The organism is Aeromonas sp. D3, from assembly GCF_027705025.1.
Taxonomy (GTDB): domain Bacteria; phylum Pseudomonadota; class Gammaproteobacteria; order Enterobacterales; family Aeromonadaceae; genus Aeromonas; species Aeromonas salmonicida.
This window is the reverse complement of sequence record NZ_JAPDBE010000010.1, coordinates 57672-115342: the sequence shown is the minus strand read 5'-3', so window position 1 is coordinate 115342 and position 57671 is coordinate 57672. Positions and strand designations below refer to the sequence as shown.

47 protein-coding genes and 1 other annotated feature (1 of these 48 only partly in view) are annotated in these 57671 nt (G+C 59.3%); of the genes, 22 read left to right on the top strand and 25 right to left on the bottom strand.

The window, feature by feature from the left end:
* The 3 genes from OKC28_RS08655 to OKC28_RS08645 all read right to left on the bottom strand — a co-directional run.
* Window positions 1-588, bottom strand: partial view of an ABC transporter ATP-binding protein gene (locus tag OKC28_RS08655; RefSeq protein WP_021139315.1) — the 5' portion only. It extends 183 nt beyond the left edge of the window; only the first 588 of its 771 coding nucleotides appear in the window; it begins with the start codon at window positions 586-588; its stop codon lies beyond the left edge, outside the window.
* Complete coding sequence (locus OKC28_RS08650) at window positions 581-1633, bottom strand: FecCD family ABC transporter permease (RefSeq protein WP_058394405.1); 1053 nt, start codon at window positions 1631-1633, stop codon at window positions 581-583. Before OKC28_RS08650 ends, OKC28_RS08655 begins: the two co-directional genes overlap by 8 nt.
* A gap of 119 nt (window positions 1634-1752) precedes the next feature.
* Window positions 1753-2844, bottom strand: coding sequence for an ABC transporter substrate-binding protein (locus OKC28_RS08645; protein ID WP_256688295.1), 1092 nt, complete (start codon window positions 2842-2844; stop codon window positions 1753-1755).
* An 841-nt stretch (window positions 2845-3685) separates the two neighbouring features.
* Here OKC28_RS08645 and OKC28_RS08640 point away from each other — a divergent pair.
* A complete protein-coding gene (locus OKC28_RS08640) occupies window positions 3686-6907 on the top strand; it encodes an ExeM/NucH family extracellular endonuclease (protein ID WP_270688717.1) in 3222 nt (1073 codons plus the stop codon).
* A 231-nt stretch (window positions 6908-7138) separates the two neighbouring features.
* On the opposite strand, the gene OKC28_RS08635 is transcribed toward OKC28_RS08640, so the two are convergent.
* Window positions 7139-7678, bottom strand: coding sequence for a glycine zipper 2TM domain-containing protein (locus OKC28_RS08635; protein WP_219615662.1), 540 nt, complete (start codon window positions 7676-7678; stop codon window positions 7139-7141).
* 507 nt (window positions 7679-8185) lie between these two features.
* Here OKC28_RS08635 and OKC28_RS08630 point away from each other — a divergent pair.
* Window positions 8186-8374 (top strand): hypothetical protein, encoded by a 189-nt coding sequence (locus tag OKC28_RS08630; protein ID WP_034523758.1) that lies wholly within the window; start codon window positions 8186-8188, stop codon window positions 8372-8374.
* A 96-nt stretch (window positions 8375-8470) separates the two neighbouring features.
* Here OKC28_RS08630 and OKC28_RS08625 read toward each other — a convergent pair whose 3' ends face one another.
* Window positions 8471-9997, bottom strand: a complete 1527-nt coding sequence (locus tag OKC28_RS08625) for a YfcC family protein (protein ID WP_270688714.1) — start codon at window positions 9995-9997, stop codon at window positions 8471-8473.
* Between the two features lie 614 nt (window positions 9998-10611).
* On the opposite strand from OKC28_RS08625, the gene OKC28_RS08620 reads away from it, so the two are divergent.
* Entirely contained in the window at window positions 10612-12234 is a 1623-nt protein-coding gene (locus OKC28_RS08620) for an acyl-CoA synthetase (protein WP_256688298.1), read from the top strand.
* Window positions 12235-12378: 144 nt separating this feature from the next.
* Window positions 12379-12873: a P-loop NTPase fold protein gene (locus OKC28_RS08615; RefSeq protein ID WP_256688299.1), complete on the top strand. Its 495-nt coding sequence runs from the start codon at window positions 12379-12381 to the stop codon at window positions 12871-12873.
* 99 nt (window positions 12874-12972) lie between these two features.
* Here OKC28_RS08615 and OKC28_RS08610 read toward each other — a convergent pair whose 3' ends face one another.
* Complete coding sequence (locus OKC28_RS08610) at window positions 12973-13953, bottom strand: IS5 family transposase (RefSeq protein ID WP_270688712.1); 981 nt, start codon at window positions 13951-13953, stop codon at window positions 12973-12975.
* A gap of 26 nt (window positions 13954-13979) precedes the next feature.
* Between OKC28_RS08610 and OKC28_RS08605 the strand changes: the two genes are divergently transcribed.
* A complete protein-coding gene (locus OKC28_RS08605; RefSeq protein ID WP_256688300.1) occupies window positions 13980-14585 on the top strand; it encodes a hypothetical protein in 606 nt (201 codons plus the stop codon).
* 34 nt (window positions 14586-14619) lie between these two features.
* Here OKC28_RS08605 and hisIE read toward each other — a convergent pair whose 3' ends face one another.
* The 12 genes from hisIE to hisG form a co-directional block, all read right to left on the bottom strand.
* Window positions 14620-15255 carry a bifunctional phosphoribosyl-AMP cyclohydrolase/phosphoribosyl-ATP diphosphatase HisIE gene (hisIE, locus tag OKC28_RS08600; protein ID WP_256688301.1) on the bottom strand — a complete coding sequence of 212 codons (636 nt, stop codon included), beginning with the start codon at window positions 15253-15255 and terminating at the stop codon, window positions 14620-14622.
* Window positions 15248-16021, bottom strand: coding sequence for an imidazole glycerol phosphate synthase subunit HisF (gene hisF / locus OKC28_RS08595; protein ID WP_256688302.1), 774 nt, complete (start codon window positions 16019-16021; stop codon window positions 15248-15250). Before hisF ends, hisIE begins: the two co-directional genes overlap by 8 nt.
* Before the next feature lie 180 nt (window positions 16022-16201).
* Window positions 16202-20149 (bottom strand): PAS domain S-box protein, encoded by a 3948-nt coding sequence (locus OKC28_RS08590; RefSeq protein WP_256688303.1) that lies wholly within the window; start codon window positions 20147-20149, stop codon window positions 16202-16204.
* Window positions 20146-22305, bottom strand: coding sequence for a PAS domain-containing protein (locus OKC28_RS08585; protein WP_256688304.1), 2160 nt, complete (start codon window positions 22303-22305; stop codon window positions 20146-20148). Before OKC28_RS08585 ends, OKC28_RS08590 begins: the two co-directional genes overlap by 4 nt.
* Window positions 22298-23407 (bottom strand): response regulator, encoded by a 1110-nt coding sequence (locus OKC28_RS08580; protein ID WP_005311377.1) that lies wholly within the window; start codon window positions 23405-23407, stop codon window positions 22298-22300. The genes OKC28_RS08585 and OKC28_RS08580 overlap by 8 nt, the downstream gene beginning before the upstream one ends.
* 136 nt (window positions 23408-23543) lie before the next feature.
* Window positions 23544-24290 carry a 1-(5-phosphoribosyl)-5-[(5-phosphoribosylamino)methylideneamino]imidazole-4-carboxamide isomerase gene (gene hisA, locus OKC28_RS08575; protein ID WP_021139330.1) on the bottom strand — a complete coding sequence of 249 codons (747 nt, stop codon included), beginning with the start codon at window positions 24288-24290 and terminating at the stop codon, window positions 23544-23546.
* Window positions 24291-24295: 5 nt separating this feature from the next.
* The gene (gene hisH, locus OKC28_RS08570) at window positions 24296-24931 is read right to left on the bottom strand and encodes an imidazole glycerol phosphate synthase subunit HisH (protein WP_021139331.1); all 636 of its coding nucleotides are present in this window, start codon (window positions 24929-24931) and stop codon (window positions 24296-24298) included.
* An 82-nt stretch (window positions 24932-25013) separates the two neighbouring features.
* Entirely contained in the window at window positions 25014-26123 is a 1110-nt protein-coding gene (hisB, locus tag OKC28_RS08565) for a bifunctional histidinol-phosphatase/imidazoleglycerol-phosphate dehydratase HisB (protein WP_021139332.1), read from the bottom strand.
* A gap of 11 nt (window positions 26124-26134) precedes the next feature.
* A complete protein-coding gene (gene hisC / locus OKC28_RS08560) occupies window positions 26135-27202 on the bottom strand; it encodes a histidinol-phosphate transaminase (protein WP_021139333.1) in 1068 nt (355 codons plus the stop codon).
* Entirely contained in the window at window positions 27199-27312 is a 114-nt protein-coding gene (locus OKC28_RS08555; protein WP_139039386.1) for a histidinol dehydrogenase, read from the bottom strand. The genes hisC and OKC28_RS08555 overlap by 4 nt, the downstream gene beginning before the upstream one ends.
* The gene (gene hisD, locus OKC28_RS08550; protein ID WP_059112004.1) at window positions 27309-28607 is read right to left on the bottom strand and encodes a histidinol dehydrogenase; all 1299 of its coding nucleotides are present in this window, start codon (window positions 28605-28607) and stop codon (window positions 27309-27311) included. The genes OKC28_RS08555 and hisD overlap by 4 nt, the downstream gene beginning before the upstream one ends.
* A gap of 12 nt (window positions 28608-28619) precedes the next feature.
* Entirely contained in the window at window positions 28620-29516 is an 897-nt protein-coding gene (gene hisG, locus OKC28_RS08545; RefSeq protein ID WP_059112005.1) for an ATP phosphoribosyltransferase, read from the bottom strand.
* A gap of 25 nt (window positions 29517-29541) precedes the next feature.
* Window positions 29542-29670 (bottom strand) — a sequence feature (His leader region).
* Between the two features lie 186 nt (window positions 29671-29856).
* On the opposite strand from hisG, the gene OKC28_RS08540 reads away from it, so the two are divergent.
* The 7 genes from OKC28_RS08540 to rnd all read left to right on the top strand — a co-directional run bounded on the left by OKC28_RS08540 (window position 29857) and on the right by rnd (window position 37474).
* Window positions 29857-30099: a hypothetical protein gene (locus OKC28_RS08540; protein ID WP_021139335.1), complete on the top strand. Its 243-nt coding sequence runs from the start codon at window positions 29857-29859 to the stop codon at window positions 30097-30099.
* Window positions 30100-30166: 67 nt separating this feature from the next.
* Window positions 30167-32077: an ATP-dependent DNA helicase gene (locus OKC28_RS08535; RefSeq protein WP_058394385.1), complete on the top strand. Its 1911-nt coding sequence runs from the start codon at window positions 30167-30169 to the stop codon at window positions 32075-32077.
* 132 nt (window positions 32078-32209) lie between these two features.
* On the top strand, window positions 32210-32923 hold the full coding sequence (gene tsaB / locus OKC28_RS08530; RefSeq protein WP_059112006.1) for a tRNA (adenosine(37)-N6)-threonylcarbamoyltransferase complex dimerization subunit type 1 TsaB: 714 nt from the start codon (window positions 32210-32212) through the stop codon (window positions 32921-32923).
* Window positions 32924-33015: 92 nt separating this feature from the next.
* Entirely contained in the window at window positions 33016-33531 is a 516-nt protein-coding gene (locus tag OKC28_RS08525; protein ID WP_059112007.1) for a Slp family lipoprotein, read from the top strand.
* 8 nt (window positions 33532-33539) lie between these two features.
* Window positions 33540-34406 carry an alpha/beta fold hydrolase gene (locus OKC28_RS08520; RefSeq protein WP_256688305.1) on the top strand — a complete coding sequence of 289 codons (867 nt, stop codon included), beginning with the start codon at window positions 33540-33542 and terminating at the stop codon, window positions 34404-34406.
* Between the two features lie 197 nt (window positions 34407-34603).
* Window positions 34604-36280: a long-chain-fatty-acid--CoA ligase FadD gene (fadD, locus tag OKC28_RS08515; RefSeq protein ID WP_270688726.1), complete on the top strand. Its 1677-nt coding sequence runs from the start codon at window positions 34604-34606 to the stop codon at window positions 36278-36280.
* Window positions 36281-36361: 81 nt separating this feature from the next.
* Entirely contained in the window at window positions 36362-37474 is a 1113-nt protein-coding gene (rnd, locus tag OKC28_RS08510; protein WP_192896008.1) for a ribonuclease D, read from the top strand.
* 49 nt (window positions 37475-37523) lie between these two features.
* On the opposite strand, the gene OKC28_RS08505 is transcribed toward rnd, so the two are convergent.
* The 3 genes from OKC28_RS08505 to dusC all read right to left on the bottom strand — a co-directional run bounded on the left by OKC28_RS08505 (window position 37524) and on the right by dusC (window position 39787).
* Entirely contained in the window at window positions 37524-38282 is a 759-nt protein-coding gene (locus OKC28_RS08505) for a substrate-binding periplasmic protein (protein WP_256688306.1), read from the bottom strand.
* Between the two features lie 94 nt (window positions 38283-38376).
* Window positions 38377-38745, bottom strand: a complete 369-nt coding sequence (locus OKC28_RS08500; protein WP_021139343.1) for a TraR/DksA family transcriptional regulator — start codon at window positions 38743-38745, stop codon at window positions 38377-38379.
* Window positions 38746-38842: 97 nt separating this feature from the next.
* Window positions 38843-39787, bottom strand: coding sequence for a tRNA dihydrouridine(16) synthase DusC (gene dusC, locus OKC28_RS08495; RefSeq protein WP_256688307.1), 945 nt, complete (start codon window positions 39785-39787; stop codon window positions 38843-38845).
* Between the two features lie 419 nt (window positions 39788-40206).
* On the opposite strand from dusC, the gene OKC28_RS08490 reads away from it, so the two are divergent.
* From OKC28_RS08490 to OKC28_RS08475, 4 genes are all read left to right on the top strand, one after another.
* Window positions 40207-40584, top strand: coding sequence for a YbaN family protein (locus OKC28_RS08490; protein WP_005311418.1), 378 nt, complete (start codon window positions 40207-40209; stop codon window positions 40582-40584).
* Between the two features lie 130 nt (window positions 40585-40714).
* Window positions 40715-41260, top strand: coding sequence for an adenine phosphoribosyltransferase (gene apt / locus OKC28_RS08485; protein ID WP_005311419.1), 546 nt, complete (start codon window positions 40715-40717; stop codon window positions 41258-41260).
* A 182-nt stretch (window positions 41261-41442) separates the two neighbouring features.
* Complete coding sequence (gene dnaX / locus OKC28_RS08480; RefSeq protein WP_256688308.1) at window positions 41443-44043, top strand: DNA polymerase III subunit gamma/tau; 2601 nt, start codon at window positions 41443-41445, stop codon at window positions 44041-44043.
* 127 nt (window positions 44044-44170) lie between these two features.
* Window positions 44171-44500 carry a YbaB/EbfC family nucleoid-associated protein gene (locus OKC28_RS08475; protein WP_011898717.1) on the top strand — a complete coding sequence of 110 codons (330 nt, stop codon included), beginning with the start codon at window positions 44171-44173 and terminating at the stop codon, window positions 44498-44500.
* A 317-nt stretch (window positions 44501-44817) separates the two neighbouring features.
* On the opposite strand, the gene OKC28_RS08470 is transcribed toward OKC28_RS08475, so the two are convergent.
* Window positions 44818-46140: a YjiH family protein gene (locus tag OKC28_RS08470; RefSeq protein WP_270688701.1), complete on the bottom strand. Its 1323-nt coding sequence runs from the start codon at window positions 46138-46140 to the stop codon at window positions 44818-44820.
* Window positions 46141-46694: 554 nt separating this feature from the next.
* On the opposite strand from OKC28_RS08470, the gene OKC28_RS08465 reads away from it, so the two are divergent.
* The 5 genes from OKC28_RS08465 (at window position 46695) to rplY (ending at window position 53705) form a co-directional block, all read left to right on the top strand.
* Window positions 46695-47765, top strand: coding sequence for a helix-turn-helix transcriptional regulator (locus OKC28_RS08465; RefSeq protein ID WP_034523647.1), 1071 nt, complete (start codon window positions 46695-46697; stop codon window positions 47763-47765).
* A gap of 84 nt (window positions 47766-47849) precedes the next feature.
* Window positions 47850-48272 carry a CBS domain-containing protein gene (locus OKC28_RS08460; protein WP_005311439.1) on the top strand — a complete coding sequence of 141 codons (423 nt, stop codon included), beginning with the start codon at window positions 47850-47852 and terminating at the stop codon, window positions 48270-48272.
* A gap of 203 nt (window positions 48273-48475) precedes the next feature.
* Entirely contained in the window at window positions 48476-52363 is a 3888-nt protein-coding gene (hrpA, locus tag OKC28_RS08455) for an ATP-dependent RNA helicase HrpA (RefSeq protein WP_256688311.1), read from the top strand.
* 78 nt (window positions 52364-52441) lie between these two features.
* Window positions 52442-53311, top strand: coding sequence for a LysM peptidoglycan-binding domain-containing protein (locus OKC28_RS08450; RefSeq protein ID WP_256688312.1), 870 nt, complete (start codon window positions 52442-52444; stop codon window positions 53309-53311).
* 106 nt (window positions 53312-53417) lie between these two features.
* On the top strand, window positions 53418-53705 hold the full coding sequence (gene rplY, locus OKC28_RS08445; RefSeq protein ID WP_005311442.1) for a 50S ribosomal protein L25: 288 nt from the start codon (window positions 53418-53420) through the stop codon (window positions 53703-53705).
* Between the two features lie 142 nt (window positions 53706-53847).
* Here the strand turns inward: rplY and OKC28_RS08440 are convergent, their stop codons facing one another.
* From OKC28_RS08440 to selD, 3 genes are read right to left on the bottom strand one after another with little or no spacing between them, the layout of a single operon-like run.
* The gene (locus tag OKC28_RS08440) at window positions 53848-54492 is read right to left on the bottom strand and encodes an MBL fold metallo-hydrolase (protein WP_256688313.1); all 645 of its coding nucleotides are present in this window, start codon (window positions 54490-54492) and stop codon (window positions 53848-53850) included.
* A gap of 29 nt (window positions 54493-54521) precedes the next feature.
* Window positions 54522-55637 carry a tRNA 2-selenouridine(34) synthase MnmH gene (gene mnmH / locus OKC28_RS08435; RefSeq protein WP_270688698.1) on the bottom strand — a complete coding sequence of 372 codons (1116 nt, stop codon included), beginning with the start codon at window positions 55635-55637 and terminating at the stop codon, window positions 54522-54524.
* A gap of 58 nt (window positions 55638-55695) precedes the next feature.
* Window positions 55696-56736, bottom strand: a complete 1041-nt coding sequence (gene selD / locus OKC28_RS08430) for a selenide, water dikinase SelD (RefSeq protein ID WP_256688397.1) — start codon at window positions 56734-56736, stop codon at window positions 55696-55698.
* 205 nt (window positions 56737-56941) lie between these two features.
* Here selD and OKC28_RS08425 point away from each other — a divergent pair, with 205 nt between their 5' ends.
* A complete protein-coding gene (locus OKC28_RS08425; RefSeq protein WP_017412215.1) occupies window positions 56942-57661 on the top strand; it encodes a transporter substrate-binding domain-containing protein in 720 nt (239 codons plus the stop codon).
* The last annotated feature ends 10 nt before the right edge of the window (window positions 57662-57671 follow it).

The window sequence follows — 57671 nt, the reverse complement described above, 5'->3', positions numbered from 1 at the left end:
GAGATCGTGCAGCACCACCAGGGTGATCCACTGCTGCTCCCGGGTCTGCTGGCACAGGTGCTCCATCAGTTGCATCTGGTGATGAAGGTCGAGGGCGCTTACAGGCTCGTCCAGCATCATGATGCGGGGATCCCGCAGCAGCACCTGGGCAAACAGCACCATCTGTCGCTGGCCGCCGCTTAAGGAGTAAAGGGGGCGATCCGCCAGATGGGCGATGCCAAGGGCCTGCAGGGCGCGGCCGGCCGCCAGTATGTCCTCGTCCGCGAGGCGCATGGAGAGGCTGTCGAGGCGCCCCAGTACCACCACCTCGATGACGCTCAAGTCCAGCTCCAGCTGGATGTTCTGGGGCATATAGCCAAATTGCTGGCGCCATTTGGCCTGTGTCATCTGGCGGGCACTCTGGCCCCCCAGGCGGATGTCGCCAGCGGCTGGGGTCAGTTCCCCAAAGAGAGCGCGCATCAGGGAAGTCTTGCCGGTCCCGTTCGGACCGATGATCACATGGACCTGACCCGGGTGCAGAGTCAGGCTCAGATCCCGCAGCAGGGTTTGTTGCCCAAGGGAGAGGGATAGTCGGGATATTTCAAGCACGTTTACGCCCCTTGCCGAGGATCAACCAGATGAAGAAGGGCACGCCAATCAGGGCGGTGACGATGCCGATGGGAAAGAGGGAGCCGGGTACGATGGATTTGGAGAGCACCGAGGCCGCCGACAGCATGCAGGCGCCGCACAGGGCCGACAGCGGGATCAGGAAGCGCTGATCTTCCCCCACCAGCATGCGGGCTATGTGGGGGGCCACCAGGCCGACGAAGCCGATGACGCCGACAAAGCTGGTGGCGGTGGCGGTGAGCAGGGCGACGAGGATCAGGGTCTTCATGCGCAGCCTGTCCACGTTGACCCCCAGGCTCCGTGCCCTGGCCTCCCCGAGGCGCAAGCTGGTAAGGGCCCAGGCATCCCGATAGATGAGCAGGGTGCAGATCAGGGTGACGGCGGCCGTGATGATCAGGGCATCCCAGGTGGTGCGCATCAGACTGCCAAACAGCCAGAACATGATCTGCTGGTTGAGCTCGGGGGAGGAGAGAAACTGCAGCAGGGAGAGCAGTGACTGGAACAGGAACAGCAGGGCTATGCCCGCCAGGATCAGGGTCTGGCTGCTGATGTTGCGCATCATGGCCAGACCAAACAAGAGGCTGGCGGCAAACATGCACAGGATGAAGGCCCCGGCCGGAATGGCAATCAGGGGAGGGAGCCCGAGACCGCCGGTATAGAGCGCCAGTGCGGCGCCAAGCCCGGCCGCTGCCGCGAGCCCTAACGTGTAGGGGCTGGCCAGGGGGTTGTCCAGCAGGGTCTGCATCTGGACGCCGCCAAGCCCGAGCGAGGCGCCGACCACCAGGGCCATCAGGGCGATGGGCAGGCGCATATCAAAGACGATGGTGCGGGTCATGGAGTCCGCTTGGGCGGGAGAGAGCAGGGCATCGACCACCTCACCAAGGGGCAGCAAGGAAGGGCCGGTGGCGATGTCGAGCACCAGCGTGATGCACAGCACCAGGGCGAGCAGCGCCAGCCAGTGCCAGCGACGGCGCTCTCGTTGCCGCTGACGGGTGAGGGTCTGCTGCAAGGCAGCCAAATCATTCATGGTAACCATCCTGAAGCGGGCGCTCTCAGGGAGCGCCCGCAAGGGTTAAAGAGGGATAACGAAGAGGAACTTCCCCGACTCGGGTCGGGAAAGTCCGGCCCGTCAGGTTCAACCTGCCATTACTTGATACCCAGCATAAAGGTACCGTGCGGGTGAATGGGCAGATAGGCGTGGTAGAAACCCTGATAGGTGGCCAGGGGGTCGAGATCTTCGAACAAGTCGGGGTAGAACGCCTTGGCCATGAACTCGATGAGGGCGGCGTCCATGATGCTGCGGGTGGCGCCGTGATAGACGGCATAGAGGCGGTCCTGCTGCACCGCAGGCAAATCGCGCCAGCCCGGGCGGGCGGCAAATCCCTGCAGGCGGGCACGCACTGTCTGGGCCGACACATCCTGGCCGACCTGCATCGCCTCTGCGCTGCTCACGCTCTCGTAGCCCGCCATCAGAATGACCTCCGGCTTGCTCGCCAGCAGTTGCTCCGGGTGGATGGGGCCCCAGCGTTCGACAAAGGGGGCGGCGACGTTGTCACCCCCGGCCAGCAGGGCCATGGCGCCCCACATGTCCTTGCCATAGGTGTAGCTGTACTCGGCCGGGCCCTTGTCACCCAACTCTATGTAGACGCGGGGCAGCTGGCGTTTCGCCTTGGTGATGCGGGAGGTGATGGTCTCAATCTTGGCCTTGTACTTGTCGGCCATTTTGCGGGCGCGGGCCTCCTGGCCGGTCACCTTGCCAAGCAGCAGGGTGCTTGCCATGTGGCGTGAAAGGGTCTGGGCGTTGTAGTCCACCACCACCACCGGGATGCCCGCCTGCTCGAGGCGCGGCAGATCCGGGGCCAGGGCCTCGTATTGCCACTGAGCCAGGATCACAACATCAGGCCTGACGGCCAGGGTCTTCTCGATGGAAAAGCTCTGATCCTGCACGTTGCCAAGGTCGGGCACCTGGGCCAGTTGCGGCAGGCTGGCCACATAGAGGGACCAGATGGCGGGGCGGGACTTGACGAACCAGCCACGGGACATGCCCACCAGGCGATCGGCGCCGCCTTCACCGGCCACGGCCAAGTAATCCTCGGGATAAAAACCGAGCACGATGCGGCTCGCGGGCAGACTCAGGGAGACCTTGCGGCCCATCACATCTTCCACTTCAACGGGGGCGGCAGCCTGTGCCATCCAGCTCATGAGGGCGAGCTGACCAAGCAGAAGCAGCTTTGCCATGGGGTGACGAAACATCTTTGATAACCTCGGAGGGGGTGAGTACCACAAAAAGAAGTGAGAACTATTGCCATTCACAATTCAAAAAGCAATGAGCTTTTGCATGGTCGGTCCTCTTTTTATGAGGGCTGTGTCCGCCAGGATAAAATACTGTTTCAATAGGCTCTCTTCTTCTCTGGTTAGATCATATTGTCAGCCATTTTCAGCTGGTTCGAACCAGCCCTTTTCCCGTTTTGGCGAGTGTTGATAAGGACGCAGCATGGTGGATCTTCCGTTCTGCAATCAAAGGAGGAGGGCATAGGTGTGGGTCGAGGAGGGGGAAGTATAAATCTGTTTATCATTAATAGAGCAATATTTTGCCTCGGCAAGCAGCCTATATATCAGATGCGGTCATGAGCCTCTGCATAGCCGTGTTTTTGTCATGGTTGTTGCTATTTCCTGCCAGATTTCCCTGTTCGCTCCCGGGTGATCCCCGGTGCGCTGGTATGAAAGCCGTGATGGCACCCTGTCTTCAAGCTGCTGTTTTTGCTTCTTATGTCAGCTTGTGTCGCCATGTTCTGCGCCGCAACGAGATATTGACGGCAGCAAATGCCACACCTTGCGCGATGGCAGTCAGATGATCCGATTATCCTTTTTCTCCCATTATTTCCCGTCACCAGTTCGCAACAATTTTCTGTAATTGTTAGCCAGCTCGCGGCGGTGGTGCGGCCAAACGGGCAGAGTAGGCGCGATATTTGGCCAAGGGCCTATATCCGTTGTTTTTATACGTGCAATAAAGGTGCTGCGGCCCGCATAACGTGGGGCGCCAATAACATATCTGCTAATAAGAAAAGGAACATTGGCTATGTCAGGAAGACACTCTCTGGTGGCGCTCGCGGTCGGGCTGGCGCTGTCAGGACAGGTACAGGCACAACTGCTGATCAGCGAATATCTGGAAGGATCCAGTAACAACAAGGCGGTGGAGCTGAGCAATCTGGGCGCGACGCCCATCGACCTCTCTCAATACCGGCTGGCGCTCTATGCCAACGGCAAACCTCTCACCGATGCCCCCACCAACAGCCTGGCGCTGCAAGGCACCCTGGCCCCGGGCGCCAGCCTGGTGCTGGCCAATCCTTCCGCCAACGCCGAGATCCTGGCCAAGGCCAATCAGACCAGCGGCAACCTGGTGTTCAACGGTGACGATGCCCTTGTGCTCTATCGCGGCAGCGAGATAGTGGACAGCTTCGGCCAGGTGGGGGTGGATCCGGGCACGGCCTGGGTGGTCTCCGGCAGCGTCTCGACCCTGGACATGACACTGCGCCGCAAGGCCACCGTCACCACGGGCCGGACTGATGCGGCGGGCCCCTTCAATCCGGCGCTTGAATACGTGGCTGCCCCTAAGGATGACGCCAGCGGCCTGGGTTGCAGTGGCGATGGCCCCTGCGATGGCACTCTGCCCCCGGCCTTCGTCTGCCCGGTTGATCAGCTGATACCCGTGCCCGCCATTCAGGGCACCGGCAGCAGCAGCCCGTTGGTGCCGGCCGGCAAGTTTGAATCCGAGCAGGCCCATGCCACCCGTGGTGTCGTCACTCAGGTGGTAAGCGGCCTCTACAAGGGCTTCTTCATCCAGGACCCGCAAGGTGATGGAGACCCTGCCAGCTCTGACGGCCTCTTCGTCTACAGCACCCAGGCCAACAGCGCCATAGTGCCGGGGGCCGAGGTGTGCGTCTCGGGCAAGGTGAAGGAGTACTTCAACCAGACCCAGATCAATGCCGACCAGCTGGTGGTGACCCAGCCCATGGTAGCCTTGCCCCCTGCGGTGGATCTGGTGCCGGTGGCGGGTGAGACCTTGAACCAGCTGCTGGAGCGCCATGAGGGGATGCAGGTGCGGCTGGTACCCGAGTCCAGCCTGGTGGTGACCCGCAACTTCAGTTTCGATTACGACGGCAAGCGCAACAACCTGGTGCTCTCTTATGGTGCCCCCCTCATCAAGTCGACCCAGAAGTTTGCCGCCCTGAGCGAGGAGGCGAGCCAGTGGGCCCTGCGCAACCAGCAAAACCAGCTGGTGGTGGAGACGGACGCCAAGGCGCCGGATGGGGTGCTGCCCTGGTATCCCGCCTTCAATGCCGAAGATGGCTACCTGCGCATCGGCGACAAGCTCAACGGGCTGGAGGGGGCGCTGGGTTACTCATACAACCTGTTCCGGCTGGTGGCGAGCAACCGCATCGACAGCAGTGACATAGACCACCGCGGCTGGGACAGGGTAGAGACCCCTGAACTCGCCGAGGCGGGGGATCTGCGGGTCGCCAGCTTCAACGTGCTCAACTTCTTCACCACAGTGGTGGGCGGGGATGCCAACCCCACAGGGACCAATCGTGGCGCCCTGACAGTGGGTGAGTTCGAGAAGCAGCGCACCAAGATCGTCAGCGCCATCACCCGCCTCAATGCCGATGTGGTGGGGCTGATGGAGATAGAGAACAACGGCTATGGCGACAACTCCGCCATCGCCAATCTGGTCGAGGCCCTCAACGCCGCCCAGCCGGATGAAGCGGATCACTACCGCTGGATTGCCTCGCCCGATGGCCAGCCCATAGGTACCGATGCCATTACCGTGGGGCTTATCTACCGGCCCGCCAGCGTGACGCCGCAAGGTGCCGCCAGCCTCATAGTGCTGCCGGTGCAGCAGGCCGAGGCCTTGGACGCCAGCGGCAAGCCGGTTGCCATCAATCAGGGCATGCGCGAATCCCTGTTGCAGCAATTCAGCTCGCCCAAGGGGGATGCGCCCCTGACGCTGGTGGTCAATCACCTCAAGTCCAAGGGGTCCGCCTGCTTTGAGGATTACCCCGACTACGCCAGCGCCGATCCGCTGGATGGCCAGGGTCACTGCAACGCGCTGCGGGTCTCCGCCGCCAAGGTGTTGGGGGAGAGCCTCAAGGACATGAGTGGGGATCTGCTGATCATCGGCGACCTGAACGCCTATGGCATGGAGGACCCCATCCGGGTGCTGACCAGCTATGATCCTGCCGCGCAGCCGCGCCAGATCATGAGCGCCTCCTTCACCACGCTGGCGGGCCAGCCTTTCGAGGAGAGCGGCAGCGCCCTTGGCAAGGGGTATGGTTTTGTGAACCTCAATACCCGCTTCCACGGCACAGACACCTACTCCTACAGCTATGAAGGTGAGCTTGGCAATCTGGATCACGCCCTGGCCAACCCCAGCCTGGCAGCCAAGGTGATCGGTATCGAGGATTGGCACATCAACTCCGCCGAGAGCAACTTCTTTGAGTACGGCAGCAAGTACACAGGCCAGCTGGCCAAATCGGACGGCCCCTTCAGCGCCTCGGATCACGATCCCGTACTGGTGGCGATCCAGTATCCGCTGCCGCCTGCCGGGGTGATCAGTCTGGACAGCGCTGCCGCCAGCGTGGAGGAGGGCAGCGCCCTGAGTCTCACCGTCAGCCGCCGCGATGGCAGCCATGGCGAGGCCAGCGTGCACTACCGCATCGTCTTTGGCAGCGCCGATGCCAATGATGTGGCGCCACTGACCGGCACCCTGAATTGGGCAGCCGGCCAGAGTGACAGCCAGACCATCAGCATCCCGGTGAAGAGCGACACCCTGCGCGAGGGGGATGAGACCTTCACTCTGGAACTGTTCGATGCGAGCGGAGCCAGCCTTGGCGAGCAGAGCCAGACTCTGGTGACCATCAAGGACAAGCTGGCGCCGTCCACCATTGCGCTGGCCCGCGCCAGCATGACGGTGAACGAGGGGCAGTGGTTTGCCGAGATCCCAGTGGTGCGCAGCGGCGATCTGAGCAAGCCGGCCCGTGCCCAGTTGGGCCTTGAGGGGATCACGGCGCGCTGGGGGCTGGATTTCCTGCCCTGGTTCAGCCAGTCGGTGAGCTGGGCCGCCGGTGAGGGGGGCAGCAAGTCCATCAAGGTGCTGATCCTGGATGACTGGTTTGTCGAGTCCACCGAGCAGTTCAAGGTGAGTCTGCGTCAGCTGCAGGGGGGCAAACCGGGCGCAGTGCAGGAGACCCTGGTCGATATCAAGGACAACGACAAGTCCTGGTGGCCGTTTGGTCGTCACTGATAGGTGTCATGAACATGTGTGATACAAGGGGCCTGCGGGCCCCTTTTTGCTGGCTTTTTGACTGGCAAGGATGCGTGCAAGACGATCCTTGCCGGCAGTGGCCACCCTCTGAATTCAGGCTGCTGGCGAGTCCAATGCCTTGCTGGTGAGCAGCGCAGGGGCGTGCGCAATAAAAAAAGGCCCATCGCTATGATGGGCCTTCGTTTGGCGCAGGAGCCTGACGGGTAAGGATCAGCCTTGAGTGCTGTCGATCACCAGCTTGCCATCCTTGACCGGTATGGTGGCGCCGGGGGCCTTCTCCATGCGGATGACCCCCTCTTGTCCGGCGAGGCGGTAGGTGACGTCGTAGCCAAGCGTACGGGTACTGCTCTCCTGCACCGTCTTGCAGCGCTGCTGCGTGGTGGTGTAGGTATCACCCGCCTGCATATTGCCCTGCACCTGATTGCCTGCGTAACCACCGGCCACGGCCCCCGCGGCTGTGGCGACCTTCTTGCCACTGCCACCGCCAAACTGGTTGCCAAGCACGCCCCCGAGCGCGGCGCCAACCACAGTACCCAGGATCTTGTTTTCATCCTGCACGGGTTTGCGGTGGGTCACAGTGACGTTGTGGCACTCCTGACGGGGTGTCTTGATGGTCTCGGTCACCGGCTTGCTGGCCAGTACCTCGGCAAACTGGGGCTTGGATGAAAACAGGGATCCGCTGGCTGCGGCCGACAATGCCAGCGCAGAGGCCACACCGATCCCGACACCTGCCAACATGGATTTGTTCATTTTGCGTTCTCCTGAAATGCATCACCTGATGCGGCTGTTGCTTGCCGCGATCTTGGCACAACCCGGGGGATGAACAAGGCGCGCACCGCTCAGGCACGACAGCCTCTGACTGCACCGAAAAGTCCCTCGTCAAAAAGGTGTCGGGCTTTGGCGACAAAGGCCGTGGAGGTATGGCAGGGATGTGGGCATGTCGCTCTGGATCGGGTGGCGACGTTGCATTTTGCGATTCATATGGGCGCTTTGTGCTCATTTTGCGTCAAGCCCTCGTCGCTTGTATCTCTAGCTGTAGGGGGATTGGCTGCGTTTGCCCCCTGAGACGGGTCCGGGCATCTTGCATGCTGGCAGCAACTGCTTGATAAATCGCTGTGATAAAGCGCTCCCCTTGCCGATAAGAGATCACGGCAAGCATTATGCTTGGTCTTTTGGCAAGAGAGTGAAAGGACGGTGATGAAGTGACACCGTCGTCATCGCGTAGCGAATGAAAGAGAGAATCGGCAAGGGGGACTTATGTCGATGTTGCCAAGATGGATACAGCCGGCCGTACAGGCCCGGATTATCACCCAGCAGCAGGCTCAATTACTGCTGGCATCCCTTTATCAACCTCTCTCCGAAGTGGCGCAGGAGCTGCCCGCCGACATAGTCGACATCAGCCTCAAGCTCTACTGTTTTCGCCAACAGGGCAGGGTGCGCCATTGATGCACGAGTGAGAGGGCGTTTTCCCGAGCCGCTGGAGCCAGGCCGCATAGAGAGCGCCCGGCACTGTGGGCCGGGCGCTCTCTGGTGAGGTTCGCCTCAGATCAACATCACTTGCACCACCAGCATCAGGGCGCCAAAGCCCAGCACGAAGCCCACCATGGGCAGCACGAACTTGACCCACTGGTTGAACTGGATACCGAGCATCTGCAGGGTGACCAGCACCAGCCCGGTGGGGGCCAGGAACAGCATGGCGTATTGTCCCCAGTTGTAGGCCGACACCACTATGTAGCGCGGGATCATCACTGTATCCGCCAGCGGCGCCATGATGGGCATGGAGAGCACCGCGAGCCCCGAAGAAGAGGGCACCACCAGCCCCAGCAGGGTGAACACCAGCATCTGGGTCACTGCAAACACGGCGCCGTGCATGCCGGAGACCAGATCGGAGGCGTAAGCCAGTATGGTGTCCGAGATCATCCCCTGATCCAGCACCAGATTGACCCCGCGCGCCAGCCCGATGATCAGCGACACCGCCACCAGTTCGGAGGCGCCCTGGGTGAAGGCCTCGACCGCCTCTTTCTCCTTCAGCCCCGAAATGAACATGATGATGATGGCGACGGCGAGGAAGGAGGCCGCCATCTGTGGGAACCACCAGCCGGCCATGGAGACGCCCCACACCATGAGCGGAAAGGCGAGGATGAACAGGGTCAGAATGATCTTGCGGCGCAGGATGAAGGGGACCCCTTCATCCAGTGCGCCCTCTTTGAGAAAACGGGCGCGGAAGCTGTCTCTGTCCTCATAGGTGTAGGAGAAGGCCGGGTTGGCCTTGATCTTCTTGCAGTACCAGTGGAGATAGCCAATGACCACCAGAGTGCCCACCAGACAGCCGACGGCACGAAAGATCAGCCCCTCGGTGAAGGGGATGCCGGCGGCGTTGGAGGCGATCACCACAGAGAAGGGGTTGATGGTGGAGAAAGTGGTGCCCATGGAGGCGGCGAGGAAGATGGCCCCCACGCAGACGATGGCGTCATAGCCGAGCGCCAGAAAGATGGGCACCAGTATGGGGTAGAAGGCGACTGCCTCTTCCTCCAGCCCGCAGGTGGTGCCCCCCAGCGCCATGACGATGCAAACCAGCGCCACGAACATGAATTCGTTGCCCCGGGTCTTGCGCGACAGCGCCACCAGCCCGGCGCTGAATGCCCCCGTCTTGTTGATGACGCCGATGAGCCCGCCGAGCACCAGGATGAAGACGATGATGTCAGCCCCCTCTATGGTGCCCTTGACCATGCTGACCGCCACATCGGCGAGACCCTTGGGGGCCTGCGCCAGCCGCTCATAGGTGCCGGGAATGGCGATGGGCTTGCGGATGGTGCCGCTGGTGAACTGTTCCACCCCGATATTGATATTGAGTTTTTCAAGCTCGGTCTGGGTGGCGGGCACCCGGCTTATTTCCCCCTGCGGGCTATTGATCATCAGAGTGTTGTTGGCCGGGTTATAGGAGAGCTTGGAATAGGCCCCTGCCGGAATGATCCAGGTCAGGGCAATAGCCAGCAACATAATAAGAAACAAAATGGTAAAGGCAGTGGGAAATTGTCTGCGTGGCTGGGTATTCGGCTCGGCACACATAAATGCTCCTCGATAAAGCAGGTTCGGGCTCGGCGGAATATCGGGTCGACAGGGTTCCTTCGTCATGAGGTATGAGTGCGCAGATCTACTGGTAATGGCGCACTCGTTGGCGAGAAGTCTGGCCTGATATTGGGCATGCGGTAGATTGTTTCACCATGTAACCATAACCTGCTGGTGTCGGGATGAATACGAAGCACGGCTCGCTTTATGGGCTGGCTCACAGAATATATTGGCTGATGAATTTATCGTTAATTGCAATGCCATGCCCATACGGAGTTATTATATTCAATAATTATCTCGATTCATTTGGTGGATATAATTGGCAACAATGCCATGGACTGCAAATAAATATGTAAATAATGCATGGCAGCCCATGCCGGTTTGATAATGGATACATATTATTCAAGGCTGGCAATGCCCGGCATCGTGACCGGCCTGACAGGGTGAAAACTCAGGCAGCGCCATCACCTAAGACGTTTTGCTAATACCTGCCGCCATGGCCCTGCTGCTAGGCTGTCAGCCCCATAAGAGATCTGCGCAAGGGCATGATGCCGGCGAGATCTCCCGCCCAATTCGATCCAGCCGCTTTGTGCCACCTGCGAGGAAGGAACCCGATGACAGAGCAGAACATCTACGAGGCCGGCCTTGATAAAAGTCCCGCCAATTTCGAGGCGCTGACCCCCATCAGCTTCCTGGCCCGGGCGGCGCAGGTCTATCCCGACTACCCGGCGCTGATCCATGGGGCCTTGCGTCAAAACTGGGCCCAGACCGAGCGGCGCTGCCGCCAGCTCGCCTCGGCCCTGCGTCGGCATGGCATAGGCGAGGGGGATACCGTCTCCATCGTCGCCCCCAATACCCCGGCGATGTTCGAAGCCCACTTCGGGGTGCCCATGAGCGGCGCCGTGCTCAACACCCTCAATACCCGACTCGATGCCGAGTCCATGGCCTTCATCTTCCAGCATGCCCAGAGCAAGGTAGTGCTGGTGGACAGGGAGTTCGGCGCCGTGGTGCGCAAGGCGCTGGCCCTTGTCAAGACGCAACCGCTGCTTATCGCCATCGACGATCCCCTCTATCGGGAGGGGGAGCTGATAAGCGAGCTCGACTATGAACAGTTTCTTGCCCAAGGGGACGGGGATGAGCCCGGTTGGCTGCCGGATGACGAGTGGCAGGCGATTTCCCTGAACTACACCTCGGGTACCACGGGCAACCCCAAGGGGGTGGTCTATCACCACCGCGGTGCCCACCTCAATGCAATCAACAATGTGCTCTCCTGGGAGCTGCCCAAGCACAGTGTCTATCTCTGGACCCTGCCAATGTTTCACTGCAACGGCTGGTGCTTCCCCTGGACCCTGGCGGCCACCGCCGGGGTGAGTGTCTGCCTGCGCCATGTGCAGGCGGGGGCCATCTTCGATGCCCTGCGCGAGCACAAGGCGAGCCACTTCTGCGCCGCGCCCATCGTCCTCAACATGCTCAACAACGCCGACCCTGCGCTTAAATACGGGCTCAATCATCCCATCAAGGTGATGACGGCGGGGGCGGCGCCGCCCGCCACCGTGATCGCCGGCATGGAGGCCATGGGGATCGCCGTGACCCACGTCTATGGCCTCACCGAAACCTATGGTCCCTGCGTGCTGTGCGAACCCCAGCGAAGCTGGCAGGGGCAGGATGCAACTGCACTCTCCCGTCTCAAGGCGCGCCAGGGGGTGGCATCCCCGCTGCAGGGGGAGATGCGGGTCATCAACCCGGTCAGCGGTGAGCCTGTGCCTCAGAATGGCAAAACCTTGGGGGAGATAGCGCTGCGCGGCAATGTGGTGATGAAGGGCTATCTCAAGAACCCGTCTGCCAGCGCCGAGGCGATGGCGGAGGGCTGGTTTCGCAGCGGCGATCTGGCGGTGTGGCACCCTGATGGTTATGTGGAGATCAAGGACAGATCCAAGGACATTATAATTTCGGGCGGGGAGAACATCTCCAGCCTGGAGGTGGAGGACGTGCTCTATCGCCATCCTGATGTGGACGAGGTGGCGGTGATCGCCATGCCGGACGAAAAGTGGGGGGAGGTGCCCTGTGCCTTCGTGAAACTCAAGGAGGGCAGGGAGCTCACCCAGGCCGAGCTGATTGCGTTTTGCCGTGAGCAGATGGCTCACTTCAAGGCCCCCAAGCGGATCATCTTCACCCCCCTGCCGAAAACCTCTACCGGCAAGGTGCAAAAATACATGCTGCGCCAGCAGCTGGGGTAATGGCTGGCGGTCACTGTCATATGAACGTTTGAGCTGGCGCCATATTGCCATAGGGGTGATATGGCGCCAAATTTGTATGTTCATCAAACTCTTTCGGAACTCACTCTGGTAATATCCTGCTCAATATAGAGACAGGGAAACATTATGACGCTTGCAGCATTTAATTGGGGTGAGCCACTCCCATGGGATGGCCCAGGAGCTATTGACGGCGTGGTGGAGGAGCTGGCAGGTGACAGACTGGACCACGCTCGCTATGCCGAGTTTCTGACCAACTATTTGGCAGCAGAGGGCAAACAGCGCAACTATGTGCTGAACCTCAATGCCGAATGGGGGGCGGGCAAGACCTGGTTTATCAAGCGCTGGTATATGGAGCTGAAACAGCACTATCCCACTGTCTATATCGATGCCTGGCAGCAGGACTTCTCCGATGATCCCTTGTTGACGGTTATCTCGTCGATTATCGACCAGTTAAAAATGATTACGGGAAAAGAAAACCCGATTCCAGAAGGAATGCGTCAGCGGCTGCTTGGATTATTTAAGGTTGGCGGCAAACTGGCGTTGAAAGCAGCCATTAAGAAGGCTGGATTGGAAGGGAAAGTGCGAATAAGCAGGTCATTTCTTCCCAAGCTGGCTCGCTGATTAAAATTTCGCGGATCCGGGCCGATTGTTCTCCCGTAAACACCTCGAATTAGCCTATTTAGGCCGTTTTTTCGCCATTCCTGGCGTTATTTCCGGTTTTTAGTGAGATCTCTCCCACTGACGTATCATCTGGTCCACCCGAAACAGGTTGGCCAGGGTGAATAACATCGCCAGTTGGTTATCGTTTTTCTGTAGCCCCTTGTATCTGGCTTTCACGAAGCCGAACTGCCGCTTGATGATGCGAAACGGGTGCTCCACTTTGGCCCGGATGCGGGCTTTCATGTATTCGATGGTGATGGCCGTTTTGTTCTTGCGTGGATGCTGTTTCAAGGTTTTTACCTTGCCGGGACGCTCGGCGATCAGCCAGTCCACATCCACCTCGGCCAGCTCCTCGCGCTGTGGCGCTCCTTGGTAGCCGGCATCGGCTGAGACAAATTGCTCCTTACCGTGCAGCAGATTACCCAGCTGATTGAGGTCATGCTCGTTGGCCGCGGTGGTGACCAGGCTGTGGGTCAGGCCACTCTTGGCATCGACACCAATGTGGGCCTTCATGCCAAAGTGCCACTGATTGCCTTTCTTGGTCTGATGCATCTGCGGATCGCGTTGCTGCTCTTTGTTCTTGGTCGAGCTGGGTGCCTCAATGATGGTGGCATCGACCAAGGTGCCTTGGGTCATCATGACGCCTGCTTCGGCCAGCCAGCGATTGATGGTCTTGAACAATTGACGGGCCAGTTGATGCTGCTCCAGCAGGTGGCGGAAATTCATGATGGTGGTGCGGTCCGGCAAGGCGCTATCCAGGGATAACCGGGCAAACAGACGCATGGAGGCGATTTCGTACAGAGCATCTTCCATCGCGCCATCGCTCAGGTTGTACCAATGCTGCATGCAGTGAATGCGCAGCATGGTTTCCAGCGGATACGGGCGCCGGCCATTACCCGCCTTGGGATAAAACGGCTCGATGACAGCGGTCATATCCTGCCACGGCAGTATCTGCTCCATGCGGGAGAGGAAAATCTCTTTTCTGGTCTGACGACGCTTACTGCTGAATTCACTGTCGGCGAAGGTGAGTTGATGACTCATGATGGCCCTCGGAAATGCGGCTCCGGATGAACATTATGATCTCATATCACAGACTTGTTCGCACCTTCCCTAGTGACTTTTCTAAAACACTTGCAAAAGTTGTGGATGCATACCATCTCTCCGCAAGAGAGACTGAGTCATTCCTGGACACGTTGTTTGCTGTATTGCATTCAGTGTCGGAGCGTTCTATAGATATTATCTATTTATCTGCCTTACTGATTATGCATGCAAAAGTTCCTGCGGCATATATAGTTCTTCGTAGCGGCGGGAAACTCTTAGATGCTGAAATTGATAAGATTAATGTAAATAAAGACAATGTTTTCTCATTTAAAAACAAAGCAAAATTATCAATGGAGATTAATTATTGGTCTGATGTTAAGTCAGGTCGTAATGAAAAGGTAATTTTGAAAAATGATGATTTTTATGCCTATATAGTACATGTTCATAAAATCCTCAGTGGTTACTACTTAAACAGCAATAATAATCCGGATGATATAAATGGATCCACAGTTATTCGTTCAGACGGAAGATATGATGATAATGGTGGATATTATATGGCTTGCTTGCAAAATAAAGGGTTGACAAATAATGACTATATAGAGCTGGTCGAATTATCTACATTGTTACTATGATAGATGGGCTTCACGCCCATCTATCAATATACATCTATTTATTATGCCGCTCATAAAGCCGCTGCACCACATCCTTCAAACCCAGTCCCTCGTTTTGCAGTAGCACGGTCAGGTGGTATAGCAGGTCGGCGGATTCGTTGATCAGCTCCTCCCGATCCTTGGCCATGGCGGCCAGTGCCACTTCAACACCTTCTTCACCCACCTTCTGGGCGATACGCTTGGTGCCTTTGGCGTACAGGCTGGCGGTGTAGCTGGTGGCCGGGTCGGCGCCCTTGCGCGATGCCAGGATCTGCTCAAGCTCCGCCAGGAAACCAAGGGGCGGCACAGGGTGACCGTCGAAGCAGGAGGGCGTGCCCAGATGGCAGGTGGGGCCGACCGGATTGGCGGCGATCAGCAGAGCGTCCTGATCGCAGTCGGTGCTGATGGCGACCAGCTTGAGCACATGGCCCGAGCTTTCGCCCTTGGTCCAGAGGCGCTGCTTGCTGCGGCTGAAGAAGGTGACCTGACCTGTGGTTTGGGTTTTTGCCAGCGCTTCGCGGGTCATGAAGCCCTGCATCAACACCTCGCCGCTGGCGGCATGCTGGACGATGGCAGGGATCATGCCATCACACTTTGCCCAGTCCAGGCGCTCAATCAGCGGTGCCTGGTTTACAACATCTTGATTACTCACGGATGGCGACTCCTTCATTTTTCAGCCAGCGTTTCAATTCGGGAATGGGGATAAGGCCCTTGTGGAACACGGAGGCAGCCAGGGCCCCGTCCACGTCTGCGAGGGTGAAGGCATCGCGAAAGTGTTCCATGGCTCCGGCGCCGCCGGAGGCGATGAGGGGCACCTTGCAGACGGCGCGGACCAGCTTGAGCTGTTCGAGGTCGTAGCCCTGACGCATGCCATCCTGGTTCATCACGTTCAGCACGATTTCACCGGCGCCGCGTTTTTGCGCCTCCTGCACCCAATCGAGAGTGTGCCAGGCCGTGGTGCGGGTGCGGCTCTCGTCACCGGTGAACTGCTTGACCTGATAGTGGCCAGTGTCGGCATCGAAGTAGGAGTCGATTCCCACCACCACACACTGCACGCCAAAGCGCTCCGCCAGACGGGTGATGAGGCTTGGATCCGCCAGGGCCGGTGAGTTGATGGAAACCTTGTCGGCGCCAAATTCCAGGATCTGGCGGGCATCGTCAACGCTTTTGATGCCACCGGCGACGCAGAAGGGGATGTCGATGACTTCCGCCACCCGGCTTACCCAGCTCTTGTCTACCACACGGGCATCGCTTGAGGCGGTGATGTCATAGAACACCAGCTCGTCGGCCCCTTCTTCTGCGTAGCGGCGGGCGAGCTCGACGATACCGCCTATCACTTCATGATTTCGAAATTGCACTCCCTTGACCACGACGCCATCTTTGACGTCCAGACAGGGGATAATACGCTTTGACAACATGCTCGTTGCTCCATGTAACGCACGGTTAAAAACATCGTTATTGCCGAATGACGCGGGCGTCAGACGGCCAATGAGTGAAGATCGTCGGCATGCTTCAACAGGTGGTGCCCAGCCGGGCGAAAACGTGGCCGCAAGGGAACGTGTTCGACAGGGGAACCAACACTATATGCATGACTTTATTCAGTGATTCAACCCTTTATCTTGATTCGTCGCCCCCTGATGCCGAGTTGATGCATCGGGGGCTACCGGTGAGTGCCCCTCTTCTGCTTGCAGGCTGCGGATGGTGATGAGGGCACCGTCAAAGTCGAACATTTTCAGCTGCCGCGCCAGCGTGTCCCCTTTGGGCCCAAGACTGATGAGCAGGGGGCCGGCATATTGTTCGAACAAGGGGATGGCAGCGGTGTCGCTTTGCAGCAGCAGGCCCTCAATCTGGCGCAGCAACTGCTGCTGCCAATGGCTGGTGAGGGGGGCTGGCATGGTTGCGGGGGCAGGATCTTCCTCCCCCAGTTGTTCGAGCAGGGTGGCAAGCACCTCGGTAATGGCGGACATCTGGTCGGTCAGCTTACTGCCATCTCCAGAGAGAGCTTGCTCCAGTTGCAGGCTCTGCTCTGCCAGACTCACCAATCCCAGTGTGCTGGCGACACCCCGCAGTGTGTGAGCCAGTCGGGTGGCACTGGTCTGATCGCCTGCTTGCAGATGGCTGGTCAGCAGTGCCATGTCCTGGCTGTGCTCGCTGGCGAAATGGCGCAACAGGGCGACGTATTTGGTCTGGTTGCCCTGCAGCGTGGCCAACCCCTGTTGTAGATCCAGTCCCGGCAGGTTTTGCAACCGGACGAGGGGGGCGATCAGGGTGTCGCTGGCCCGGCGCTGGTATTTGGGCTGTACGGGTGTGCTGGTGGGCAACCATTGTTGCAGCGCCTCGAACAGCTTGGCCGGGGTGACGGGTTTCGCGATGAAGTCGTTCATGCCCGCAGCCTTGCACGCCTTTCTGTCCTCTTCAAAGGCGCTGGCCGTCAGCGCCAGGATAGGCGTCTGCTCCCAACCCGGCAGGGTGCGGATGGCGCGAGTGGCAGTGTAGCCATCCATCAGCGGCATCTGTATGTCCATCAGGATGAGATCGAAGGGATGCTGACTGACTCTCTCCAGCGCTTCCTGGCCATTGACGGCAGTTTCGATGATGAGGCCGCTGTTGTTGAGCAGCTCCAGTACCACCTCGCGGTTGATGGCATTGTCCTCCACCAGCAGCACCCTGGCATGGTTGGAGAAAAAGAGCGCCTGCTGCACAGCCTGTTCGAGCTGTCCTGCTTGCTGCGGTTCGCCCTGGCCCAGTGAAAGCAGGGCGGTGAACCAGAAGCAGCTGCCTTTGCCCTGGGTGCTCTCCACGCCGACTTCTCCCCCCATCAGGGTGGCAAGCCGACTGGTGATTGCGAGGCCCAGCCCGGTGCCGCCGTATTTTCGGGTGGTAGAGGCGTCGGCCTGCTCAAAGGCCTGGAACAGTTTCTCGCGCTGCTCCGGGCTGATGCCGATACCCGTGTCTTCCACCTCGAAGCGCAGCAGATACCCATTGGAGAGTGGCCGTTCGACCCTTACCCGCAAGGTGACGGAGCCCTGCTCGGTGAACTTGATGGCGTTGGCCGCATAGTTGAGCAGTGCCTGACGCAGTCGGGTGATATCGCCATGGACCCAGGCGGGGGAATCCCCGATATCGACAATGATGGTGAGCCCCTTGGCGCGGGCCTGTTCGCTCATCAGGGCACTGACGTTGTCCAGCATGGCAGTGAGGGAGAAGTCGCCCTGCTCCAGTACCATCTTGCCCGCATCGATTTTGGAAAGGTCCAGAATGTCGTTGATGATGGTGAGCAGGTGCTGGGCGGCATTGTCGATCTTTTCCAACCGATCGTGCTGGGTGTGATCCGGTGTATCGCGCTTGAGCAGATAGGTCAGCCCCAGAATGGCATTCATGGGGGTGCGGATCTCGTGGCTCATGTTGGCGAGGAAGGCACTCTTGGCCCGGTTGGCGCTCTCCGCCCTTTGGTGGGCCTGGGCCAGTTGCAGGGTACGCTCGTTGACCATCTCCTCCAGGTGGTAGCGGTATTGATCCAGCTCCTCGCCGAGCTGCTTTTTCTCCGTGATATCGGCTTGTACCGTCACATAGTGGGTGACCTCGCCGTTCTCCTGACGGATGGGGGAGACGGTGGCCAGCACCTGGTAGTGTGAGCCATCCTTGCGCCGGTTGATGAACTCCCCATGCCAGCGCTGTCCCTGATGAATCGCATCCCACAGCGTGATGTAGGTGGCCTTGGGGGTGAGGCCCGAACGCAACAGGGTGGGGGTCTGGCCAATCACCTCGTGTTGCTGATACCCGCTGGCGGCGAGGAAGGCGACGTTGACGTATTCGATACGCCCCTGGATATCGGTGATGAAGACGCCGTCCGGGCTCTGTTCCAGTGCCAGTGACAGCTGGCGCAATTGCTGCTCTGCCTGCTTGCGCTCCGTGATGTCCAGATTGATGCCGAGCAGGCGCACCGGGCGCTGCTGGGCATCCCGATAGACGCTGCCCTTGCTCACCAGCCAGCGTACCTCGCCAGTGGGCAGCAAGATGCGAAACTCGATATCGAGCGGTGTGCCTGTGTGTGGCAGCTCGGACAGCAGCTGGTCGATGCGTGCCCTGTCGTCCGGGTGCAGGCAGCCTTGCCAGATGTGAAATTCGCAGAGTTGCTCCACGCTGCGGCCATAGAGGCGGGCACATTCGGGGGAGAAGAAGAGGCGGCCACTGAGTATGTCCCACTCCCAGATACCGACGTGGGCCCCTTCCTGGGCCATCAACAGGCGTTGCTCGCTGTCGCGCAAGGCAGTGCTGGTGGTTTCGGCGCGAATACGGGCGCTGATGGCATCGTCCATCAGATTCAGTGCCGCCAGCCGGGCGCGGCGCTGGGTATCGAGCGCCACCTGCTGATTGTGCAGCAGTTGCTGTTCGGCCAGCTTGCGCTCGGTGATGTCCTGCACAGTGCCATAGAGCTCGACGATGGCCCCACTGCTGTCGCGCAAGGCGGCGCCACGGGCGATGACCCAGACAGGGTCACCCTGTTCGTGGAGCACCTCCGCATCGCACTCGTAGGGCTGGCCGTTTTGCAGGCAATGCTCCACGGCCTGGGCGATGGCGCGCCACCCCTCCTGGGTAAAGTACTTTTTCACTTCGGGATAGACGGCAGGGGGCAAGCCCGGGTCACGGCCATAGATGCGGTAGATCTCCGGCGACCAGAAATGGCTGTTGTTGGCGATGTGCCAGCGCCAGTTGCCGATCTTGGCCAGGTGCTGGGATTCATGCAGTATCACCTCGTTGCGACGCAAGGCTGCCTCTGTCTCCTTGCGTTGCTGATTGTCCTCGATGATCGAGATGAAATAGTCGGGTTTGCCCTGGTCATCCCTGACCAGCGCCACGGTGAGGGTGATCCAGAGCACCTCACCATTCTTGCGCAGATAGCGTTTCTCCAGGGTGTAGTGAGGCCGTTCCCCTGCCAGCATCTGGGCAACGAAAGTTTGATCGATAAAGAGATCGTCCGGGTGCGTGATCTGCTGAAAGCTCATGCCCATCAACTCGTCAGCCTGATAACCCACCATGTCGCACAGTCGCTGGTTGACCCTTAACCAGTTGCCGTCGGGGGCGACCAGGGCGATGCCGACAGCCGCCTGCTCAAAGGTGGCCTGAAAGCGGGTTTCGCTCCGTTGCAGACGGGATTGAGTGCTCATCAATTCCTGCCAGCGTTGAACCTCCCGTGCGCGAGAGCGGTGCATGGCGGCGCTGAGCAGGCTGATGAGGATGCCGTTGGCGATCAGTATCCCCCACTGCACCAGATCCTGACCGGCGGCAATGGTCATTGAATGGATCGGGGGCAGTATGAAATAGGTGGTGACGAGCGTGCTGAGCAGGCCGGGCAGCAAGCCACCGAGCAGAGCGCAGACTATGATGGGCAGCATGAAGAGCACCAGCAGCGGCCGTTCGCCAAAGGCGATGGGCAGCTGTACCCGGATCTGCAACATGAGGATGGGCAGCAGAACGGCCAGCAGGCAAGCCCCCCATTGCTGCCATGGCTGGCGGATATGCAACAGCTGAGACCAGCTCATCATAGGAGTTCCTCCGGCGGAGTGGGGGCCTGAGGATAAGGCGGCTGTTGTCCCAGCTGGACCGACAGCGTATTGATCTGGTGCTTGAGGGCCAGCATGGCCAGCTCCCTGTCCACCATCACCTTGTTGAACCGTTCCAGCTCGTTGTTTTGCTGACGTAGCTCAGCGGCCTGACGGGTCAGGGCCTGTTCGACCTGTTCCCGCTCGGTGACGTCCAGCAACAGACCCAGTACTGCAGGCTTGCCGCGATAATCGACGCGCCGCCCGTACAGCTCTACCTCTATGTTCTGATGGTCATGGTGCAAGGCGGTGAAGCGAGTGTGTATCTCAGTGTCCTCTTCTTCGCTGCGCTGCAACTGTTCCGCGACCCTGGCGCTGTCTTTCGGGCTGGCCAGCCCATGCAGGGTGCCCACCTTCAGCAAGGTGGCGGTTGAGCTGTGGCCGAACAGACGGGCGAAGCCCGGGTTGATGTAACAGAGCTGGCCCTGCTGGATGATGTAGATGCCGGCGAGGGATTGCTCGACCAGAGCGCGAAACAGCCCTTCCCGTTCCCGCAATCCGGCTTCTGCCCGCTTGAAGTCCGTGATATCGCGGGAGATCCCGAAGATGCCGATCACCTGGCCGTCGTTGTCCTGCAAGGGTCCCTTGGTGGCGAGAAACACCCGTTCACCACAGGGCAGGGTCAGATGTTCTTCCTGGGTCTGCACCTTGTTATTGGCAATGACTTGCTGGCCCAGCTCCATCAGCATGCGTGCCTGATCAGGGGGGAAAATGGCCTGATCATCCTGGCCCAGCATCTCGGCGGCTGACTTGCCGACGAACTGGCTGGCGGCGCGGTTGAAGAGGATGTACTTGCCCTCCATGTCCTTGGCGAAGATGGCATCTTCCGAGCTGTCAGCAATGGCGGAGAGCAGTTGCAGCGCCTGCAGGCGGCCCGCCTGGGATAGCCGGATCTGCTCGGCCATATAGAGCTGGGTATGCTGGCGCAGCAATATGATGCCCGTATTGGCAATGAACAGCACCAGCAGGCCGATGAGCCCGATCCAGACGCTCTCCCTGAAGGCTGCCTGGTTGAGCTCCGCCTTGTCTATTTTGGCCAGCAGATACCAGTCGGTGCCCATGACGGTGTGTACGGTGCCAAAGACCTCGATACCGCGGTAATCCTTGCCAAAGAACACCTGCTGGTGACCTTCACGGGCGCCGCCATTGAGAAACTGGGCTGCCAGCAAAGTGCCGTTGCTGATGGGGATCTGCAGGGTGAGGGCCGTGGCGGGGCGGTAGCGCACGTCATTGAGAAACTGCACCTGATCACCCTGCTTGCGAAACAGCAGGGCTTCACCACTGCTGTCCGGGATCGGCCACTGCTTGAGAATATTGTTGAGCCAATTGCTTGAGGTGATCTGCAGCACTATGAAGGGGGAAGGGGCTCCTTTGATGGGCAGTGGGGCGATGAAGTCGAGTCTGGATTGACCCTGCTCATCGAGGTAGGGGCCCACTCGCATGACATGGCCTGCCTTTACCTTGGTAAAGGCATGACGCAGCCTTGAATTCAAGCTGCCCGCGCCAGATGTCTGCCATAGCGTTTTTCCTGCCGGGCTGAACAGGGTCGCTGCACTGAAGCCCCTGATGGAGATGAACTCGACCAGCTGGGCCATCAGCTGTTCACGGCCATTACTCTGGAGGGCGTCATCTCTCTGGCGATATAGCCCGGTGTAGAGGGTGTTTTCGGCCAGAAGATGAGTATCCCGTTCACGGGCCTTGAGCCATTCGGTGATGCGTTTGCTCTTGAGATCGGCAATCGCCTCGATCCGGGCCACCTCCTTGTCCTGGGTGTGGCTGATATTCTGGGCGATGGCCATGCCTGTCAGCGCCAGGATCAGACCGTTGATCAGGATAAAGGGCAGCAGTTGACGACGGGAGGGCGCTGCGGTGACCGTCGGCATGTCGATACGGCGGCGCAGCATGGTATAGAGCATGAGCGCCGTGATGAGGATAAACAGCCAGCCCTTGATGGTGCTGGCCAGCGCGAACTGGTTGGGTGTGCTGAACAGCCACTCCACCGCCTTGTCGGAGAGCAGGATCCACAGGCTCGCCACGGCAGCATAGGTGAGGACGATATTGAGAACATAGGCTCGGGTGAGTGGCGGCTGATCAGCCATGCGGAGCCTCGTTTTCATCCGTGTAGCGCTCGGCGATGGCAACGAACTGGTCGAAATGGTTGTCAAATGCCGTCACCACGTCCGGATCGAAATGCTGGCCTGTGCCACTGAGGATCAGGGCTCTCGCCTCGTCATAGGGCATGGCGGCCTTGTAAACCCGTACATTGATGAGGGCATCAAACACATCGGCCAACGCCATCAAGCGGGCCGAGAGAGGAATTTCATCACCACGCAGGCCGTCAGGATAGCCACTGCCATCCCACTTTTCGTGGTGCCAGTGGGCGATCTCCTTGGCCAGAGTGAGAAACGCCAGTGGTTGTTCTATATCCCGTTCGGCCTCCTCGATGGCATCGCTACCGAGTTTGGCGTGGGTACGCATGACCTCCCACTCCTCTACTGTCAGCTTGGCGGGCTTGAGCAGCACATGGTCGGGAATACCCACCTTGCCAATGTCGTGCAAGGGGGCGGAGCGGCTCAGCAGATCGATGTAGCGGGGGGTCAGGGTATCGATAAAGCGGGGGTGGCTGGCGAGGGCATTGGCCAGCAGTCGAACGTAGCCCTGGGTGCGCAAGATGTGATTGCCGGTTTCGGGATCCCGAATCTCCGCCAGGTGAGCAAGGGCGCGGATGGAAACCTGCTGGATCAGATCGTTCTCTGTCATCCGCCGCGCCACTTCGGCCTCCAGCGCCGTATTCTGGCTCTGCAGGCCGTCGCGGGCCTGTTTGGCCTCCAGCTGGGTGCGTACCCGTGCCTGAACAATGGCCGGCTTGATGGGCTTGGTAATGTAGTCGGCCGCTCCCAGAGACAGTCCGTACTCTTCACTCTGGCTGTCGGCGAGGGCGGTGAGCAGCACCACAGGGATGCGGCTGGTTTCAGGGTTTGTACGCAGCTGTTTGAGCACTTCATAACCATCCATGCCCGGCATCATCACATCCAGCAGAATGAGATCTGGCAGTGTCTTGCCAGTGGCAATCCGCAGGCACTTCTCTCCGCTTTGGGCTGCCAGCACCCGGTAGGTGGGCGAGAGCAGGTCGGTCAGCACCATCAAATTCTCGGGCGAGTCATCGACGATCAGTATGGTGGCGGCGTGAGATGTGAACATAAGTCCTCCATGACTTGTTTCAATCAGTCGAGTATAGAGTCAATTGTTACCGAGTAATAAGGACTTACCTCGACCTACCCCTTGATGGAGAGGCGTTTGTCCAACCTCTGTGCTGTCATGCCTGCTGGCCAGGCCGTCAGCCTTGCGTGCCATTGGCCCAGCAGGCGATGGCATCGCCCACCGAGAACTTGCCCTCCAGCAGGGCGCGACCGAGGATGATCCCCTTGACCCCTGTGCCCTTGAGCGCCTCTATATCCGCAATGCCACCGATACCGCCGGAGGCCTGGAAGCCCACGCTCGGGTAGCGGGCACAGAGATCCCGATAGAGCTCGACGTTGGTGCCGGAAAGGGTGCCGTCGCGGCTGATGTCGGTGCAGAGCACATGCTTGAGGCCGGCAGGGAGGAAACGCTCGATCAGCGCCTCTATGGTCACGCCGCTGTTCTCTTGCCAGCCTGCCACCGCGATATGGCGATTGCCTTGTGCATCGATATTGACGTCCAGCGCCAGCACTATCTGCTCGGGGCCATATTTTTCCATCCAGCTTGCTACCAGATCCGGGGACTTGACGGCGGTGGAGCCTATCACCACCCGGCTGGCACCTGCGGCCAATAGGTCTGCCACATCCTGCTCGGTGCGCACGCCGCCGCCGACCTGCACTGGCGCTTCGGTGGCTGACAGCAGTTGGGTCAGCAGGGGCAGCTGGCGCGCCTTGGCATCCTTGGCACCGTCCAGATCCACCAGATGGAGCTGCACCGCCCCCTGGGAGACATATTCGTCGAAGCGGGCCTGCGGGCTGCTGCTGTATTCGGTCTTCTGGTCGTAGTCCCCCTGATAGAGACGAACTACCTGACCGTTGATAAGGTCAATTGCGGGAATGATCATGCTAGTCATAGCTCCAGAAAATTTTGCAGCAAACGGGCACCGGCTGCGCCTGAGCGCTCCGGGTGGAATTGGGCGCCGAAGAAGTTGCTGTGCTCTGCAACCCCACCGACGATGGCGGTAAACGGCTGGCCGTAGTCGCAGGTCGCCAGCGTCGCTTCGGTTACCTCCAGCGCATAGGAGTGCACGAAGTAGAAGTAGCTGCCGCTCGGGATCCCCTTGAGCAGAGGATGGGTCTCGTCATGCTCAATCTGGTTCCAGCCCATATGGGGCAGGCGCAAATTGCCCACCTCCATCAGCCGGATCCTGCCAGGCACTATGCCAAGGCAGTCGATGAGCTGGCCTTCACTGCCATCAGTCATCATGCTCTCTTCGGAGGCTTCCGCCAGCATCTGCATGCCGAGGCAAAAGCCCAGCAGCGGCTGTGTGGCGGCGCGAATAAGGGGCACCAGCCCCCGTTCGTTGAGGTTCTTCATGGCGGCCACCGCCGTGCCGACGCCGGGCAGGATCAGCTTGTCAGCCTGCTCGATATCGGCCGCCTTGCTGGATACCAGCGGCTGCACGCCGAGGCGCTCGAACGCCATTCTGACCGAGGCCAGATTCGCGCAGCCGGTGTCGATGATGACCAGTTTCTGATTGTTCATCGTGCCTTACCTATGTCGATTGGCGAGACTTGCACCATCACGGCTGTGCCGATAATGACCCGCTTCTGCTTGCTCATATCCATCACAATACCCCTTTGCTGGAGGGGAGTTCACTCCCTTCCACCCGGATGGCCTGACGCAGGGCGCGGCCAAAGCCCTTGAACAGTGCTTCCACCTGGTGGTGGGTGTTGCCGCTGCCCACCTTCATCTGCAGGGTGATGGCCATGGCATCCGACAAGGAGCGGAAGAAGTGGGGCACCATTTCGGTGGCCATTTCGCCCACGCTGTCGCGGCCAAAGCCGCTCGGGCAGACAAACACGAAGTAGGGGCGACCGCTGAGATCCAGTGCCGTACTCACCTCCTGCTCGGTGAGGGGACGTGCGTCGATCACCGCCTGCACCTCGTCCATCGCCAGCACGAAGCCGAAACGGCCTATGCCGCGCTTGTTGCCAAGGGCCTGGCGCATGGCCTGACCCAGCGCCAGTCCCACATCTTCCACCGTGTGGTGATCGTCGATGTGCAGATCACCGCTGACGTTCAGCTTGAGCCTGAAACCGGCGTGGGTCGCTATCTGATCCAGCATGTGATCAAAAAAGCCGATGCCGGTGGCGATCTGGTTGCCGCCACTTTTATCCAAATCAACGGCTACCTGGATGCGGGTCTCCTTGGTGTAGCGTTCAACTTCGGCCACGCGCCCCTTGGATAGCAGCTGATCACGAATGGTGAGCCAGTTGTGATCCTGCGGGTGGTAGCGAATGCCGCCAATGCCCATGTTCTCGGCAAGCTGCAGATCGGTCTGGCGATCGCCAATCACGAAGGAGTTGGCAAAATCGATGCGACCCGAGGCGAGATACTCCTTCACCAGCCCGAGGTGGGGCTTGCGGCAGCTGCAGCCGTCAGTGGGGAAGTGCGGGCAGATCAGCACCTGCTCCCAGTTCACCCCTTGGGATTCAAAGAGATGCATCATCAGGTCGTGAGGGGGCTGGAAGTTCTCCAGCGGCAGGCTGGCGGTGCCCAGTCCATCCTGGTTGGTCACCATCACCAGCACGTAACCGGCAGCCTGCAGCTCGCGCAGTACTGGTATCACCATGGGCTCGAAGCGCAGCTTGGCGAGGCTGTCCACCTGCTTGTCGGTCACCGGCTCCTCGATCAGGGTGCCGTCGCGGTCGATAAACAAAAACGGGGTCTTCATAAATTACATCCTTATAAACTGACTGGCTGATCACGCAGGACTGCAAGCACGGCATCCATTTCGTTCTGATAGCCGATGGTAATGCGAATGCTGTTTTCAAGGCCCGGTTTGGTGGAAAAATCCCGCAATATGATGCCGGCAGCTTTCATGGCGGCAAACACGGCCGCGCTGTCAACGAAGCGCACCAGAATGAAGTTGCCCTTGTCCTCGAATACTTCTCTCACACAAGGCAGCGCTGTCAGCGCTGTCTTGATAAGCGCCTTCTGCTTGTTGAGCTCGGCGACCCGCTCCTGCATCAGCTCCAGCCCCATGGGGGAGAGCGCCTGCGCCGCTATCTGGGCGATGGGATCCGGGATGGGATAGGGGGCAATCACCTTGGCCAGCATGGCGATCACTTCGGGGCTTGCCAGCGTAAAGCCGCAGCGGATCCCGGCCAGGGCAAAGGCCTTGGAGAGGGTGCGAGTCACCACCAGATTGGGGAAGCGGGCCAGCAAGTCCACCACGGACGCCTTGGGGCAAAATTCGATGTAGGCCTCATCCACCACGATAATGGCGCGATTGCGTGCTTTCTCCAGCAGGGTGATGAGGCCGTCTCGGCCCACCAGATCCCCTGTGGGGTTGTTGGGGGAGCATAGGAACACCAGCTTCACATCAGACAGACGGTCAGCGATGGCGGGCCAGTCCGGCTGACGGCAGGCGGTAAGCGGCTGCTCGACTATGCCAACGCCACAGGTCTCGGCACTGATGGCGTACATGCCGTAGGTAGGCGGGCAGATGAGGATCTGATCTTCACCTGCTTCACAGAAGGTGCGGATCAGAAGCTCGATGGCCTCGTCGGCGCCACGGCTGACCAGCACCTGGTCGGGGTTGACCCCCGCATAGGCGGCGTAGCCGTTGACTACCTCGGCCGGTTGGCACTCGGGATAGCGGTTGAGACGATTTCCCTCGATGGTGAAGGGATAGGCCTGCGGCGCCTCGTTGGCATTGAGCCAGACATGGCCCTTGCCGCCGATGCGGCGAGCTGATTGATAGGGGGTGAGGGCCCGCACCACGCGGCGCGCCAGATTGGCGATGCTCATGACAAATCCTTCTGCTGTGCTTTTTGCTGTAAATCGACGGAAAGTGCGTTCAACCTGAGGGTGACGGCGTTTTTGTGGGCATCGAGCCCCCTTGGTGCGGTGTTATTCATGTCCGCTCCTTTTGCAGTGCATTCAATCTCAGCGTCACGGCATTTTTGTGTCCATCGAGCCCCTCGGCCTGAGCAATGCGCTCGACGATAGGGCCAAGGCCCTGAATACCGCGCTCACTCAGCTCCTGCACCGTGTAGCGGCGCTGATAATCGGCGAGGCCAAGGCTGGAGCAGGTGCGGGCATAGCCGTAGGTGGGCAGGGTGTGGTTGGTGCCGCTGGCATAATCCCCCACCGACTCCGGCGTCCATTGGCCCAGAAAGATGGAACCGGCGTTCTCGAGCTGGTCCAGCAGCTCGCGGGGTGCTTGGGTCTGCACGATCAGGTGCTCCGGGGCGTAGGCATTGGAGATGGCGCAGGCCTCATCCAGTGTGTCGCAAAGGATCACCAGGCTTGAACCCAGCGCCTTGGCGGCGATCTCGCGGCGGCTGAGTTGGGCCAACTGGCGCTTGATCTCGCCCGCAATAGCATCGGCCAGCAGCGGCGATGTGGTGACCAGCACCACCTGGCTGTCGGGGCCGTGCTCGGCCTGAGAAAGTAAATCTGCCGCCACGAAGGCGGGGTTGGCGCTCTCGTCGGCAATCACCAGCACCTCGGAGGGGCCGGCGGGCATATCGATGGCGGCACCGCGCCAGTCGCGGGAAACCTGCCCCTTGGCCTCGGTCACGTAGGCGTTGCCCGGGCCGAAGATCTTGTCCACCTTGGGGATCGTCTGCGTGCCATAAGCCATGGCGGCGATGGCCTGAGCACCGCCGATGGCGAATACCTTCTCGACCCCGCAGGCGCGGGCGGCAAACAGTATCTCGTCGCTGGCGGGGGACGGGGTGCAGAGCACCACTTCACGGCAACCGGCCAGGCCTGCCGGAATGGCCAGCATCATGACGGTGGAGGGGAGTGGCGCGCTGCCCCCAGGCACATAGAGACCGACCCGGCTGATGGGTTGGGTGCGCAGCTCGCACACCACCCCGGGTTGGGTCTCTACCCGCACCACTGGTTGTGCTTGCGCTGCATGGAAGGTGCGAATATTGGCAATGGCAGCCTTGATGGCGTCTTTGATGTCGTCATCCAGACGCCCGCAGGCGGCCTCGATTTCGGTCTCGCTGACCCGCAGCTGTTCACGGGGGGCGCGCTCGAAGCGCAGGCTCAGCTCGCGCAGGGCCTCGTCGCCACGGCTGCGGACGGCTGCGATGATCTCCTTTACCACTGCGCCGATATCGGCCTCGTCATTGAGGGCAGGGCGGGTCAGCACGTCGGCCTGCTGGGCAGGGGAGAGGGTTTTCCAGATCAGGGTCTGCATGATGTCCCTTCCTTATTCCATCATTTTTTCGATGGGCAGCACCAGAATGGAGCTGGCACCCAGGGCCTTGAGCTGCTCCATGGTCTCCCAGAACAGGGTCTCGCTGGATACCACGTGCAGGGCCACCTGATTGGTGTCACCGGCCAGCTGCATTATGGTGGGGCGCTCGGCGCCCGGCAGCAGATCCGTGATGGCATCGAGCTTGTCTTTCGGGGCGTGCAGCATGATGTACTTGCTCTCGCGGGCCTGCTGCATCCCCTGGATGCGGGGCAGCAACTTGTCGATGAGCTTCTGTTGGGCCTCATTCAAGGGGTTGGGGGCCTGCACCAACACCGCCTTGGAGCGGTAGATCACCTCCACCTCTTTGAGACCATTGGCTTCCAGTGTGGCACCGGTGGAGACCAGATCGCAGATGGCATCGGCCAGACCCGCGCGCGGCGCCACTTCCACCGAGCCGCCCAGCATGACGCTCTTGAAATTGAGCCCTTTCTCGTCGAAGAAGCGTTTGAGCAGACCCGGGTAAGAGGTGGCAATGCGTTTGCCTGCCAGACTTTCGGGCCCTGTGTAGGCCACATCGTCCGGTACTGCCAGCGACAGACGGCAACCCCCGAAATCCAGCTGCTTGAGGGTTTTCACTTGTGCAGGCAGTCCCTGGGAGGCGCGAATGAGCTGCGCTTCCTCCAGCACGTTTTCACCTATGATGCCAAGGTCGACCACCCCTTCCATCACCAGACCGGGGATGTCGTCATCACGCACCCGCAATATGTCGATGGGCATGTTTTCCACATGGGCAATGAGGCGCTGCTCCCGCAGGTTTATCTTGAGGCCGCAGCTCTTGAACAGGGCTTGGGAGTCCTGGCTTAGACGACCGGACTTTTGCATGGCGATACGCAGGCGTTGTGTTTCCATTTGCTCGATTTCCTTCTAGTCAAAAACGAAAAAACCCTCGGAAGTATGTGCTTCCGAGGGTTTATGAATCTTGCGGTCCTTTTGGAAGTCACCAGTTAAGTGTCTTCCAGCAGTCAACCTCCTGAAAGACTAGTCGGGATGATGATGGTGGTGATGAGTCTTCAGCAGGGTGAACTTCATGTAATCAATCCTTTACAAAGAAGATGTCGTAGTTGACGCCCGATTTAAACTACCTTCCTTGACAGAAAAAGCAACCCGAAATTGTGATTTCATCGATTAAAGTGAAGAAAACGGTTTTCTGGTCGATAACTAGACAAGATGCCCCAGAGGAGTCGAGATCATGCCAAGCCAGGACCTGTTATTCCCCATTTTGCCCAGAGCGCCTGCTGCCCCGAATCCTGACGACATCAAGCGGGAAGTGACCCAGATCAGCAAGAAACACCAGTTGCGCAAGACCAGTACGGACAACGGCGAATCCCAGCAGCGCCAGCAAGCGTATCCCAATGCCAAGCGTGATCAGCCAAAGGTTGAAGAGGATGATCACAAGCCGGACCCCGACCATCAGATCGATCTCTTCGTCTGAACGCATTATCAGTCCCGCTTTCGCCACGCTTTTGGCATAATGCCCGCTTTTGCAGCGGGACGCCCCTTTGACCATCCAGACCCTGTTCAAGCCAGATGGCCCTCTGGCCAGCCACATCGACGGCTTTGTTGCCCGCGCCCCGCAGCTGGCCATGGCCGAGGCTGTTTCCAGCGCCATCAAGAGTGGTGGCCGCCTGCTGGTGGAGGCGGGCACGGGCACCGGCAAGACTTACGCCTATCTGGTGCCTGCGCTGGAATCCGGCAAGCGGGTGGTGATCAGCACCGGATCCAAGAACCTGCAAGAGCAACTCTTCTACCGGGATCTCCCGACCATTACTGGCGCGCTCTCCTACACTCCGCCAGTGGCCCTGCTCAAGGGGCGCAGCAACTATCTGTGCATAGAGCGGATGAACCGGCTCTTGAGCGAATCCCATCTGCAAAAGCCTGACATCCTCAATGACCTGGTGAAGGTCAAATCCTGGTCTACTGCCACCGACAATGGCGATGTGGGCGACATTCCGGGATTGCAGGAGAACGCCGAGATCCTCGCCCACGTCACCAGCACCAACGACAACTGCCTCGGCCGCGACTGCCCCTATTACGACGACTGCCATTTGGTGGTGGCCCGTCGCCGCGCCATGGATGCCCAGGTAGTGGTGATCAATCATCACCTCTTCTTCGCCGATATGGCGGTGAAAGACACGGGATTTGGCGAGTTGGTGCCCGAAGCACAGGTGTATGTGTTCGACGAAGCGCACCAGCTGCCGGAGATCGCCACCAACTACTTCGGCAAGTCGGTGGGCAGCCGCACCATCCAGGATCTGGCGCAGGATATGCAGCTGGCCTATCGGGCCGAGGCTCACGACATGGGGCAGCTTGGCAAGGCGGCGGACCGGCTCTCCATCGCCAGTCAGGATTTGCGTCTTGCCTTCGGGGTAGATGGCGGGCGCGGCAATACCCGCGACATGTTGCGCCATCCGCTCTGGGCCCAGGCACTGGCCCGCCTCAATGATGCCCTCGGGCTCTGTTACGAGGTGCTTAAACTGGCGCTGGGGCGTGGTGAGCAGCTGGATCATGCCTTCGAGCGGATCTGTGAACTGCGCACCCGCTTGGGGGAGGTGCTGGCTATCAACCAGACCGGTTTCTCCTACTGGTATGACTGCTCGCGGCTTCACTTTTCCCTCAATATCACCCCGCTGTCGGTGGCAGAGCGGTTTGGCGCCGAGGTGCTGCGTCCCGAGGTGGCCTGGATCTTTACCTCTGCCACCTTGACGGTGGATATGCGCTTCGATCACTTCAAAGCCGAGCTGGGACTGGCCGGCAGCGCCGAGCTTATTCTCGACAGCCCGTTTGACTACGCCGAGCAGGCGCGGCTGTGTGTGCCCCGTTTTCTGCCCGAGCCCAATGCCTTCGGGCGGGGCGAACAGCTGGCCCAGTTGATGATCCCCCTTATCAACAAGACGCCGGGGGGCTGTTTTTTCCTTTGCACCAGCCATCAGGTGATGCGTCAGGTGGCCGAGGTGCTGCGCCGTGAAATTGGCCGCACCGTCTTGCTGCAGGGGGAGGATAACAAGCAGCGACTGCTCAAGGAGTTCGTGGAGAATGGCCGCGCCGTGCTGGTGGCCACCAGCAGTTTCTGGGAGGGGATAGACGTGCGAGGGGCTGCGTTGTCGTGTGTTATCATCGACAAGCTGCCGTTTGCCAGTCCGGATGATCCCTTGCTCAAGGCGCGGGTCGATGACTGCAAGCTCAAAGGGGGCGATCCCTTCGCCGATATACAGCTGCCCAAGGCGGTGATTGCCTTGAAACAGGGGGTCGGGCGGCTCATTCGTGATCGCAGTGATCACGGCGTGCTGGTCATCTGTGATCCACGCATGGTCAACAAACCCTACGGCGCCACCTTTATCAAGAGTTTGCCAGCCATTCCCCGTACGCGGGCGTTGGGGACGCTGGGTAATTTCTTCGATCGCTGTGAGTGAGCCTGCCGGTGCACCTTCTTCAGCCTGCCCTGAATGGATTGCGCTGAAAAAATACCTTGATTTGAACAGCCAGTGAGTTCGTCCTGGACTTGCCGGTTATGTAATTGACTGATGTTATAGAGATTGGAAAGCATGAACGAGTTGAAGATCCTGGCCGTTGATACCGCCACCGAAGCCTGCTCCGCCGCCTTGCTGGTGGGCGACACGCTGTTCTCCCGCTGGGAAGAGGCGCCGCGGGATCACACCCGTAAAATTTTGCCCATGGTTCAGGCTGTGTTGGACGATGCCGGGATAACCCTGGGCGAGCTTGATGCCATCGCCTTCGGCCGTGGCCCGGGTTCCTTTACCGGCGTGCGGATCGGGATCAGCGTGGCCCAGGGGCTGGCGTTCGGCGTTGGCGTGCCGCTCATCGGCATCTCCACACTGGCTGCCATGGCGCAGGGTGCTCGCCGGCTGGAGGGCGCCGAGCGGGTGTTGACCGCCATCGATGCGCGCATGGGGGAGGTTTACTTCGGTCAATACGAGCTGAAGGATGGCCGCATGCAGCTGGTAGGTGACGAAGTGGTGAGCGATCCGCTCACTCTGGTGGCTGATCGTACGCTGGCACATGGCAAGTTGGCTGGCAGCTGGAGCCGGGTTGGTACCGGTTTTGAAACTTATGGCGAAGCCCTTGCTGATCTTGCTGCAGAGCTGGCGGTGAGCCAGGTGCGCTTCCCGGCCGCGGTTGACATGCTGCCGCTGGCACGCGCCGCCTGGCTGGCGGGGGAGGCGGTGCCGGTGGAGCAGGCCACGCCTGTCTATTTGCGAGACAAGGTGACCTGGAAAAAACTGCCGGGCCGCGAATAACGGCGAAGAGCCGTGGCATTGATGGTGCTCTTGCTGCATACCCACAGGGCTGGTAACGCGCCCGGTATCTGTATCCCAAAAAGGAGAGTGACATGATCAAGCGTGCGATGGTGATAGGGTTGGCAGGCTTGCTGCTCGGTGCATGCAGCTCGGTACCCAAGGAGCTGGCGTATGAGCCCGCAAATCAGCTGGTGGCTTATCAGCCCGGCTTGGTTGGTCAGGAAGGCAAGCCTGCCCGCTGGAGCGGGGTCATTTCTGCGGTACACAACAAGGCGGATCAGAGTGTCGTCGAGGTGGTCTATCTGCCGCTCAAGTTCAACGGCGTGCCGGAGCAGACCGAGCAGAGCCCGGGCCGATTTCTGGCCATCATGAAGGGATTTGTCGATCCGACCCTCTACGCCAAGGGACGCAGCCTGACGGTGCTGGGTACCATAGACAAACCGGTAGACAGCCAGATTGGCGAGCACAAATATCGCTTCTCCGTGCTCAATGCCAACTCCAGCAAGCTGTGGCCGCCGGTGAAGGAGGTGGAGATCCGCTACATGGACCCTTACTTCTACGACCCCTTCTATGATCCCTTCTGGCCGAGACGGCCGCTGCGCCGCTAAGGTTGCTCATGACTGTCACCCTGCAGGAAAACATGGTCACCCTGGCCGATGGTCGGCGGGTGGCCTTGCTTGAGAACGAACAACCGGCCCCTGGTCAGCAGGGCAAGCCGCTGCTGATCGCGCTGCACGGCTGGCTCGACAACGGCGCCAGCTTTCTGTCTCTGGCACCCTATCTGGCAGATTTTCACCTGGTCTGTGTCGATCTGCCGGGTCATGGTCATTCAGATCACAAGGCTACCCCTTATGTTTTTGTCGACTGGCTCGATGATCTCTACCAGATCGTTCAGGCGGCAGGCTGGTCCCGTTTTATACTGCTCGGTCACTCCCTCGGTGCCCTGATCGCCTCTGCTTATGCCGGTGTCTTTCCCGAGCAGGTTGAGCGACTCATCATGCTGGAGGGGCTGGGACCACTGACCCAGCCCGATGACACTGTGCCGGAGCAACTGCGTAAAGCGATCTTGAATCGCAGCCGTACTCGCGAGCGAGCCCCCAATGGTTTCGCCTCCATCGACGAAGCGGTAATGGCCCGTTGCAAGGTGGCGGATATAGCCCCATCGGCCGCCCGCCTTATCTGCGAACGGCAGCTGGTTGAACGGGCAGGGCGCTGGTATTGGCGCAGCGATCCCCGCCTGCGGGATCTCTCACCGATACGCATGAGCGAAGGCCAGGCCCAGGCGCTGATCCGTGCCATCCGTTGTCCTGTGCTCTTTATCCGGGGTGAGCAGGGCTTTGCCAGTCTGCTGGCGCAGTGGCAGCTGCGTCATGGTGCATTCGAGCGGATAGAAAGGGTCGTTTTGGCGGGAAACCACCATTTTCATATGGAAAATTCGGCCGATACCGCCGTTTGTATCGAAAAATTTTGTCAAATTCGTTAGAATCACCGGCTTTGAATCATTCCAGGTTTGTCTTCCTCCTCACATTTTCTGTTGTTAATTTGCTGTTAATTGATGTTGCCCTATGTAAGTATGTGCGGCATTAGAGCATGAGCTTAAAACAACCAATTGAAATGGATGTGAACAGGGACGGAGGCAACAAAGTGAGCGCACAGGTGCTAGTTATGCAGGAGAAGTTCGTGGAAAAAGTCTGGCTGAAGCGTTATCCGGAAGGGGTCCCCGCCGAGATCAATCCAGACCAATACAGCTCCCTGGTCGAAATGTTTGAAGAGTCGGTGACCGAGTTCGCCGATCAACCTGCCTTCGTCAACATGGGGCAGACCATCACCTACCGCCGGCTGGAAGAGCAGTCCCGCGCCTTTGCCGCCTACCTGCAAAACGAGCTCAAGCTCAGTCAGGGTGATCGGGTAGCTGTCATGATGCCGAACCTGCTGCAATATCCCATTGCCGTGTTCGGCATACTGCGCGCCGGCATGATAGTGGTGAACGTCAACCCCCTCTATACCCCCCGTGAGCTGGAACATCAGCTCAAGGACTCAGGCGCCAAGGCCATCGTCATCGTCTCCAACTTTGCCCATACATTGGAAAAAGTGGTCTACGACACCCCGATCAAGCACGTCATCCTGACCCGCATGGGTGACAACCTGGGGCTGGCCAAGGGCACGCTCGTCAACTTCGTGGTGAAATACGTCAAGAAGCTGGTGCCAAAATACAACCTGCCCCATGCCAGCACCATGCGCCAGGCCCTCGCCAAGGGGCGCTATCTGCAATACATCAAGCCCGAGATCACCAATGACGATCTCGCCTTCCTGCAGTATACCGGCGGCACCACGGGTCTCTCCAAGGGCGCCATGCTGACCCACCGCAACATGATTGCCAACGTCGAGCAGTGCCTTGGCGTCTACGGCCCCATGCTGGAGCGTGGCAAGGAGTTCGTGGTCACGGCACTGCCGCTCTACCACGTCTTCGCCCTGACGGTGAACTGTCTGCTGTTCATGCGCCTGGGCGGGTACAACCTGCTTATCAGCAACCCGCGCGACATACCGGGCTTTGTCAAAGAGATCAGAAAATACCCCTTCACCTGCATCACGGGGGTCAACACCCTGTTCAATGCCCTGGTCAACAACGGCGAGTTCCAGTCGATGGATTTTGGCAAGCTCAAGTTGACCATAGGGGGGGGCATGGCGGTGCAACGGGCGGTTGCCGAACAGTGGAAGGGGCTGACCGATACCCCGCTGCTGGAAGGTTATGGGCTGACCGAGTGCTCCCCTCTGGTGAGCGTCTGCCCCTACGATCTGCTCGATTACAACGGCTCCATCGGTCTGCCGGTCTGCTCTACCGATATCCGGCTGGTGGATGACGCCGGTCAGGTGATCACCGAGCTCGGCAAGCCGGGCGAGATGCAGGTGCGCGGCCCGCAAGTGATGGTAGGTTACTGGCAGCGACCGGAAGCCACCGCCGAGGTGATGCAGGATGGCTGGCTCTGTACCGGTGATATCGCCGTGTGTGACGAGCAGGGTTTTTTCAAGATTGTTGATCGCAAGAAGGACATGATCCTGGTCTCGGGTTTCAACGTCTACCCGAACGAGATCGAGGACGTGGTGGCGCTCCATCCCAAGGTGCTGGAAGTGGCCGCGGTCGGCGTGCCGCACAAGGTATCCGGCGAGCTGGTGAAGATCTTCGTGGTCAAGAAAGATGCAAAGTTGCAGGAGGACGAGATAATTGCCCACTGCCGCACACATCTGACTGCCTATAAGGTGCCGAAACTGGTAGAATTTCGCGACGAACTTCCCAAGACCAATGTGGGCAAGATCCTGCGGCGCGTGCTGCGCGACGAGGAAATTGCCAAGCAATAACGGGCGATCCGCCGCTGTCATGCAAAACCGTGGGTCATTCCACGGTTTTTTCTTTTGGCCCTGATCAACGCGCAGGCAACGATGCACTATCAACTTATCACTCAGCAAGCCGAACTGGAGCAGTATCTCGCCTCCCTGGCCGACGTTCCCCTGGCCATCGATACTGAATTCGTTCGTACCCGCACCTATTACCCCCAGCTGGGTCTGTTCCAGATCTATGATGGTGAGCATCTGGCGTTGCTGGATCCACTCACCCTGGATCTCGCCCCCCTTTGGCAACGGCTCGGTCGGGCAGGGCAGATCGCCATACTGCACGCTTCCGGCGAAGACCTTGAGCTGATCCAGCATGAAGCCGGTCACCTGCCCAATCAGATGCACGACACCCAGCTGGCAACGGCCTTCCTGGGCTATGGTGTCTCTGTGGGTTTTGGTGCGCTGGCCAAGGAGTTTCTCGGGGTGGAACTGGTCAAGGATCAGGCGCGTACCGACTGGCTCGCCCGCCCGCTCACCGAACGTCAACTCGAATACGCAGCCGCCGATGTGCTCTACCTGATGCCCCTCTACGAGAAGGTGATGGCCAAACTGCACGAAAGCGGCAAATTCGCCTGGTTCGAGCAGGAGTGCCAGAACCACTCGGCTCGCAAAACTCAGGGCAACGATCCCCAACAGGCCTATCTCGACATTATCAACGCCTGGCAACTGGGGCGCCGCGAACTGGCCATACTGCGCGAGCTGGCTGCCTGGCGTCAGCAGGAAGCGGTGCGCCGGGATCTGGCTCTCAACTTCGTGGTCAAGGAGCTGCACCTGTTCAAGGTGGCCGAGCGTCGTCCGGCCTCCCTGCGCGACCTCAACGAATTGGGTCTGGCCCCCATCGAAATCAAGATCCATGGCAAGCGGATGCTGGACATAGTGGCCCAGGCCCAGCGCAGCGAGCCGGATAGCTGGCCTGAGCCGATCCGCCGACTGGTGGATTATCCCCAGTACAAGGCTGAACTCAAGCGCATCAAGGGGATGGTGGAAGAGAAGGCCAAGGCCTGCAATATTCCGCCTGAACTGGTGGCGAGCAAGAAGATCATTCACCAGTACTTCACCTGGAGCTGGCGCATGAGCGATGAAGAGCGCGCCCGCAGCGACAAGCCCATGTTGCTGCAAGGGTGGCGTCATGAGCTGGTGGGTCATTTGCTGGCCCAATAACAGACACCAAAAGAGAGATGGGCCGCTGGGCCCATTTTTTATATCGGTCTCAGCGTAGCGGGTAGTGATAACGGGCAAGGATTTGGGCGTATTGCGGGCTTTGCATCAGCGCCCGTATGGCCTCATCGAGGCGCTGCACCTGCGGCTCTGTGGTAGTGCGGCGATTTAGCATCAAATGCACGGGGTTTTGCTGGATATCGAGCAAGGTGGTCAGTTTATCGAGGGATATGCCCGCGAGGGCCAGCTCCTGCATGCCCATGGGATCCATGACCACCCCCTGAATGCGCCCCGCCAGTAGCAGCTTGATCAATTGCTCCATCCGCAACCTGACGATCAGACGGTCCGTCACCTGGGGTGCCTGCATGAAGGTGCGAAAATCCGCCCCATAATCAAAGTCGCGCAGCACGCCTATGGTGAATTGGGTGAGAGGCAGCAGCTCGGATAGCTGGTCGACCCCTTGCCAGCGTGCTTTGTCCTGGCGTCGGATGATCAGCACTGTGCTTTCATGGCGATAGGGGATGGAGAAGCGGGCAAACTGTTCCCGCTGAACTGTCTTGTTGGCCGTCATCGTTATCTGGAGGGAGCCGAACTCCAGCTCGCGCAGGGTCCGGGCCCAGGGCATTTCGATATAGCGGGCTTCGAAGTCGGCCCGGTTGAAGATGGCCTCCAGCAGTTCTATGTCCAGCCCCTGCAACTGCTGTTGTTCATCGCGAAAGCTGAACGGGTGCCAGCTTGACCAGCCCACGCTCAGTGACTCCTGTGCCCAGGCGGTGAAACACAAACACCATAACAACAAGACTCTGTACACGGAAACATCCCTGTTCAGCACGGTTGTTGTTGATTATTGGATAGAAGCGATAGCCTGACCAGTCGGGAAGAGAGGATGCACGAATGTGCATCCCTTAGAGTTCGTGAGCGTGGAACCCCTTGTCATAACGGGTTTCGCAGCGCGGACAGCGTTGCAGGGTCGGATCCTGCTCGAGTTGCTCGATGGAGAGCGGCTCCTCGCAATCGGAGCAAAGACCATAAAGGCCCAGATCCATTTGACAGAGAGCCGCATCGATCCGCTTGAGGCTCGCCACACTCTGCTCCACCTTGGGCAAATCGAGACGACTGGTCAGGTCAACCAGCTGATCCCGCTCGCAGTGATCCACTTTTTCCGCCCACTCGTCACGCCGGCAGGCTTTGAGCTGATCGATCAGCTCTCCTCTTACTTGCGCCCAGTCAGCCAGCAGGCGTTCACGCCACACGGCCAACCGGGCTTGCGTCATTTCACACACACTAGCCCCCAACAGACGAATTACAAATCCAGGGCAGTATAGGGAAGCGACAGGATTATCAAGATGATATGCGTCAAGTAAAGGACGGTTAGATCACAGTTTTCGTGGCTTGCAACAGGGCCTCGCGAATGGGATCCGTCTCCTTGAACAGGCGGATATCACGAAACAACAGGTCGGCTTGCGGGTATTCCCGTTTGAGGTAACTGAACCACTGTTTGATGCGGCTGGGATAGTAATCCGCCTTCTCGCTCGCCAGATCCTGCTCCGTGTAATTCACCATCAGCTGCAACACTGCTGCCCAGCTCATGTGAGGGCAGCCGGTCTTCATCACGTTGGCCAGATTGGGGAGGGAGATGGCGCCACGGCCCACCATGAGGGCGTCGCAACCGGAGACACTGGCGCAGGTCAGGGCATCCTGGTGATCCCAGATCTCGCCATTGGCAGTGACGGGAATGGGCAGGGCGCGGCGGATGGCGTCCACATACTCCCAATGAGCCGGCGCCTTGTAGCCTTCGCGCTTGGTGCGGGCATGTACCGCCAGCTCGTTGGCGCCGGCCTGATAGACAGCCTGAGCATTCTCCAGGTAGAGATCCTTGTCATCGTAACCGAGGCGGATCTTGGCGCTGACCGGCAGATGGGCGGGCACCGCCTCACGTACCGCCTTGACGATACGGTAGACGGCCTCGGGCTCCTTGAGCAAGACGGCGCCTCCCTTGCTCTTGTTCACTGTGGGGGCAGGGCAGCCAAAGTTGAGATCGACCCCCGGTGAGCCGAGCTCGATGGCACGCACAGCATTTTCTGCCAGCCATTCAGGGTGCTGCCCCAGCAGTTGTACTCGCACAGGTGTGCCGGCGCGGGTCTTGCCGCCCTGCTTGAGTTCGGGTGCGATCCGATAAAACACCTTGGCAGGCAGCAGCTGATCGACCACACGGATAAATTCGCTCACGCAGAGGTCGTAATCGTTGACGGAGGTGAGGACCTCCCGCATCAGGTGATCCAGCACCCCCTGCATGGGGGCCAAAATAACGCGCATAGCTGCTTCCGAAGACAAGGGGAGAAAAAAGAGCGCAGATTGTAGAGGCAATGGCCGGTGTTGTCAGCCGTCAGCCCACACGTCGGGATGAATCATCCACCTAGTGCAAGGGGATGAACATCATAACGCGCATAACCGGTTCCGAAGGCAAGGGGAGAAAAAGAGGGCAGATTGTAGAGGCAATGGGAGGCGTTGTCAGCCGTCAGCCCACACGTCGGGATGAATCAGCCACCTAGCGCAAGGGGATGAACATCATAACGCGCATAACCGGTTCCGAAGGCAAGGGATTGCAGAGACGATAGCCGTTGGCAGCATCATTGAGTCTGATGAGCCGCAGATTGCTGCGGAGATAGCCGACGTTGTCGGCTTTTGGGCCAATTCTGTTAGGCTAAGCAGAGGTGCATTGTAAAGGAGCGGCCATGAAACGTTGGTGTCTGATGGGGTTGGGCTGGTTGGCCTTCGTGACAGGCATTGTCGGGATAGTGCTGCCACTGCTGCCAACCACTCCCTTCATGTTGCTGGCGGCGGCGCTGTTTGCCCGTTCTTCTCCCCGCTTTCACCGCTGGCTGCTGGCTCACCCCTGGTTCGGGCCGCCCATCGTCGACTGGCAGCTGCACCGCGGCATTCGCCGCCATGCCCGCCGCCGCGCTGTCGTCTTTATCCTGCTCTCTTTCTCTGTGTCCCTGGCAGTGGTGCCTCTGCTGTGGGTCAGATTGCTGCTCATTGCCATAATGGTGATCCTGCTCACCTGGTTAATACGTTTGCCAGTACTGGAGCCAGTTGCAATGGAGAAGTGAAGTCCCTAAGCTATTGCGGCAATAATGCTATGGAGTCGGCCTGTCATGTTGCGTGATGGGCCTTTTTATTTCCCGCTGGCGGGAAGATGAGATAAACGGCCATCTGGGTCGAAAAACAAACGGTCAAACCATGAATCCGGAAACCCTGAAATTTATCGAAGCGAGCATCAAGACCATTCCCGACTATCCGAAGCCGGGCATTCTGTTTCGTGACATCACCAGCCTGATAGAGAATGCGGAGGCCTTCAAGGCCACCATCGATCTGCTGGCCGAGCATTATCGTGATCAAGGGATCACCAAGATCGTCGGTACGGAAGCCCGCGGCTTTATCTTCGGTGCGCCGGTCGCCTTCGCCATGGGCTTGGGGTTTGTGCCTGTGCGCAAGCCTGGCAAACTGCCCCGCGCCGTGATTGAAGAGTCCTATGCCCTCGAGTACGGCACCGACACCCTGCAACTGCACACCGATGCCATAGTACCGGGCGACAAGGTGCTGGTGGTTGACGATCTGCTGGCGACCGGCGGCACCGTCGATGCGACCGTCAAGCTTATCCGCCGTGCCGGTGGTGAGGTGGCCGATGCGGCCTTCATCATCTCACTGCCGTCCCTGGGTGGTGACGCCCGCCTGACTGCGGCCGGCATCAAGGTCGTCTCACTGGTCGAACTGGCCGGCGAATAATAATCCCCCAGTATGCAAAGCAGGCCTCGTCAGCCTGTTGCGCGTCTTGAAACCGGTGCCCGTCCGGGCATCGGTTTGAAATTCAAGCGATCCCTCCCGACCTCGCCGATAGCCGATACAGCCCAACATCCATTTGTGTTAGCATTCTGCCTCAATGCCTTGTTATCCCTGCATCGAGATTTATGAGCTATCAGGTTCTGGCGCGTAAATGGCGCCCCCATACGTTTGAACAAGTGGTAGGCCAGCATCATGTGCTGACCGCCTTGACCAACGCCCTGGATCAGGGGAGGTTGCATCATGCCTATCTGCTCAGCGGTACCCGAGGGGTCGGCAAGACCACCATAGCCCGCATTCTGGCCAAGAGTCTCAATTGCGAGCAGGGGATCAGCAGTCACCCGTGCGGCGTATGCGACACCTGCCGCGAGATCGATCAGGGCAACTTTGTCGATCTGCTGGAGATTGATGCCGCCTCCCGCACCAAGGTGGAAGATACCCGCGAGCTGCTCGATAACGTGCAGTACCGCCCGGCCCGCGGCCGCTTCAAGGTGTATCTCATCGATGAGGTGCACATGTTGTCGCGTCACAGCTTCAACGCTCTGCTCAAAACCCTGGAAGAGCCGCCCCCCTATGTGAAGTTTCTGCTGGCCACCACGGATCCGCAGAAGCTGCCCATTACCATTCTCTCCCGTTGCTTGCAGTTTCATCTCAAGAGTCTGGATCAGACCCAGATTGCCAAGCAGCTGGAGTGGGTGCTGGATCAGGAAGCTCAACCGTTCGAACCGCGTGCCCTGCTGGCCCTGGCCAAGGCGGCCGATGGCAGCATGCGCGATGCCCTGAGTCTGACCGATCAGGCGCTGGCCCATGGCAATGGCAGCGTGCGCCTTGAAAGCGTGCTGGCCATGTTGGGCACCCTGGACCATCGTCACCTGCACCAGTTGCTGGAGGCGATCCTGCGCCAGGATGCGGCGGCCACCATGGCCAAGATCACGGAAATCGCTACTCTGGGTCCCGACTTTGATCAGCTTCATGCCGAGCTGGAAGGGCTGCTGCACCGCATCGCCATGGCGCAGCTGTTGCCTGCCACAGTGCAGGAGCAGGGGGCCGATGCCGAGTCTCTGCTGCAACTTGCCCAAGCCATGAGCCCGGAAGAGGTGCAGCTTTGCTACCAAATCGTGCTGGGGGGACGAAAAGATTTGCCCTGGGCACCGGACGGTCGCACCTCGCTGGAGATGACGTGCTTGCGCATGCTGGCTTTCTCCCCGCGTCGTGAGGCCGTGCATCCTGCCAATCTCACGGCTCTGCCACCCTCCATGGCGGGAGGGATGGGAGCCGCGCCGGCCCAGCTGGGAAAGTCCCGCGGGGCTGACTCCGCCCCGACGCTGGCCACTGCGATTGTGGCTCCCCTTGCTGCCCCCGGGTCCGTGTCGGTAGAACATACCGCCACCCGGATGGTGCCCCTTGTTGCGCATGCCGTGCTCGAGACGGATGAGCAGGAGACGGCCAGCGATGCGCTGAGCGCGCCGCTCTTTGCAGAACAGGACGAGTTGCTGCGCGAAGCGCAGCAGATGGGTTACGAGGCGCAGCCTGCCATGGATGCGCCGAGCACCCCGATCATCAGCACCGTTGTGGTTGCCGATGAGGCGATGCAGCACCTTCCTTCAGATATGGCAGTGGCAGCTGAGCAACCCACCGAGGTGCCGGTTGAGATAATCGCCGAGTCGGTGGTTGAGCCTGAAGCCGCGCCGTCTGCCGCGTCCAGCATGCAGAGCCTGCTTGGCAAGCGCAATCTGCTGCGCAGCCGATTGCGCAGCGAGCCTGCGACAGCCCAGGCCCCGCGTGTTGCCCCCATCAAACCGGTGGCTGCGCCCGAGGGGCGCCCTGTCGCGCAACCAGCCGTCACGCCACCATCAGCTCCCTGGCAAGGGGCGGCTGTGGTGCCTGTCCATCATTCAGCCCCTGTGACGGCATATGACGAATTGCCGCCGCTGGATGCGTATGATGAGGGGGGCAGCGACTATGAAGAGTACCTGAATCAAGGCTTTGGCGAGTCTGCTGCCAGTGCGTCAATGGCGAATGTGGCACAGACGGTGGCTTCGGGAGCCAGTGCCGTGCCTGCCTATGATCAGGCTGCCCCGGCTCAGGCGCCCACCAGGGCTCGCCCCAACCCCGATGATCTGCCGCCCTGGGATCTGGACGGTACGCCGGCCGCGAGGGCGCAGGTAGCACCTGCCGTGTCCAGTGCCGCACCCGTGATGCCCCAAGCGGTTGCTACCAGCGAGCCAGCGCCCATGGTTGCCTCCGTGATGGAGACCATCGACTGGGATGAGCTGGAGAGCGACAACCAACCCGAGGAGGGGGAAGAGGTCGCCAGACTGATCCCGTCTTCCTTGCTGGTCAATTGCGGCGATCCCTGGGCTGAGTTGATTGCCCGTACCGGCGTCGGTGGCCGGCTGCGTCAGCTTGCGATCAACTCTGTTATGACCCGGCAGGGGGACAAGGTGTTGTTGACCCTGAAACCCGAACAGCGTCATCTGGTCAGCGACAGGGCCCGTGTCGATCTGGCCGAGATCATAGGCCCCGAGCTTGGCCAAGCCGTGCAGGTGGAGGTGACACTGGGGACTGTGCCGGATCAGGAAACCCCCCTTGAGATCGAGCATCGCCTCTATCTGGGGGTGCGCGAGCAGGTGAGCCGGGATCTGGAGCAGGATCCCAATGTGCAATTTCTCAGACAAAGGTTTGGCGCCGTGCTCCACCAGGAGAGCATAGAGCCGCTGAGCAGTTGAATACGATTCGTTAAAACCCATGCCGGGCCCAGTGCCCGGTTGAAAAGGGGTTTGCCTGTCCCCATTTAGGACAGAACAAGCCCACAGCCCGGCGCTGGATGCCGGATTTCAAGACGAGAGACGACATATGTTTGGTAAAGGTGGAATGGGGAACCTGATGAAACAGGCCCAACAGATGCAAGAGCGCATGCAAAAGATGCAAGAGCAGCTTGCCGAGATGGAAGTAGTCGGCGAAGCCGGTGCTGGTATGGTCAAGGTCACCATGGCTGGCAGTCACAGCGTGCGTCGCATCGAGATCGATCAGAGCCTGATGGAAGATGACAAAGAGATGATCGAAGATCTGGTTGCTGCTGCCGTCAACGATGCCGTACGTCGTGTGGAAGAGCAGAGCAAGAGCAAGATGGGCGAGCTGACCGGTGGCATGCAACTGCCCCCAGGCATGAAGCTGCCCTTCTAAGGATGCTGACGTAAATCCAATGCGTCGATAGGGGCGTGAGCTCAGGGCCAGATCGGTCTGATGCTCCTTGCGATGTGGCGCAGGATGGGTGTTTCATTCGTTCCTCATCTGGCATCGCAAGCCCTATCAAGCGTGACCAGAACGCAGCTGATACAGGGATCTGTGTCAGCTGCGTTTTTTATGGCGCTTTTTCCGATGAAGCGCCCCGGTGCCGGGCTGGTGTAATGGCTGTCCCTAAGCCAAAAGAAGGCGCCCTCGGGCGCCTTCTTGGTTTGTGCACGCGCTTGCGCGTCATCACTAGGGTGTTGCCACCTTGCTTAACTCAGCCAGCCTGCTGCCATGGCAAGCTTGCCGCACAGTGCGGCAAGCACTATGCCAAGCAGGGTGCGCAGCAGCCAGATCACCACCAGCTGGCCCACACTCACCGGGATCCGGGTGGCCAGGATGCAGGGTATGGAAGCGGAGAAGAAGAGAACCGAGCTGACCGATACCACTGCGGTGACATAGCGCACCAGCAGGTCGGCATCTTTGAGCAAAATGGCGGGCAAGAACATCTCTGCCAGCCCGGCAGAAAGTGCCCTGGCAGTTTCCAGCGGTTCGCCCAGTTCCAGCAGCCAGGTGAGCGGCCACAGCAGCCAGCCCAGCAGGTCGAACAGCGGTGTGTGCTGCGCCAGCAACAGACCGAGCAGACCGACCGACAATATGGTGGGCACCACGGCAGCCGCCATCAGCAGGCCATCCTTGAGGTTGGCCTGCAACTGGCGCAGTACGGGTTGCGCCATGCTGGATTGGGTCAGCCCGGATGCCAGTGCGGCTTGCCAGCGGTTCTTGCCGGCGGGCAATGGTTCGTCGGTTTCCCCATGATGGGCCATGTTGGAGATGGGGGGCACGCGCGCCAGGATGGCGGTGATGACAAAGGTGATCACCAGGGTGGACCAGAAATAGAAGTTCCAGTGTTCCATCAGGTTGAGGGTCTTGGCGACTATGATCATGAACGCGGCCGATACGGTGGAGAACCCGGTCGCAATGATGACCGCTTCCCGCACAGTGTATTTACCCGCGAGAAAGACCCGGTTGGTGATGAGCAGTCCTACCGAATAGCTGCCGATGAAAGAGGCGACCGCATCAATGGCAGAGTGCCCCGGCGTGCGCCACAGCGGCCGCATCACGGGCTGCATCAGTACGCCTATCAGCTCCAGCAGACCGAAGCCGAGCAAGAAAGTAAGAGCCATGGCACCAATGGGCACGATAAGACCGACCGACATGGCCAGCTTGTCAAACAGGAAGGGCAGACGATCCGGTGTCATCAGCCAGGCCGGTCCCAGATTGGCAACATACATGAGTGCCAGTACCAGGCCGATCAGCTTGAACAGGCTCAGAAGCCGGTCGATGGGACGGGCGCGCCAGCGACCATCCAGCAAGGGTGTGATGGCACCATAGCCAATCAGCAACAGGATCAACCCCACCGCCAGTGGGCGCTGCGCTATCAGAAAACCGGCCAGGTGGTCCACCATGATGGTGCTGCGGCCTGCCAGTTCAAAGGGGATGAAGAAGATGGCGATACCAAACAGGCTGGCTAGCAGCAGCTTGATCCCCGCCGCTGATCTGGTGGGCGCTATCAATGCATTTTCCGGTTCCATACACTCTCCTTGTGGTTGATACCTGTCCGATATCCATCTAACGAATTGTATATACAATACCCGTCCGCGTTCACAAACAAAACACAAAATTAACTATTGAGAAACAAGCTCAACTTGAGTCTTTTATGAGGGGACCCAGACAATTAACGGCTTGCCCGGCTCTTTGGGATGAGGGTTTGCCAGCACGATGGAATAGATAACCTGTGGCTTGTCTGCGTAGACCCGGTATCGCAGCACCGCGGGTTGCAGGGTGTCGCGCTTTTATCCGGGCTGGACCCGCTGTCATGGCAAAAGGGATAAAATGTGAGGCCTGTCGGGTAATCAGGATGTCACAGAGACAGGAATCTTTAGACCGACAAAAAAATCCATAGCGACAAAAAGCATAAAAAACATTAACTTGGATTTTAAATTTTCGCTTTCGCTCACCCTTATGTTGTTTCATCATTACTATTTACGGAACAGTTATAAAACCTTTGTTCATTTGACTACTTTTCGCGTTTCTCATTGCAGAGTAAGATGCCTCCTCAATAAAAATAAGAATTAGGAGTTCGGGTGTGAAGGCATTAGTAAAGGAAAGGGTATCGCCCTATATAAGCCAGTTATATGAGTGCGGTATTAATGATTCTGACATTAAGTTGGTGGTGGATCAGTTCCGCACCGATGTGTCGGGGAGTTCCTCGCTATTTTTGTTACGGGATGATGACAAAAGCGACGGGATAAAACTCTTCTCAAGCGGCCTGACCGAGGCTCAGCAGCAGTTCTATGTGCAACACCATCGTCAGGATGTGTGGTTCAATCATTATCTGGACAAGGGCTGCCAGGGCATAGTCAATGCCACCACCCTGTCCAATTCGGCAGGATTGCTGGCCAGCTTCGGCGCCCAGTTTGCGGCGGGTGGCGTCTGCCGGGTGAAGGGGCGGGGCCTTAGCAGCCTGTGTACCTATCGTGGTGCCAGCCAGGATGATTTCAGTGCTCAGGATATCTCCTCACTGGGAGAGGTTTATTCCGGCCTGGCTGCCTGGAGCCACCATTATTGGAATCTGCTGGCTCTGGAGACCCAGAACTACCAGCTGCAGCAGCTGGTTAAAAATCATAATAAGCCCAGTGCCATCGTCGATGACAAAGGCCATATCCATTATTCCAATGTGGCCTTCAACCGTATCTCAGATGAAAATGTGGAGCTGCGGGCCATCAATGGTATCTTCTCGCTGCAAAATAAGGAGCAGCAACGCCAGTTCAAAGAGATATTGAATGGCTTTGCTTACCTGTTGCCGGGAGCGAGCGCTTATATGTCCATTCCCCGTCAGGCCAATTTAAGGCCCTTGCTGATCCAGTGCACCCTGATGAGCGGCCTCAGCCGGTTTGAGCGTTATGTGGAAGTGGTGCTGCGGGATCCCGAACACTCATTCAATCCCGATATCGAGGCACTGGCGAGCCTTTACCCCCTCACCATCGGCGAGAAAGAGTTGTTGGTGCTGATGAGCAAGGGTTATAGCAGCAACGACATCGCCGAGCTGCGCGGTGTCAAGGTGGAAACAGTCCGCTCGACCCTCAAAGGGGTCTTCAAGAAAACCGACTGCCACAGCCAGAACGAGTTGCTGTTGCTGCTGCAATCCATCTCCTGATATTGGGCGAGCTATGCTTGGTGTGGGTCGGACATAGTGTCTGACTTGCGCCTCCCGCCCGGGAGGCTGGTTGGGGGAAGCACAATGGAATCACTAAAAGCAAAGGATTACATGCAGCACCGGCCCATCACGTTCAGCGCTGACATGATGGTGCAATCTGCGGTGGAAAAGTTTCTCAATAGCCGCCAGCTCGGTGGCCCGGTAGTGGATGCACTGGGTCATCTCATTGGTTGGGTGTCCGAGCAGGACTGTATCGCCGTCATGCTCAAAGAGGCCTATCACTGCGAGCAGGTGGCTCAGGTCAAGAATGTGATGCGCAATGAGGTGCTGGCCGTCGGGCCTGATACCAGCATTCTGGAATTGGCCGAGATGATGATGGGGCAAAAGCCCAAGATCTATCCTGTGGTGGAGGAGGGTCGCCTGCTCGGGGTGATCAGCCGTCACGATGTGATGCAGGCGATCCATGCCCAGCTGGGTACCTGCTTCGTGCACAAGGCCCGGGTCTGATCAGGTTGAGTGGACGGCGTCATCAGGAGCAGGCCGGGTGCCTGCTCTTTTTATTCAGGCATTCTCTTCATACCGGATGTATTCCGGCTTTCATCGCTACCCCAGTCGCTTTAAGGCTTGCACCGCTCCCGCCCGCTCTTTAGGATCTGCCGAAGCTTGTCGATATGGCCCCATGCCGGGCTTTCTATTAAGGAATTTGTACCTTGTCTCTCTCTATCGAGGCGCTGCGCCGCCGTCTATCAGCCTGCATGAACCTTGATGCCCGTCGTCTTTCCAGTCGTCTGAACGGGATCAAGAAGCTGCCCGAGGGCAAGCAGATCACAGTGCTGGAGACCATTGCCGCCGATCTGGACGCAGCGCAGGCGCGTTATCAGTCCCGTCTGGCCGGTGTCCCCAAGGTCACGTACCCGGACAACTTGCCTGTCAGCCAGAAGCAGGCAGAGATCGCCAAGGCGATCAGTGAGCATCAGGTGGTGATCATCGCCGGTGAAACCGGCTCGGGCAAAACGACCCAGATCCCCAAGATCTGCCTGGCGCTGGGGCGCGGGGTGAAGGGCTTCATCGGCCACACCCAGCCGCGCCGTCTGGCTGCCCGTACTGTGGCTGCCCGTATCGCAGAGGAGATGGAGTCAGAACTCGGCCAGTACGTGGGTTACAAGGTGCGTTTTACCGATCAGGTGAGCGAGCAGACCCACATCAAGCTGATGACAGACGGTATCTTGCTGGCGGAGATCCAGAACGACCGTATGTTGACCCAGTACGACACCATCATCATCGATGAGGCCCACGAGCGCAGCCTCAACATCGACTTCATTCTGGGTTATCTCAAGCAGCTGCTGCCAAGGCGCCCCGACCTCAAGGTGATCATCACCTCGGCCACCATAGATCCCCAGCGCTTCTCCCGCCATTTCAACAAGGCGCCGGTGATCGAGGTCTCCGGCCGCACTTATCCCGTCGATGTGCGCTATCGGCCGCTGCTGGAAGGGAGTGACGATCGCGACCAGTTGCAGGGTATCTTCGATGCGGTGCAGGAGCTGGCCGAGGAAGGACTGGGGGACATTCTCATCTTCATGAACGGCGAGCGGGAGATCCGCGATACCGCCGATGCCTTGAACAAACTGGGCCTGCGAGATACCGAAGTGCTGCCGCTCTATGCGCGCCTCTCCAACACAGAGCAGAACCGGGTGTTCCAGCAACACGCCGGGCGGCGCATAGTGCTTGCCACCAACGTGGCGGAAACCTCCCTCACAGTGCCGGGCATCCGTTATGTGATAGACCCGGGTACCGCCCGCATCAGTCGCTACTCCTGGCGTACCAAGGTGCAGCGCCTGCCCATAGAGCCGGTCTCCCAGGCCAGTGCCAACCAGCGCAAAGGGCGCTGTGGCCGGGTGGCGGACGGTATCTGTATCCGCCTCTACTCCGAAGAGGATTTCAACAATCGTCCCGCTTTTACCGATCCCGAGATCTTGCGTACCAACCTGGCTTCCGTCATTTTGCAGATGCTGGCGCTGGGGCTTGGCAACATGGAGGCCTTCCCCTTCGTCGAGCCGCCCGAGTCGCGCCACATCAAGGATGGCCTGAGCCTGCTCAAGGAGCTGGAGGCAGTAAGAGAGCTGCCTGGCACCCGGGATCAGGAGCCCAAACTGCAGTTGACCGACATAGGTCGTCAGCTGTCGCGCATTCCCCTTGATCCCCGTTTGGCGAAGATGGTGATCACGGCGGCGCAAACCGGTTGCCTGAGCGAGGTCATGGTGATCACCGCCGGCCTCAGCATCCAGGATCCCCGCGAGCGGCCCATGGAGAAGAAGCAGGCCGCCGATGAGCAACACAAGCGTTTTGAAGACAAGGACTCTGACTTCCTTGCCTTCGTCAATCTGTGGAATTACCTCAAAGAGCAGCAGGATGCATTGGGCAGCAACCCGTTCCGCCGCATGTGCCAGAAGGAGTTCCTCTCCTACCTGCGGGTGCGCGAATGGCAGGATATTCACTTCCAGTTGCGCCAGACGGTGAAAGAGCTGGGCTTTAAAGCCAATCATGAACCGGCGGATTTCAAGACGGTACATTGCGCCTTGCTGACCGGTCTCCTGAGCCATATCGGCAACAAGGATCTGGAGAAGCCCGAGTTTCTCGGCGCCCGCAACGGCCGCTTCCACATTTTCCCGGCCTCGGGTCTGTTCAAGAAGCCGCCCAAGTGGGTGATGGCCGCCGAACTGGTGGAAACCTCCCGCCTCTACGCCCGGGTCAATGCCAAGATTGAACCCGAGTGGGTGGAGCCGCTGGCGGCTCACCTCATCAAGCTGCACCACAGCGATCCCCACTGGTCGAAGAAGAATGGCGCCGTCATGGCCAAGGAGAAAGTGACCCTGTTTGGTCTGACGCTGGTCAATGAGCGCACCATCAACTTCAGCCGCCTCGATCCTGTGCTGTGTCGAGAGCTCTTTATCCGCCGTGCCCTGGTGGAGGGGGATTTCGAGACCCGTCACCGCTTCTTTGGCGACAACCGTAAGCTTCTGGCCGAAGTGGAGGAGCTGGAGCACAAGTCCCGCCGTCGCGACATTCTGGTGGAGGATGAGGACTTGTTCCGCTTCTACGACGCCCGTTTGCCGGAAGAGGTGATATCAAGTCGCCACTTCGACAACTGGTGGAAAGAGGCACAAAAGCAGGACCCAGAGCTGCTCAACTTCGAGCGGGAGATGCTGATGAAGGGGGATGCGGCCCACATCAGTGATCTCGACTATCCCAACTTCTGGCAGCAGGGGCGACTCAAACTTAAATTGAGCTACCAGTTTGAACCGGGGGAGGCGGCCGATGGCGTCACCCTGCATATTCCGCTGCCATTGCTCAATCAGGTGGAGGTAAAGGGGTTCGAGTGGCTGATCCCCGGGCTGCGCCATGAGTTGCTGGTGGCGCTGATAAAATCCATGCCAAAGCCGATGCGCAAGAATTTCGTACCGGCCCCCAACTACGCCGATGCGCTGCTCGCCAGCCTCAACCCCGAGCAGGGACCGCTCCTCGATGAGATGGAGCGTCAACTGCGGCGCATGACGGGGGTGACTGTGCCCCGCGAGGCGTGGGACTGGGCTGCGGTGCCCGATCACCTGAAACTCACCTTCCGGGTGGTGGACGATAGGCACAAGCCTATTGCGGAAGGCAAGGATCTGGAGGCGCTGAAAGAATCCTTGCGTGGGCGTGTGCAGGAGACGCTGTCCCAGGTGGCGGACGACGACATAGAGCAGTCAGGCCTGACGCTGTGGAGCTTTGGTGAATTGCCGCAGGAATACAGCCAGAAGCGCGGCGGCTTCGAGGTGAAGGCCTATCCGGCCTTGGTGGATGAGAAGGATTCTGTCTCCATCCAGCTGGTGGAGAGCGCTGTGGCCCAGCAGCAGCTGATGTGGGCGGGCCAGCGCCGACTGGTGCTGCTCAACGTGCCATCACCCATCAAGTACCTGCAGGAGAAGCTGCCCAACAAGGCCAAGCTGGGGCTCTATTTCAATCCGTTTGGCAAGGTGGCCGAGCTTATCGATGACTGCATTGCCTGCGGTTGCGACAAGCTCATTGCACAGCATGGCGGCCTGGCCTGGGATGAGGCCGGTTTCGAGGCGCTCAAGGAATTTGTGCGCGCCGAGCTTAACGATGCCGTGGTGGAAGTGGCCAGCCAGGTGGAAGCCGTACTGACGCTTTCTCACGAAATCAAGAAGCGGCTCAAGGGCAAGATGCAGCTCGACACCGCCTTTGCCATGTCGGATATCCAGCTTCAGCTGGGCAACCTCATTCACAAGGGGTTCGTGACCGAGACTGGCTGGCAGCGGCTGCCGGACTTGCTGCGCTACCTGCGAGCCATTGAGCGCCGGATGGAAAAGCTGGCCATCGATCCCAACCGGGATCGGGTTTACATGCTCAAGGTGCAGAGCGTTGAAGCCGAGTACAAAGCTCTCTTGGCCAAGATCCCCAAATCCCAGTTGATTCCGACCGAAGTGGCCAATATCCGCTGGATGATCGAGGAGTTGCGGGTCTCCTTCTTCGCCCAGAATCTGGGGACCCCCTATCCGGTGTCAGATAAACGGGTGCTCAACGCCATCGCCCAGTGCTAATCTGCTGTAGGAGACAGGCAGGTCTTCGTGTCGGTGGCCCTTGCCGCCGACCAGGAAAAGGCTAACGGAGGAGCAAGGATGCTTGGATTCTGGTTAAGCGTGGCAATGGTCAACATCAGTGGCTATCAACCCATAGCCGAGCAAACCTGGGTACAACTGAACCCGGAGTATTACCCGCTACACCGTACTCCGCCGGCTATGTTCGTGGCCTGGCGGGGCAATCAATTTCCCCCCCTTGAGCTCAAGAAAAAGAAGGGCCGCTGGCAGGTGCTGTTTCCGGCCCGGCTGGTGCCCCCCTTTGACCTGTTCGAGGGGGAGGCTCAACTCTCCAAGGCGTATCTGGCCCGGCTCAGGCGTATCGATGAGGCCGCCTACGGGCTTGCGCCCCTGCTGCCTGCCTTGGAACAGGGGCAGAGCCAACAGGCTGCGATCCCTGGTCAGGTACCCTTTCTGGCGGAATTTTCCGCGCCTGCGATGCCCGGTCAGCCAAGAGCCATCCGTGATGGGGCCGAGCCGCTGCTGGTGAGCCTCAATCTGCGCGCAACCTGGCTGGCGCCGGAGGCCATGCTGGCGAGTGTCGCCCTAGACGAGGCGAAGAGAGAATCGCAACCCCTTGTCACACCGATATCCGTCAACACGACCTTGACGCTGGCGGCTCCCGCTGCCGGTGGTGGCAAGCAGGTCTGTCATCGGGTGGCATCGGGAGAAACCCTGTGGCGCATTGCTGCGACCCTGGCTCAGAACGGCACTGTCACGGGCATAGCGGGGGACACTTACAGCTATCTGCTGGCCATTGTCGATGACAATCGCCCGCTGATGGGCAACGGCATCCGGGTCAAGGCGGGGGATACCCTCTACTGCCCTGCGCCGCAGACGCTGGCGCGCTTCGATGCCCTGAGTCCGGCACAGCGGCAGCAGCGTTTTGCCCGACTGGAGCAGGGGCGTTAAGGTATCTTGTCACTGTTCAGGGCCCATGCTAGTATGCGCACTCGTTTTGCGAGGTGCTGACCGGTCGCAGTCAGCACCATAAATTCATCTATATGAGATAACCACTATGTCTTTCGTATTCCAAGCTGAAGTCCGTTCTGACCTGGGGAAAGGTGCGAGCCGCCGCCTGCGTCACGCTGACCAAGTTCCTGCCATCATCTACGGTGCCGGCAAAGAAGCTCAGTCCATCACTGTTGACCACAAAAAATTCATCATTGCCCAAGAGAAGCCGGAATTCTACGAATCCGTGCTGACCCTGGTCATCAACGGTGAAGAAGTCAACGTTAAAGTGAAGGCTATCCAGCGTCACCCGGTTAAGCCGAAGCTGGTTCACCTGGATTTCGTTCGCGTTTAATAGCGAGCCAATCTGGTTGAAGAAAAAGCCACTCTCAGGAGTGGCCTTTTGCTGTCTGGCGTTTGATGACGCGTGCAGCAAGTCATGAAAGAGGGCGACCCCGGGGTCGCCCTCTTGGCGTCAGTGGCAAGCCTGCTTGCTGTTACCAGACGGGTTGGGTCAGGTAAGGATTGCTTGCCTTTTCTCGGCCAAAGGTGGAGCTGGGGCCATGGCCCGGGATAAAGACAATCTCGTCACCCAGCGGCAGCAGGGTTTCAGTGATCGACTTTATCAAGGTGGCGTGATCACCGCGTGGGAAGTCGGTGCGGCCTATGCTGCCGGCGAACAGCACATCACCAACCCAGGCGAGTTTTTCGGCCTGGCTGAGCAGGATGACGTGGCCCGGAGTGTGGCCCGGGCAGAAATAGACCTCCAGCTCGCAGTTGCCCACTCGCACCTTGTCACCCTGCTCAAGCCAGCTGTCCGGCGTGAAAGCAGGGGTATGGGCGAAGCCAAACATCTGGCTCTGCCGGGGCAGCATGTCGAGCCAGAAGGCATCTTCTTTGTGGGGGCCAGTGATGGCTACACCGGTTGTTTTGCGCAGCTCTGCGGCGGCGCCCACGTGATCCAGATGGCCATGGGTCAGCAGGATATGGGTCAGGGTAAGCCCGCGCTGGGTGATGGCTTCGAGCAGCTTGTCGGCCTCGCCACCCGGGTCAATCAGCGCCGCCTGGTGGGTCTCGTCACACCAGATGAGGGAGCAGTTCTGGGCGAATTGGGTGACCGGGATCACCTCGAATTTCAACATAGGGGGTCCTCTTGTTTGACGGGGGTGAGTCAGCCTTGCTGCCGGGCTGCGTATTGCTCGGCAAAGAAGTCCAGACAGGCCTGCTTCTCACCCCGGAACACGATGCGCTCACGCTTGTTGCCCAGTTGATAGAGATACATAGGGTCGTAGTAGCGGGTCAGCAGCAGGGTGATCCAGGCCAGATGGCGCTCGGTGGTGCCGCTGTTGGCTTGCTCGGCAAGGGCGATTTGCATCAGCTGGTCCAGCTCGCGGTGTGCTTGATCGCCAAGGCGGCGCTTGAGGCGGGCCAGCGCATCGGTGAGATAGGCTGCAAACAGTGGCCAGCCTTCTTCGGCGCCAAACATGGCCTGATAACGCAGCCAGAGATCGTGCACATAGTCCTGGCGGATCTGTTCGGCACGCTCGCTCTGCGGCACATCCACCACCACCAGCGGTGCCTCGCACATGGCATCAAACAGGGGGTTTGGCAGGCAGCAGCGACCGATGAGCCGGCTTTCGTCCTCCACCACGAAGGCATGTTCACCCTGGTGGCGGCGCTTGAGCAGTTCGATGGCCAGCTTGTTTTCAAAATTGATGTTGCTGGGCTGGCCTCCTGGAAGCTGACCAAATGACGAGCCCCTGTGATGGGCATGCCCCTCCAGATCCACCGCCTGAATCACGTGCTCCAGCATATGGGTCTTGCCGGAGCCGGTCATGCCGGTCAGCACTGTCCAGTGACACTCGGCCGCGGCTTTGTCCAGAGTATCAATGAGGAAACGGCGCATCTCCTTGTAGCCACCGGCTACCCGGGGACGGGTGACCCCGGCCTCATGCAACCAGAGTTGCACGGTTTGTGAGCGCAGGCCGCCACGAAAGCAGTAGAGCAGGGCATCGGGCTGTTTTCGCAACTGTGCCAGCCAGCCGTCGAGCCGTTCGGCACGCACGGCGCCCCCCACCAGTTTGTGACCCAGTTCAATCGCCGCCGCCTGGCCTCGCTGCTTGAAGCAGGTGCCCACCTGGGCACGCTCATCGTCTGTCATCAGGGGCAGACTGGTCGAGCAGGGGAAGGCCCCTTCCTTGAACTCGATGGGGGCACGCAAGTCGATAAGCGGGACATCATCCAGAAAAATCCGGGCCAGATCCGAGGTGAGTGGCAGTTGGCTCATCGCAGGACCTCCAGAGACGTCCGAGCCAGATCCGTATCAATAGCAAGCAGCTGCTGACTCATTGGATAACCTCGATAAACTGGTTTCCGGTATAGGCTTTCAGCTGGCCTATGGGGGAGAGGGTCAGCCCCGCTTGTGTGGCGATGGCAAGGAGCTCGGCTTCACTTTCTTTACCGACGGCAACCAGCAAGCCGCCGCTGGTCTGCGGATCGCACATGATGTTGCGGGTGCGTTCATCCATGGCACCGAGCTTGGCGCCATAGGAATCGAAGTTGCGCAGAGTTCCGCCCGGTACGCAGCCCTCGGACAGGTAGTAATCTACCTCGTCGAGCAGTGGCAGCGCCTTGAAATCGAGGGTGGCACACACCCCTGAGCCTTCGCACATCTCAAGCAGGTGTCCCGCCAGGCCAAACCCGGTCACATCCGTCATGGCGTGCACGCCGGGCAGTTCGGCAAAGCGCTGGCCAATCTTGTTGAGGGTGCACATGGCATTGGGGGCCAGCTGCTCATGCTCTGGCTTCAATTTGCCCTTCTTCTGGGCCGTGGTGAGGATGCCGATACCGAGGGGCTTGGTCAGGTAGAGGATGTCACCCGCCTGGGCCGTGTCGTTCTGCTTGATGGCATCGAGCGGCACTATACCGGTCACGGCAAGACCGAAGATGGGCTCGGGGGCATCGATACTGTGGCCGCCAGCCAAGGATATTCCCGCTTCATGGCACACCTGGCGGCCGCCATCTATCACCTGCTGGGCCACTTCCGGGGCTAGGGTATTGATGGGCCAGCCAAGGATGGCAATGGCAACGATGGGCTTGCCGCCCATGGCGTAGATGTCGCTGATGGCGTTGGTGGCCGCGATGCGGCCAAAGGTAAAGGGATCATCGACGATGGGCATGAAGAAGTCGGTGGTGGAAACAATGCCCTGACCGTTGCCGATATTGACCACTGCCGCGTCATCCTTGCTGCTGTTGCCAACCACTAGGGTCGGGTCGTCAAAGCCCGGGATCTGGCTCTTGAGAATGGTGTCGAGCACCTTGGGAGAAATTTTGCAGCCGCAGCCAGCCCCGTGGCTGTATTGGGTCAGACGAATGGAAGACATGATTACCCCTTGTTTGGCTGTTTCTCAAGATGAAACAGCGTATATCAGGCAAAAGGAGATGACCCTGAGCGGGCCATTGGACAGGGCATTATGCCACAAGAACTCTGCGGGTTCGAATCACAATAGCCTGTCGTCTCTGCTGCCTTGACAAAGTGTCCTTCGCTCCTCTTATCTCAAAGGGTTTCCCCACACAGGCAAGAGGTATGAGATGAAATCATGGATGATAGGATTACTGCTGGCGCTGTCGACCTTTGGGGCGCATGCCGCCAGTGTGACGGCTGCGCAAGATCCCTGGCCGCCCTTTGTCATTGATGCCAACAAAGGCATCTCGGTAGAGCTGGTCAAACGTGCACTTGCCACCCAGGGTTATGAGCTCGACATGCGGATCATGCCTTGGGCCAGGGCGTTGTCGGAAGTTGAGGAAGGGAATATCGACATTCTGGTAGGGGCATGGTTCACCGAGGCGCGCACCAAGTCACTGCGTTTCAGTGACGAGTATCTGAAGAATCAGGTCAAATTTATCCAGTTGGCTGGCGGCAGTTTCGAGTTGAATGGCTTGGCCAGCCTCAAAGGCAAGAGCATTGGCATAGTGCGGGGTTATGGCTACGGTGACGACTTCATGCAGGCTGAGCTAAACCGCCAGGAGGCCGGTGACTTGCCGACCAATCTGAAGAAGCTGCTTGATGGGCGTATCGACTTGACGTTGGAAGATGAAGTTGTTGCCCGGGCCATCATGGCTCAGCAGGGAATGGATGCCAGCAAGTTTGCCTTCACGGCCAATGCGCTCTCTACCAACCCGCTCCATATCGCCAGCGGCGTGAAAAACCCGCGCGGCCAGGAGTTGATCGAGGCTTTCAACAAGGGATTGGCAATCATCAGTGCAGACGGGACCATGGATCAGATCCTGACCAGTTACGGCGTTAAATAAACCGACTGCG

Coding starts and splice junctions, on each gene's coding strand:
- hisH (WP_021139331.1), bottom strand. CDS start 24,931: ATGAACAATCAGAAACTGGTCATCATCGACACCGGCTGCGCGAATCTG.
- apt (WP_005311419.1), top strand. CDS start 40,715: ATGAATCCGGAAACCCTGAAATTTATCGAAGCGAGCATCAAGACCATT.
- OKC28_RS08525 (WP_059112007.1), top strand. CDS start 33,016: ATGATCAAGCGTGCGATGGTGATAGGGTTGGCAGGCTTGCTGCTCGGT.
- OKC28_RS08460 (WP_005311439.1), top strand. CDS start 47,850: ATGGAATCACTAAAAGCAAAGGATTACATGCAGCACCGGCCCATCACG.
- dusC (WP_256688307.1), bottom strand. CDS start 39,787: ATGCGCGTTATTTTGGCCCCCATGCAGGGGGTGCTGGATCACCTGATG.
- OKC28_RS08475 (WP_011898717.1), top strand. CDS start 44,171: ATGTTTGGTAAAGGTGGAATGGGGAACCTGATGAAACAGGCCCAACAG.
- OKC28_RS08555 (WP_139039386.1), bottom strand. CDS start 27,312: ATGAATAACACCGCACCAAGGGGGCTCGATGCCCACAAAAACGCCGTC.
- OKC28_RS08585 (WP_256688304.1), bottom strand. CDS start 22,305: ATGGCTGATCAGCCGCCACTCACCCGAGCCTATGTTCTCAATATCGTC.
- hisC (WP_021139333.1), bottom strand. CDS start 27,202: ATGAGCATCGCCAATCTGGCGCGCCGCGTGGTGCGGGCCCTCACCCCC.
- OKC28_RS08640 (WP_270688717.1), top strand. CDS start 3,686: ATGTCAGGAAGACACTCTCTGGTGGCGCTCGCGGTCGGGCTGGCGCTG.
- OKC28_RS08500 (WP_021139343.1), bottom strand. CDS start 38,745: ATGACGCAAGCCCGGTTGGCCGTGTGGCGTGAACGCCTGCTGGCTGAC.
- hisD (WP_059112004.1), bottom strand. CDS start 28,607: ATGCAGACCCTGATCTGGAAAACCCTCTCCCCTGCCCAGCAGGCCGAC.
- OKC28_RS08540 (WP_021139335.1), top strand. CDS start 29,857: ATGCCAAGCCAGGACCTGTTATTCCCCATTTTGCCCAGAGCGCCTGCT.
- OKC28_RS08450 (WP_256688312.1), top strand. CDS start 52,442: ATGCTTGGATTCTGGTTAAGCGTGGCAATGGTCAACATCAGTGGCTAT.
- hisF (WP_256688302.1), bottom strand. CDS start 16,021: ATGTTGTCAAAGCGTATTATCCCCTGTCTGGACGTCAAAGATGGCGTC.
- hisB (WP_021139332.1), bottom strand. CDS start 26,123: ATGAAGACCCCGTTTTTGTTTATCGACCGCGACGGCACCCTGATCGAG.
- OKC28_RS08590 (WP_256688303.1), bottom strand. CDS start 20,149: ATGATGAGCTGGTCTCAGCTGTTGCATATCCGCCAGCCATGGCAGCAA.
- mnmH (WP_270688698.1), bottom strand. CDS start 55,637: ATGAGCCAACTGCCACTCACCTCGGATCTGGCCCGGATTTTTCTGGAT.
- OKC28_RS08605 (WP_256688300.1), top strand. CDS start 13,980: ATGAACATTATGATCTCATATCACAGACTTGTTCGCACCTTCCCTAGT.
- OKC28_RS08610 (WP_270688712.1), bottom strand. CDS start 13,953: ATGAGTCATCAACTCACCTTCGCCGACAGTGAATTCAGCAGTAAGCGT.
- tsaB (WP_059112006.1), top strand. CDS start 32,210: ATGAACGAGTTGAAGATCCTGGCCGTTGATACCGCCACCGAAGCCTGC.
- OKC28_RS08490 (WP_005311418.1), top strand. CDS start 40,207: ATGAAACGTTGGTGTCTGATGGGGTTGGGCTGGTTGGCCTTCGTGACA.
- OKC28_RS08645 (WP_256688295.1), bottom strand. CDS start 2,844: ATGGCAAAGCTGCTTCTGCTTGGTCAGCTCGCCCTCATGAGCTGGATG.
- hisG (WP_059112005.1), bottom strand. CDS start 29,516: ATGGAAACACAACGCCTGCGTATCGCCATGCAAAAGTCCGGTCGTCTA.
- OKC28_RS08620 (WP_256688298.1), top strand. CDS start 10,612: ATGACAGAGCAGAACATCTACGAGGCCGGCCTTGATAAAAGTCCCGCC.
- OKC28_RS08635 (WP_219615662.1), bottom strand. CDS start 7,678: ATGAACAAATCCATGTTGGCAGGTGTCGGGATCGGTGTGGCCTCTGCG.
- hisA (WP_021139330.1), bottom strand. CDS start 24,290: ATGATCATTCCCGCAATTGACCTTATCAACGGTCAGGTAGTTCGTCTC.
- rplY (WP_005311442.1), top strand. CDS start 53,418: ATGTCTTTCGTATTCCAAGCTGAAGTCCGTTCTGACCTGGGGAAAGGT.
- OKC28_RS08625 (WP_270688714.1), bottom strand. CDS start 9,997: ATGTGTGCCGAGCCGAATACCCAGCCACGCAGACAATTTCCCACTGCC.
- OKC28_RS08650 (WP_058394405.1), bottom strand. CDS start 1,633: ATGAATGATTTGGCTGCCTTGCAGCAGACCCTCACCCGTCAGCGGCAA.
- OKC28_RS08580 (WP_005311377.1), bottom strand. CDS start 23,407: ATGTTCACATCTCACGCCGCCACCATACTGATCGTCGATGACTCGCCC.
- dnaX (WP_256688308.1), top strand. CDS start 41,443: ATGAGCTATCAGGTTCTGGCGCGTAAATGGCGCCCCCATACGTTTGAA.
- OKC28_RS08520 (WP_256688305.1), top strand. CDS start 33,540: ATGACTGTCACCCTGCAGGAAAACATGGTCACCCTGGCCGATGGTCGG.
- OKC28_RS08440 (WP_256688313.1), bottom strand. CDS start 54,492: ATGTTGAAATTCGAGGTGATCCCGGTCACCCAATTCGCCCAGAACTGC.
- OKC28_RS08615 (WP_256688299.1), top strand. CDS start 12,379: ATGACGCTTGCAGCATTTAATTGGGGTGAGCCACTCCCATGGGATGGC.
- OKC28_RS08425 (WP_017412215.1), top strand. CDS start 56,942: ATGAAATCATGGATGATAGGATTACTGCTGGCGCTGTCGACCTTTGGG.
- OKC28_RS08470 (WP_270688701.1), bottom strand. CDS start 46,140: ATGGAACCGGAAAATGCATTGATAGCGCCCACCAGATCAGCGGCGGGG.
- OKC28_RS08630 (WP_034523758.1), top strand. CDS start 8,186: ATGTCGATGTTGCCAAGATGGATACAGCCGGCCGTACAGGCCCGGATT.
- rnd (WP_192896008.1), top strand. CDS start 36,362: ATGCACTATCAACTTATCACTCAGCAAGCCGAACTGGAGCAGTATCTC.